Genomic DNA, 56,548 nt, shown 5'->3' on the forward strand with positions numbered 1-56,548 from the left:
TCCCCAAGGCCGGTGACACCGAGCCGGTCGTGCTGGGCGGCGACATCGCGGTGGTGATGAAGGAGTCCAAGGGCGCGATGGCGCTGATGGAGTTCCTCGCCTCCAAGGAGGGCGGCGAGGTCTGGGCCAAGCTCCCCGGCTACCTGTCGCCCAACCGCAACGTCTCGCCCGACAACTACCCCTCCGAGCTGACCAAGAAGCTCGCCCAGACGATCGTCTCGGCCGGTGAGTCCGTCCGCTACGACATGTCCGACCTCGCGCCCAGCGCCTTCGGCGGCACCGACGGCAAGGGCGAGTGGAAGCTCCTGCAGGACTTCGTCCGCGACCCCTCCAAGGTCAAGGACATCCAGGAGAAGCTCGAGGCCGAGGCCAAGAAGGCCTGGAAGTAGAGGAGAGCGGCCGTGACCGAACGGTTGGACGGCCCGCGGGCCCCGCGCGGCGGCGGCGACGCCGCCCGCGGGTCCTCTCCCGGACCGGATGACGCAGCCGGCTCCCCCGCCGGCCCACGCGAGGAATCCCCCTCCCCGGCGGACGCCGGGACCACCGCCGGAACCGCCGCCACCGGGACCACCGGTGACGCGGCCGAGACCACCGGCGCCGGCGCGGACGGGGATGTCCACCCCGCCCTCGCCGACGTTACCCCCGCCACCTCCGCCGACCCCGCCGAGCGGATGGCGCCGGCCGTCGAGCCGGAGATCGCCACCGCCGGGCCGGCCGCGCCCGGGGTGGTGCGCGGCCCCTCCCGGCTGGGACCGTCGCCGACGCTGGCGATCCTGTTCCTGCTGCCGGGAGTGGTGCTGCTCGGCGCGATGGTGATCTACCCGATCATCTACTCGATCTTCCGCAGCCTCTACGACAGCACCGGGGACACCTTCGTCGGGCTGGAGAACTACGGGGCGATCTTCTCCGACTCCGGCACCCTCACCACGATCAGGAACAACCTGATCTGGGTCGTGGTGGCCCCCGCCATGGTGACCGTGATCGGCCTGATCTTCGCGGTGCTGACCGAGCGGATCCGCTGGGCGACCGCGTTCAAGCTGATCGTCTTCATGCCGATGGCCGTCTCCCTGATGGCCTCCGGCGTCATCTTCCGGCTCGTGTACGAGCAGGCCCCCGACCGGGGCGTGGCCAACGCCGTGATCACCTCGGTGCAGGGCGTCTTCGGCAGCCACAACGGCTTCCCCGACGCCCGGCCCCGGGAGAACGACCAGGCGCCCGTCGCCGCCCAGCAGGGCACGGTGGTGACCAAGCAGCCCGCGCAGCCCGGCAAGGCCGTGCTGATCCCGCTGGTGGGCGTGAAGCCCGCCGACCTCGCCACGGCCTCCGCGGCCAAGGCGGCGCCGCAGGCCGGGCCCGGCGAGCTGGCCGGCACCGTCTGGGTGGACTTCACCCAGGGCGGCGGCGGGCGGCTCAACGAGGTCGACGCCACCGAGAAGGCCCTGGAGGGGCTGACGGTCGAGGCGGTGCAGAACGGCGAGGTCAAGGCCACCGCCACCACCGGCGCCGACGGCACCTTCCGCCTCAGCGGGCTGTCCGCGGGCGACTACGTCGTACGACTGCCGCAGTCGAACTTCGAGGCGGCCTTCGGCGGGGTCTCCTGGCTCGGCCCGACGCTGATCACCCCGGCCATCATCGGGGCCTTCATCTGGGTGTGGGCCGGGTTCTCCATGGTGCTGATCGCGGCGGGCCTGTCGGCCATCCCGCGTGACGCGCTGGAGGCGGCCCGCATCGACGGCGCCACGGAGTGGCAGGTGTTCCGCAAGATCACCGTGCCGCTGCTGTCGCCGGTGCTGCTCGTCGTGTTCGTCACGATGATCATCAACACCCTGAAGGTCTTCGACCTGGTCTTCGTCATCGCGCCGGGATCGGTGCAGCCGCAGGCCAACGTGATCGCGCTGGAGATGTGGCGGGTCGCCTTCGGCGGCGGCAACAACCAGGGTCTGGGCAGCGCGCTGGCCATCTTCCTGCTGATCCTCGTCCTGCCGTTCATGATCATCAACATCCGCCGGTTCAGGAGGGACAACCAGTGACAACCTCCACCATCGCCGGGGCCCCGCGGCGCGGCGTCCTCAGCCGGGTCACGGACCGGATCGGCGGCGGCGTGATCCAGGCCCTGATGGTCCTGATCGGCGTCTTCTGGCTGGTTCCCACCCTCGGCCTGTTCGTGGTCTCGATCCGCGAGGAGGCGGCCAACAACTCCACCGGCTGGTGGACCGCGTTCACCAAGCCGGCCGAGTTCACCCTGAAGAGCTACGGCGACCTGCTGGCCACCGGGTTCACCTCGTCGTTCTGGAACACCGTGGCCATCACGGTGCCCGCCACGATCCTGGTGATCGGCATCGCGGCCATGGCGGCCTACGCCTTCGCCTGGATGGACTTCCCCGGCAGGGACCCGCTGTTCCTCGTGGTCGTCGGCCTGCTGGTGGTGCCGATCCAGATCGCGCTGATCCCGATCGCGAAGCTCTACGGCGCCCTCGGGATCTTCGGCTCCATCGCCGGCGTGGTGCTCTTCCACGTCGCGTTCGGGCTCCCCTTCGCCATCTTCCTGCTCCGCAACTTCTTCGTGGGCATCCCCGCCTCGCTGCTGGAGGCCGCGCGGATGGACGGCGCGAGCGAGTGGCGCATCTTCTCGACCGTGGTGTTCCCGCTGGCCAAGCCCGCGATCGCGTCGCTGGGGATCTTCCAGTTCCTCTGGGTCTGGAACGACCTGCTCGTCGCGCTGGTGTTCGCCGACTCCGACAACCAGCCGATGACCAAGGCCCTGCAGTCGCAGATGCGGCAGTTCGGTACCAACATCGACATCCTGGCGCCGGGCGCCTTCCTCTCCCTGATCATCCCGCTGGTGCTCTTCTTCGCCTTCCAGCGGTACTTCGTCCAGGGAATGATGGCCGGCTCGGTGAAGTAAGGGGGCAGGTCCGGTACGGCTTGCCCGGTTTTCCCGGGCGAGCCGTACCGGACCTCAAAGGTCGATAGGGTTTCCCCATGTCCGCACGCCCTTTGAACGAAGTCGTGGAAGCCGGGTGGGCCAAGGCCCTGGAGCCGGTCTCCGGCAAGATCGCCGAGATGGGCGACTTCCTCCGGAAGGAGGTCGCCGAGGGCAGGCAGTACCTCCCCTCCGGCCCCAACGTGCTCCGCGCCTTCCAGCAGCCCTTCGACCAGGTGAAGGTGCTGATCGTCGGCCAGGATCCGTACCCCACGCCGGGTCACCCGATCGGCCTGAGCTTCTCCGTGGCCGCCGACGTGCGCCCGATCCCGGCCAGCCTGCGCAACATCTACAAGGAGCTGACCGAGGACCTCGGGCTGCCCATGCCGAGCAACGGCGACCTGACCCCCTGGGCCGAGCACGGCGTGCTGCTGCTCAACAGGGTCCTCACCGTCATGCCGGGCAAGCCGGCCTCGCACCGGGGCAAGGGCTGGGAAGAGGTCACCGAGCAGGCCATCAGGGCGCTCGCCGAACGCGGCAAGCCGCTGGTGGCGATCCTGTGGGGACGCGACGCCCGCAACCTGCGGCCGATGCTGCACCCCTACCCGGCCGTCGAGTCGGCCCACCCGAGCCCGCTGTCGGCCCGCAACGGCTTCTTCGGCTCCCGCCCGTTCAGCCGCGCCAACCACCTGCTGGAGGAGCAGGGCGCCGACCCGGTCGACTGGCGGCTCCCCTAGTCTCCACCGTTGACCCCCGGCCGGATGGCCGCCGCAGGTGGGCCGATCCGCGAGAACGGCACCCGGATCCGCGGGTCCCGTCCCGCGGATCACCCCCTTCCCCGCCTCCGTGTCCCACCTCCCGGGTCGGCCCTGCCCGCCGGGGGCACTAAGATTTACCACCATGAGTGATGAATCGGGCACCGAACGTTATCTTCGCCTCACGGTCGAACTGACCGTGGAGGTGAACGACCTGGGCGCGCTCCAGGCCGCCGCGCTGAAGGAGATCAACCACCCCGAGGCCGACCTCGACGACGCCGAGCGCCGGGAGCAGGCGGAGCTGGTCTCCGCCGACGAAAGCGGGGCGACCGCGCTGCAGTGGCTCATCGAGCCGGACCACGTGCTCGGCCTGATCGAGCACATCGAGTCGATCGAGCCCCGCGAGGCCGTGCTGGGCGTCGAGCCCTCCGAGGGCCCCGCGGAGGAGGACGAGGACGGCGAGCACGACCACCACCACTAGGTCCTGTTCCGTCAGGTCCTGTTCCGTGGATCGTCCCGCCCGCCGAGGCCGCCGGGGACCCCTCGCCGCAGCGGGGATCCGCGGAACGGCACCCGGGCGCCGCGGAACCTAGGCGAAGCCGTCCCCGAAGGCCCAGAGCTGGCCCTCCAGGTCGAAGGCCAGATAGGCCCTGGCGCCGTCGGGGGTGGCTTCGATCTCCGTCACGATCTCCGCGCCCCGGCCCGCCGCCCGCTCGTAGTGGGCGTCGAGGTCGTCCACCACCACGAACACGCCCTGGCTGACCGCGGGCAGGTCCAGGGCGCTGCGCAGGTACGGTTCGCCGTCGCGGACCGGGGCCACCACGACCACCGCGTCCCCGAGCGCGAGCCGGGTGTGTCCGGGACCCCCGCCGCCGGGCGGGGCGGTCAGCGGGCGGAACCCGAAGACCTCACCCAGCCACGCCACGGCCGCCGGGGCGTCCTCGTAGCGAAGGAACGGGACCACGCGGGGCGTCGACATGCCGGCCTCCATCGAGCCACTCGGGACGTGCGCTGCCTTCACGCCGAGCTTGCCACCGCCGGGCGGCCCCGTCAGCCCCACCGGCCGATCCGGCGCCCGTCCGGTCAGGCCGGGGACACCAGGGGCGGCGGATAGCCACGGACCGCTGACGGCAGGCGCCAGGGTTCGTGGAGCGTCTTCGGCGGGACGTTCCGGAGCTCGGGCACGTAGCGGCGGATGTACTCCCCGTCCGGGTCGAACCGCCGGGCCTGCCGTACCGGATTGACGGTCCGGTTGAACCGGGTGTCGTTGCCGGTCCCGGCGACCCACTGCCAGTTGCCGTAGTTGTTCGCCACGTCGCCGTCGAGCAGGAGGTCGAAGAAGTGGTCGGCGCCCGTCCGCCAGTCGACCCGCAGCCGTTTGACCAGGAACCACGAGGTCAGCAGCCGGGCGCGGTTGTGCATCCAGCCCTCCTCCAGGAGCTGCCGCATCCCGGCGTCCACGATCGGCAGCCCGGTCCGGCCCTCCTTCCACGCCTGGAGGGCCTCGGCGTCGTCGTTCCACGTCAGCCCGCGCGGCCGGTAGTCGGCGCGGTTGATGGCCGGGAAGGCCATCGTCACCTGGTAGAAGAAGTCGCGCCAGCAGAGCTGCCTGACGAAGTCATCGCCGTCCTCGGTCAGGGACGCGAGCTCCAGGGGCGACAGGCAGCCGAAACGCAGGTAGGGGCTGAACTTGGAGGTGCGGTTGCCGGCCAGGTCGTCGTGGCCGGCGGCGTAGTCGGCCACGCAGTACTTCAGCCACTGCCGCATGCGCCGGCGCGCCACCGTCTCGCCGCCCCGGAACAGCTCGTGCGGCCGGTGCGGATGGCCGGGCGGCGGGACGCCGGGATCCAGCCCCTCGGGGAGGGTCACCCTGGCCGGGGCGGGAAGGACCTCGCGGCGGGAGTGGGCCTGCCAGGCCCGCCAGTAGGGGGTGAAGACCCGGTAGTGGTCCCCTCCCCCGGACGGGGTGACCGCGCCCGGCGGCACGACCGTCACCCCGGGGAAGGCCCGGAACCCCATCCGGTGCCGCTCGCACTCCTCGGCCAGGCGGCGCTCCCTGCGCCGCGCGAGGGCGCTGACGTCGGCGCTGACGTGGACGGCCTCGACCACCCCCGCGGCGGATCCGCCGCCGGCCCCGCCACCGGCGATCTCCCGGGCCAGCCGGACGGTCTCGGCCACCGGATCGCCCCGGCGGACGACGAGGTCGCCGCCCCGCTCCCGGAGCGACCGGCGCAGGTCGGCGAGGGACTCCGCCAGGAACCCGGACCGGCGGCCGGCGGGCACGGAGGGGTCCAGCACGAAGAGAGGGACGACCCGGCGGGCCTCCGCGCACGCGGCGGCGAGCGCCGGGTGGTCGTGCACCCTCAGGTCGCGATTGAGCAAGACGATGACGGTGTCCATCGACGATGACTTCGCGTGACCGGCCGGGAACGGTTGCACCCGCCGGGGGCCGAGCCGGGAGCCTCCTCCGGAGCGCCCTGCATCCGCCCAGGTGGGCCGCACGAAGGAGTAGTCGTGGACGGACGCCCCGAACCGGAGGCGTCGCACTGCTGGCAAGCTGGTGCCGGACGATGACCGGGGAGGGATCGGGGTGACGACGAGAATGGACGAACCGGGCAGGCCGGCCCCCGAGGACGAGCCGGGGTACGGCATCGGCGCGGTCGCGCGCCGGCTCGGCGTGCCCGCGCCCACGCTGCGCACCTGGAACCTCCGGTACGGCATCGGGCCCAGCCGCCGCAGCCCGGGGGGGCACCGCCGCTACGACGCCGACGACCTGCGGCGCCTTGAGGAGATGAACCGCCTCATCAAGCTCGGCGTCCCGGCGGCCGACGCGGCGCGGGAGGTCCTCAGGCCCGGGGCCGCCCGGCGGGAGGCCCCCTCCGGCCGGCCGCCGCGTCCCGGCCCCGGCCAGGACGCCGCCGCCCCCTCCGCCCAGGGCGGTCTCGCCCTGGAACGGATCGTCCCGGCCGCGCCGGGGGCGGGGACGCAGATCCCGACCGCGGCGATGCTGGCGCGGGCCGCGGTGGCGCTGGACAGCTCGACCGTGGCCGAGTGGATCGGCGCCGCGCTGGAGCGGCACGGGGTGGTGTGGACCTGGGAGAAGCTGGTGCTCCCGGTCTTCGAGACGATCTGCCACCGCCAGGCCGAGACCGGCGCGAGCGTCGAGGTCGAGCATCTGTTCTCCGACCGGGTGCTGGCCGCGCTGACCCGGCTCGTCCGGCGCCCCGCCCGGCCGGTCAACGACCGGCCGGTGCTGCTGGCCTGCGCCGCCGAGGAGCAGCACAGCCTGCCGGTCCACGCCCTGGCGGCGGAGCTGTCCGCCGTACACCGCCTGGAGACCCGGGTGCTGGGGGCCCGGACCCCGTATCCGGCCCTGGCCGACGCGATGCGGCGGCTGAGCCCGGCGGTGGTCTTCGTCTGGTCGCAGCGGTCCGAGACCGGCGACCCGGCGCCGCTCGGTTCGCTGCCCACGCTGCGTCCGGCGAGCCGGATCGTCGCGGGCGGCCCGGGCTGGCGGGAGGGGCTGCCGCCGTCGGTCGCCCTCGTCACGTCCTTCCCGGAGGCGGTCACCCGGATCCGCGAAGCGGTCCGCTGAACCCGATCCACCGATCCGGCCCGCCGCGCTGAGCGGCGGGCTCATTTGCGCTCATGGAAGCCGGCGGGTATGAATAAGTTTTGAATAGGTTTCCAGGGTCAGTGAGGCCACCATGACAGACACCCTGAACGTCCGGCTCGCACAGGGCGACGACGCGGCGCTGGCCGAGTGCCTCACCGCGCACGGCGCGCTCATCCGTTCCTACCTGCGGCGTTTCATCCCTCCGCAGGACATCGAAGACGTGCAGCAGATCGTGTTCGCCGAGGTGTGGCGCTCGCGGCACCGCTTCGACCCCGAGCGCAACCTGCCGGCCTGGCTGATCGGCATCGCCCACAACCGGGCCGTCGACCACCTGCGGGCGCGAACCCTGCAGACGGTGCCGCTGGACGTGGTCGCCGACCCGCCCGGCGCGGACGGCCGGGTCGACGGTGACGGGGTGGCCGCCCGCGACGAGCTGCGGCGGGCGCTGGCCGAGCTGCCCGCGCCCCAGCGTGAGGCCATCGAACTGGCGTACTACGGCGAGCTGACCCAGCGGGAGATCGCCGAGAGGCTGAGCGTGCCGCTCGGCACGATCAAGGCCCGTACGGCGCGCGGCCTGCGCCGCCTGTCGGACATCCTCGTCCCGGCGGCATGACCCGCCCTGAGGACGACACGGACCGGGGGGACACCATGGATGACATGGGCGAGTGGAACGACACGGAACGGCAGCCCCGGCCGCGGGTGGCGGTGTCGAGCTGCCTGCTGGGCGACCCGGTGCGCTTCAACGGCGGGCACAGCCGCGACCGCTTCGTCAGCGGGGAGCTGGACCCGCACGTCGACTGGGTGCGCGTCTGCCCCGAGATGGAGATCGGCCTCGGAGCGCCGCGCGAGTCGCTGCGCCTGGAGCGCTCGGCCGACGGCCCCCGCCTGGTCACCAGGAAGACCGGGACGGACCTGACCGGCCGGATGAACGCGCTGGCCGCCGAGCGGGCGCTCACCCTGGACGTGGACGGCTACGTCTTCAAGGCCAGGAGTCCCAGCTGCGGCATCCACGGCATCCCGATCTACGCGGGCGACAGGGTCGTGGACCGCGGGGCCATGGGCGTCTTCGCGGCCCGCGTCATGGACGCCCACCCGCTGCTGCCGGTCGAGGACGAGGGCCGGCTGAACGACGCCCTGCTCCGCGAGACGTTCGTGGAGCGGATCTTCGCGTACGCCCGGCTGCGCGCGCTGCTGGAGAGCGACTGGCGCCCGCGCGACCTGATCGCCTTCCACTCCCGGCACAAGATGCAGCTGCTCGCCCACGACCCGGCCTCCTACCACCGGGCGGGGCAGGTGGTGTCCCGGGCGGGGACGGCCTCCCGGGACGAGCTGGCCGTCGCCTACGCCCACGCCTTCCGCACGGCCCTCACCCGCAAGGCGAGCATCGGGCGCAACGTCAACGTCCTCCAGCACTGCATGGGGATGATGAAGGACCACCTGGACGAGACCCGCCGGGCCGACCTGGCGGAGGTGATCGACTCCTACCGCGCCGGGGAGGTGGCGCTCAGCGTGCCGGCGACCCTGCTGCGCCACCACGCGCGCGGCGAGGCCGCCGAGTACGTCCGCGACCAGACCTACTTCGCGCCCTACCCCCGGGCGCTGCGGCTGCGCAACCACGTCCCGGCCTGACCGCCGCACCGGCCCGCCGCCCGGCCGCGTCCGACCAGACCCCGGACGCGCCGGGCGGCGTCATGACCGGTGTCCCCCGGCCCCGGGAAGGTCAGCCGGCTTTGACGATCGCCAGGGAGCGCGGCGGCAGGAACAGCTCCTCACCCTCGGCGGTGACCTTCGGGTCGGAGGCCAGCAGCACCTGGCCCGGCGCGAGCCGTACGGTGAGCGCGACCTGGCCGAGGTTGGCCGCGACCTGGCACGAACCCCGGTGGACGACCAGCCAGCCTTCGCCGTGGTCCACCCGGACCCGGTCCAGCCGGGGATCCGACAGCTCCGGATGCGCCCTGCGCAGCGCGATCAGCGCCCGGTACCAGTCGAGATGCGCCCGGTGGGCGTCCCGGTCCAGCTCGCTCCAGTCGAGCTTGGAGCGCAGGAACGTCGTCTCCTCACCCGGGTCGGGGGCCCGCTCCGCCCAGTCGTCGTAGCCGAAGCCGACGAACTCCCGGCGCCGCCGGTCGGCCTCCCCCTCCCGCAGGTGCGGCTCGACGTGGTCGGTGAAGAACAGGAACGGCGTGCTCGCGCCCCACTCCTCACCCATGAACAGCATCGGGGTGAACGGCGAGGTCAGCAGCAGCCCGGCGGCCAGCCGCAGCGCCTCGGCCGGCATCCGGTCGCCCTCGGCGCGGTTGCCGATCTGGTCGTGGTTCTGCGCCGCGCAGACGAACCGGTACCCCGGGACGTGCCGCGCCGGGCGGCCGTGCGAGCGGCCCCGGAAGGACGAAAAAGTGCCGTCGTGGAGATAGGCGCAGGTCAGCACCTTGGGCAGCGCCCCGGCGAAGTCGTCGTAGTAGCCGTGCCGTTCCCCGGTCAACGCCACGTGCAGGGCGTGGTGGACGTCGTCGTTCCAGGCGGCGGCCAGGCCGTGCCCGCCGGCCTCGCGCGGGGTCATCAGCCGGGGGTCGTTGAGGTCGGACTCGGCGATGAGCGTCAGCGGCCTGCCCACGGCCGCCGACAGCGCGTCCACCTCGGCCGACAGCTCCTCCAGGAAGTGGACCGCCCGCCTGTCGTGCAGCGCGTGAACGGCGTCCAGCCGCAGGCCGTCGACGTGGTAGTCGCGCAGCCACTGCAGCGCGTTCTCGATGAAGTAGCGGCGCACCTCGTCGGAGCCGGGGCCGTCCAGGTTGACCGCCTGCCCCCAGAAGGAGGCGGCGCTGTCGTGGAAGTAGGGGCCGAACGGCGCCAGGAAGTTCCCCGACGGGCCGAGGTGGTTGTAGACGACGTCGAGGATCACCCCGAGGCCCCGCAGGTGGCAGGCGTCCACGAACCGCTTGAGCCCGTCGGGGCCGCCGTAGTTGTCGGTGACGGCCCACAGGTCCACCCCGTCGTAGCCCCAGTTGCGCGTCCCCGGCACCGGCGGCACCGGCATGACCTCCACGAAGTCCACCCCCAGCTCGACGAGATGGTCGAGCCTGCCGGCCGCCGCGTCGAAGGTCCCGGCGGGGGTGAAGGCGCCGACGTGCAGCTCGTAGATCACCGAGCCGGGCAGGCTCCGCCCCCGCCACAGGTCGTCGTTCCAGGCGAACCGGTCGTGGTCGTACACCCGGCTCGGGCCGAAGGTCCCCTCGGGCTGCCAGCGGCTGCGCGGGTCCGGCATCGGGTCGCCGCCGTCGACGCTGAACCGGTAGTCGGTGCCGTGACCGGCGCCGACCACCTCCGCGGTCCACCAGCCGCCGCCCGCGGCGTCCATCGAGTGGCGGACATCCCCGATCACCACGTCCACCGCCGTCGCCGCGGGCGCCCAGACCTCGAACACGCCGTTCACTCCCTCTCCAGAGCCGCGGGCGCCCAGACCTCGAACACCCCGTTCACTCCCTCTCCGAAAACCGCGGGCGCCCGCACTCCGGACGCGCCGTTCACTCCCTCTCCAGCAGCGCCACCGGCCGGGTCGCGAGCAGGTGGCCGAGGGAGATCCGCCCGGTGTGCCGTACGCCGGACAGCAGGTCGTGCCACGAGCCGGGCGGCAGCGTGAGCATCTCGTCCCCCCAGCCGCCGCGCCGCTCCAGGCCGACCGGGAGCCGGGTGACGACGGCCACGGCGCGGTCACCGCGGGCGAAGGCCACGGCGTGCTCCCCGGCCTCCATCGGGACGTACGGCAGGGCGGGGTCCAGCCTCCGGCGCAGGTTCAGCGCCTCGCGGGTGACGGCCAGCTTGGCGGCGTCCCAGTCCGAGGCCCCCTCCACCTCCCCGGCCAGCATCCGGCGGCGCAGCGCGAAGTCGACCGGGCGGCGGTTGTCCGGGTCCACCAGGGAGAAGTCGGTGATCTCGTTGCCCCAGTAGACGTCGGGCACGCCGGGCAGCATGAGCTGGACGAGCTTCTGGCTGAGGGAGTTGGACCGGGCGTGGGGCTCGATCCGGGCGGCGAACCGCGCGACGGACTCGCCGCACTCCTCGATCGCCCGGTGGACGAAGTCGCGCAGGCCCTTCTCGTAGGCCGGGTCGGGCGTGGCCCAGGAGATCGCGGTCTTGGCCTCCCTGGCCGCCTTGAACAGGTACTCGAAGAACCTCTCCTCGCTGATCGGCCAGGCCGCCATGAGGTTCTGCCAGGCCAGATGGTCGAGCGACGGGTCGAAGGAGACCCGGTCCGACCAGTCCGCGACCGCCGCCGCCCACTCCTCGGGGATCTCCGACAGCACGGCCAGCCGGGCGCGGACGTCCTCGGAACGCTTGGTGTCGTGCGTGGACAGCGTCGTCATCGTGCCGGGCTGGAGCTCCCGGCAGAAGTCGTGGAAGGCTGCGACGGTCCCGCCGAACCGGTCGGGCTCCCCGCCCACCTCGTTCAGGCAGGACAGCGGGTACCACCGGTACAGCGCGGTGTCCTCCACGCCCTTGGCCATCACCGGCCCGCAGAGCTGCTGGAAGCGCACGACCGCCTCCGGCGGGCCGTTGAGGACCTTCTCGACGACCTCCTCCACGGGAGCGCCCTCGGGCAGATGGGCCGCGGCGATCTTCCCGGCCTCCTCGACGATCGCGGCGGAGGCGGCCGGGACGGGCTCCCCGGGCACCACGTAGGCCCGGTAGACCGGCATCGCGACCAGCAGTTCCACCAGCGTCTCGCGGTCCGCGCCGAGCAGCGCGTTCAGGCGGTCCACCTCGGCGCGGAAGAACAGGTCGATGACGTGCCGCTTGGACCGCCTGACCACCTCGGCGTAGTCGCGCGGCACGCCGGTGCGGGCGGTGAACAGCTCGGTCAGCGGCTCGGCCCCCGCCGGGTCGACGAACAGCCCGGTGATCCGGTTGAGCACGTCGTAGCCGGTGGTGCCGTCGCAGTCCCAGTCGGCGGGCAGCCGCTCCTCCCCCACCAGGATCTTCTCGGCGACCGTCCACACCCCCGACTCGCGGCGCAGCCGCGCCAGGTAGCCGCGCGGGTCGGCCAGCCCGTCGGGGTGGTCCACCCGCAGCCCCTGGACGAGGCCCTCTCGCACCAGGCCGAGGATCACCTCGTGCGTGGCCTCGAACACCTCGGGGTCCTCCACCCGCAGCCCGATCAGCGAGGAGACGTCGAAGAACCGCCGGTAGCCGGGGCCCTGGCGCCAGTCGACCAGCCGGTAGTGGGTGTCGGGCAGCGGGAAGACGTGGTCGTGGTAGCGCAGCACGTCGCCGTCGGGGGCCGGCTCGACGTCGTCGCCGAGCACGGGCATCGCGACCCTGCCGTCGCTCCAGTCGATGTCGAACCACCGCCCGTACGGCGAGGCCCGCCCCTCCTTGAGCACCGACCACAGCGCCGGGTTGCCCGGCTCCGGGACCGGGACCGTCATGTGGTTGGGCACGATGTCCACCACGATGCCGATGCCGTGCCCGGCCAGCGTCGCCGCCATCGCCCGCAGCCCGTCGATCCCGCCGAACTCCTCGCGGATCCTGGAGTGGTCGGTCACGTCGTAGCCGTGCCGCGAGGGCGGGTCGGCCTGCAGGATCGGCGACAGGTAGACGTGATCGACCCCCAGGTCCCTCAGGTAGGGGGCCAGGGCCGCCACGTCGGCGAAGCCGAAGTCGGGGGTGAGCTGGATCCGGTAGGTGGAGCGGGGGGCCGCGGGCCCGGCCACGGCGGGCGCGGGCGCGGCGGACGCGGAGGAGACGGTGGGGTCAGACACGGCGCAGCACCCTCACCGACCGTCCGGTCACCGGCACCTCTTCCCCGGCCCGGCAGATCCGGGTGTCCACCGTGATCGGCATGGCCGTGTCGATCTCTGTCATCCACATCTCCCCGTAGTCCTTGGGAATGGTGAACTCGATGACATCGTGGTGGGCGTTGAACAGCAGCAGGAACGAGTCGTCCCTGGTCCGCCGCCCCCGCCGGTCGGGCTCGGTGATGGCGTCGCCGTTCAGGAAGACCGCCAGCGACCTGGCGTATCCCACGTTCCAGTCGGCGTCGGTCATCTTCTCACCCAGCGGGGTGAACCACTCGATGTCGCTGAGGCTGTCGCCCGAGCCGCGCACCGGCCGGCCGTAGAAGAAGCGGCGGCGGCGGAACACCGGGTGACCGGCGCGGAGCCTGGCCAGCTTCTGGGTGAACTCCAGCAGCAGCCAGTTCTCCCGGACGTCCGACCAGTCGACCCAGCTCAGCTCGTTGTCCTGGCAGTAGACGTTGTTGTTGCCCCGCTGCGTGCGCCCCAGCTCGTCGCCGTGGGAGATCATCGGCACGCCCTGGGACAGGAACAGCGTGGTCAGGAAGTTGCGTTTCTGCTGCTCGCGCAGCGACTCGACGTCCAGCGAGGCCGGCCCCTCCGCGCCGCAGTTCCACGACCGGTTGTCGTCGGTGCCGTCTCGGTTGTGCTCGCCGTTGGCCTCGTTGTGCTTGCCGTTGTAGGACACCAGGTCCTGCAGGGTGAACCCGTCGTGGCAGGTCACGAAGTTGATCGAGGCGGCCGGGCGGCGGCTGTCGTCCTGGTAGAGGTCGCTGGAGCCGGTCAGCCGGGAGGCGAACTCCGGCAGCGCGGCCGGCTCGCCCCGCCACAGGTCGCGGATCGTGTCGCGGTAGCGGCCGTTCCACTCGGTCCACCGGGCCGGGAAGTTGCCGACCTGGTAGCCGCCCGGCCCGACGTCCCACGGCTCGGCGATCAGCTTGACCCGCGACAGCACCGGGTCCTGCTGCACCAGGTCGAAGAAGGCGCTCAGCCGGTCCACCTCGTGCAGCTCGCGCGCCAGGGTCGCGGCCAGGTCGAACCGGAACCCGTCCACGTGCATCTCGGTGACCCAGTAGCGCAGCGAGTCCATGATCATCTGTAGCGCGTGCGGGGACCGCATGAACAGGCTGTTGCCGGTGCCCGTGGTGTCCATGTAGTAGCGCTTGTCGTCGTCGACGAGCCGGTAGTAGGCGGCGTTGTCGATGCCGCGCATGCTCAGCGTCGGACCCAGGTGGTTGCCCTCGGCGGTGTGGTTGTAGACCACGTCGAGGATCACCTCGATGTTCGCCTCGTGCAGCGCCTTGACCATGGCCTTGAACTCCATCACCTGGCCGCCGCGCTGGCCGGTGCTGGAGTAGGCGTTGTGCGGGGCGAAGAACCCGATGGTGTTGTAGCCCCAATAGTTCGTCAGGCCCCGGTCCATCAGGATGTGGTCGGTGACGAACTGGTGCACCGGCATGAGCTCCAGCGCCGTCACGCCCAGCCCGGTGAGGTGGTCGATGATCTCCGGATGGCCGAGGGCCGCGTACGTGCCCCGGATCCGCTCCGGGATCTTCGGGTGGTTGACGGTCAGGCCCTTGACGTGCGCCTCGTAGATCACCGTGTCGTGGTACGGCGTCGCCGGCGGCCGGTCGTGGCCCCACCCGAAGAAGGGGTTGATGACGACCGACTTCGGCATGAACGGCGCCGAGTCCGCGTCGTTGCGGCTGTCGGGCTGGCCGAAGCGGTAGCCGTAGACCGCCTCGTCCCATTTGACGTCCCCGTCGATCGCCTTGGCGTACGGGTCCAACAGGAGCTTGGCGGGGTTGCACCGCTGCCCGCTCGCCGGGTCGTAGGGCCCGTGGACGCGGTAGCCGTACCGCTGCCCGGGGGAGACGCCCGGCAGGTACCCGTGCCAGACGTGCCCCTCGACCTCGGTGAGGGCGACCCGGGTCTCCTCGCCGTCGTCGTCGAACAGGCAAAGCTCGACGCGCTCGGCGACCTCGGTGAAAAGCGCGAAGTTAGTGCCCGCGCCGTCGTATGTGGCCCCCAGGGGGTACGGGTCCCCCGGCCAGATCTCAATCATCACACCGCCCCTTCAGCGGTGGGAAGACATGCCCTGTCTTTCCCAGGTCATGCACGCATTTCCCACCCTTGTCACTTTGACGTCCTCCCCCGTCCGGAAAGACGGGGGATTCCACTCCGCCTCCTACGCGATGAGGAGAGCGAGCCGAGGTTCGCGGTGCACCGGCCCGGTGACCCGGGGCCCTTCCCGCGCGGCCACGGCATGCCCTGCCGCGTGTGCGATGTTGCGTGCGGCGTTCACATCGGCATGCCCGGCGTGCCCGGCGTGATGGCAGGAGCGGCACCGGAAGCGCGCTTGGCTCTCACGCGCCCTCCGGTCCACGAACCCGCACGCCGAACAGCGCCGACCGGTGAACGCCGGATCGACCCGGATGACCCGGCCGGGGGCCTTGTCCTCCAGGCGGGTCACCAGCAGGCCCCAGCCGCCTGCGGGGATGCCGCGGTTCAGCCCGGCCTTCTGCCGCACCCCGCGGCCCGGCTTCTCGGCCGTGCCGCGGGCCGAGCGGGTCATCGCGACGATCTTGAGGTCCTCGACCGCGAGGTTCCACACGTACCGGGCGTGGCGGCAGTGCTCGGCCAGCGCCGCCTCCTGAGCGGGGGTGGGCCGCAGCCGGTAACGGGACACGCCCGGAACATTACCGAACGTCATCGGTTGAACACCGAAATCCCCGTGTCCGGCTGTGCCGCGTTTCCCCTCACCCTGCAGGGCCATGTGGGGTACGCCGCACGCGGCGTCCGGGGCCCCTACGCGTTCCGGACCGGTGTGGAGACGTCCACGACCAGGCCGTTCGGGTCGAGCACCATGAAGCCGCGCTGGCCGTAGAACCGGTTACGCGGCGGGGAGACGATCCGGCAGCCCATCCTGCGGGCCCGCTCGTGGACCGCGTCGACGTCGTCGACCACGAACGTCAGGATCGTGCCCGCCGGGGAGTCGCGGTGGGCCTCCGGGACCAGCTCGTGGTCCCGCCGCCAGATCCCCACCTCCAGGGAGGGCTCGTCGGGCGGCGAGAGCTGCACGTACCAGTCCTCGTCGAAGTTGACCTTCAGGTCCAGCAGCCGGGCGAAGAAGTCCCTGGTCTCCGGTAGCCGGTCGGACAGGATGTTGGTCACCACGCGGTTGACGGTCATACGCGTCCCTCCAGGGTCGGATCGGTGAAGACGATGCGCGAGCCGTCCCTACGTGTTCCCCCTGTGGGCAGGCTAAGGCGTGGTTTTCCGTACGGGCGCGTTCCGGCCCGGTGTGTCGCGCCCGGCCGTCCGCCCCCGGCCGGGCTCACCCGGCGGCGCGGCCCCCGGGCGCGGGTACGGCTCAGGACTCGGGTACGGGTCCGGGCGTGGGCCCGGCTCCGGGCGCGGCTCCGGGCGCGGCTCCGGGCACGGGTACGGCGAGCCGGTCGCGCAGGGAGCGCAGGGCCGGCTCGTACCCGCGCAGGCCCGCCGCGGCGACGAACTCCCCGGCCGCCCGCAGGTGCGCCCCGGCCCGCTCCCGGTCGCCCGCGAGCAGCGCGAGCCGCGCCAGGCACAGGTCCGCGACCGACCAGCCCACCAGCCGGCCGGCGTCCGGGGCGAGCCTGCCGTACAGGTCCCGCCCGGCGTCCGCCTCGCCGAGCACCAGGCAGAGCTCGGCGGCGGCGTCCGCCGTGAACCGGTGGGCCAGGCCGGGGCCCAGCACCGCGAACCCGTCCCGGGCCAGGCCGGCGAAGACCTCGCGGGCCTCGCCGGTCCGGCCGAGGTCGGCCAGGGCCAGGCAGCGCAGCAGCAGCCAGGGCCACTGGCCGGGGCGCAGGGCGAGCATCTCACCGGCCACCGCCAGCGCCGCGGCGGGCTCGCCCCGCCCCCGCAGCGCCAGGAAACGGAAGACGCCGCCGCGCAGGCGGGCGTCGTCGCGGCCCAGCGCCCCCTGCGGGTGGGCCGCCGCCGACTCCTCGGCCGCGGCCAGGGCGTCGTCGGGGCGCCCGTCGAGATAGGCGTGGATCGCGGCCTGCCAGGCGGCCAGCGAGACCATCGAGGGCAGCCGGAGCCGCCCGGCCGTCTCCCTGAGCCAGGCCAGCGGTTCCGCGGCCCCGGCGATGCCGTCCCGGGCGACCCGCTCGACGTAGGCCGACTCCCGGCCCAGCCACTCCACGGCCAGGTCGCCGGTGCGGCGCCCGATCTCCACGATCTCCTCCGCCGCCGCCCGCCGGGCGTCGTGGTCCCGGCCGTGCCGGAGCACGATCACCAGGGCGACCAGCGCGTTGGCCAGGGCGCGGTCGTCGCCGGTACGGCGGGCCAGCCCTACCGCCTCCCACGCGAGCTCCGCGCTGCGCTCCACCGGCCGGGTCGCGAAACCGGTCGTCGCGGCGGCGGCCAGGAGCCGGGCCCGCCACGGCGAGTCCCCGGCCAGGCCGGAGCCGAGGACCCGCCCGACCCGCTCGGCGAGCCGGTCGATGCCGGTCATCTCCTCGTACATGGCCAGGTGGATCGGGTCGGAGAAACCCAGCACCGCCCTGGCCAGCCGGCTGCCGTCGTCGAGCCGCTCGGCGATCCCGGCGGCGGCCTCCAGGGAGGCGTGGGCCTCGATGCTCATCCCCGCCGCCACCTGCGCCTCGGCCAGATCGAGCAGCAGGTCGCAGCGCAGGGCGTCGTCGGGCGCCGGACGGCCGCCGGCCACGGTGAGCGCCAGTTCCAGCAGCTCCGCCGCGTCCTCCGGGGCGAACTGCGCCATCGCCTGGGCCGCGGCGCGGCGGGTGTGGCCGACGGCCTTGCCCGCCGTACGGTCGTTGACGACGCTCTCCCGGTAGTGGTGCGCGATCTCCGTCAGGCGGGTCGGGCTCCGCCGCTCCAGCACCTCCGCGATCCGGCCGTGCAGGCGGCGGCGCCGCAGCGGCGGCAGGCCGTCGCGCAGCGTGTCACGGACGATGTCGTGGACGAACCGGCAGGACGGCCCGTCGCCCTCGGCCAGCAGCCGGGCCCGGACGGCGGCGTCGAGGATGTCCAGCACCCGCTCCTCGGGCACCTCCGACACCGCCACCAGGACGTCCGCCTCCACCTCCCGGCCGACCAGGGCCGCGACGGTCAGCACCTCCTCGGTGTCCGGCGGCAGACCGGCCAGCCGGCCGCGCACCACGTCCGCCAGCTCCTGCGGCGCCCGCCCGAGGCGCAGCACCTCGCCCAGGAAGAACGGGTTGCCCGCGGTCAGCCTGCCCATCTCGGCGGCCCGGTCCGGGTCGGCCCCGGCGCCGGCGAGGTAGGCGCGAACCTCGGCCTCCCCCAGCCCCCGCAGCGCCAGCCGCCGCACGTTCGGCAGCCGCGTCAGCGCGCCGAGCGCCTGCGCGAGCGGGCCGCCGGGCCGCACGTCGGTGTCGCGGTAGGTCGCCACCACGGTCAGCCCCGGGCAGAGCCGGGTGGAGGCCAGGAACTCCAGCAGCCGCAGCGAGGACGCGTCCGCCCACTGCAGGTCGTCGAGGACGACCAGGACGCGGCCGTGCCCGTCGATCAGCCGGGCGAACGCCTCGTACCGCTGGAACTGGCCGGTCCCGGCGGGCAACGTTGATCCGGCGGGCTGGGGATGCGCGGTTCCGGCGGGCGCCGACGGAAGCCGCCCGGTCCCGTCGTCTCCATCCCCGGTCCCGTCCCCGTCCGCCAGATCCCGTACGGCCTGCGTCCACGGCCAGAACGGCGGCGCGCCGACCCCGTCCCAGCAGCGGCCCCACGCCACCCGGTGCCCCCGCGCCCGCGCCGTCCCGGCCGCCCGCTCGGCGAGGCTGGTCTTGCCGATCCCCGGTTCCCCGGCCAGCAGCACCACCCGGTGCCCGTCCCCGGTGACCGTCTCCTCCAGCGCCCCGATCTCGGCGTCCCGGCCGACCAGCCGGGTCTGCGGCTCGGTGAGGGTCGTCGCCGGGACCCGGGAGGTGGTCGCCGTGGTTCGGGGGGTCGTCACCGCCGGGGCCCGGGGGGTCGTCGCCGTGGTTCGGGGGGTCGTCGCCGGGGCCCGGGGGGTGAGGGAGGGGTCCTGGGCGAGGATGCGCCGCTCCATCTCCCGGGACCGGGGATCGGGATCCAGCCCCATCTCCTCCACCAGCAGACGGCGGCCCTCGGCGAGCACGGCCAGCGCGTCCGCCTGCCGCCCGGCCTGGTAGAGCGCGTGGGCGCCGAGGGCGCGCAGCCGTTCCCGGAACGGGTGCGCGGCCACCAGCCGGGTGAGGCCGCCGCTCAGCGCCGCGCCCCGGCCGAGGGCGAGCTCGGCCTCGGCCGCGTCCTCCTCCAGCGCCAGCCGGAACTCGGTCAGGCGGGTGATCTCGTCCGCCGCCCAGCCGTCGGCCCCGAAGTCCGCCAGCGGCTCCCCGCGCCACTCCCCCAGCGCCGAGCGGAACCTCCGCGCCGCGTCCTCGTGGTCGCCCTCGCCCAGCGCGCGCCGCCCCTCGGCGGCCTGCTCACGCGCCCTGCCCAGGTCGATCCGGGCCGCCGGGACGTCCAGGGCGTAACCGCCGGCCCTGCTGACCAGGACCCGGGGCGGCACCCTGCGCGGCCTGCCGGGCTCGAACGCGCGGCGGAGCTTGGAGATGTACGCCTGGAGGGTGTTGACCGCCCCGGGCGGCGGGCCGCCCTCCCAGAGCGCGTCGATCAGCCGGGCCGGGGACACCGGGCGGGGCGCGGCGAGCACGCACAGGGCCAGTACGGCCCGCTGCTGGTGGGGCCCGATGGCCAGCGGCGTCCCGTCGTCGGCCGTCACACCGACCGGCCCCAGCACGCGAAATTCCATCGGTCACCTCTTCATGGATCGGGCCGATAGTAGTGGACGGTCTAGTCCGGATTCGCGGGACTTTCAGGGGGTTTACCGGATCGGAGCGACCACTGCGGCAAGGGCTTTCTGACGTTTGCCGCGTGACGCCCGGGTAGTTCCGAGCGGTCTCACGAGTGGAGGACGCGAGGATGAGCGGATTCAAGAAGTTCCTCATGCGAGGAAACCTCGTCGAACTGGCCGTCGCGGTCGTCGTCGGAGCCACCTTCAGCGGGCTGGTGCAGGCGCTGGTCAAGGATCTGATCACCCCGCTGCTCGCGGCGATCACCGGCGGCCGGGAGCCGGACTTCTCGCAGTACTACTTCATGGTCAACGGCGCGAAGTTCATGTACGGCGACTTCATCAACCACCTGCTGAGCTTCCTGATCATCGCCTCGGTGATCTACTGGCTGGTCGTGATGCCGATGACCCGGCTGATCTCCTTCTTCGACCGGGACAAGGCGGCGACCGAGAAGGAGTGCCCGGAGTGCCGCAGCGACATCCCGGTCGAGGCGAGCCGTTGCGCGTTCTGCACCGTGGAGCTGTCGGCGGTCCGCGCGGCCGACAAGCCGCCGGTCTGACGCCCGGCACGGGGCCGGGTGGTGTTCTGGTCCGGCCGGGTCCCGGATGGTGCTCGTCATCGGCCGTTTCCCCGGCTGTTTCCCCGGCCGGTCCTCGCCGGCCGGTGCGAGCCTTCGAGGACCGTGGCGCCGGTCCGGCCTGGCGGCCGTCTGTAGGACCATGGGACGGTGAGCTTCGAACTGGCCGTCTGGTACGAACCCGAACCGATCAGCAGGGAACGCGCGGAGCGCGTCCACCACGCGCTCCACCGTGGAGAGCCCGGCGCCGCCGAGCCGCATCCCCAGGTGACGGCGTTCGCCGCGCGACTGGCCGGGGCCGAGCAGGTCTCCCCGGAGTTCGCCCTGGTCACCGTGGAACCGGAGCGGGCCGACGAGGTGTCCGGCGAGGTCTTCGCCCTGGCCCGCGAGTGCGGGCTGGTCTGCTACGACCCGCAACGCGGGCTCGTCCACAACCTGGCGCCCCTGGGCGTCTACGCGGGCATGCAACTGCACACGGGCGACGGGATGATCGTCGTCGATCCCGACCTCGGGCTGGTCCACGACGCCCTGGGCACCCTGTCGCCGCAGAACCCGTTCACCGCGCTGGTCGTCTTCGGCTCGCACTTCATCCAGGTCTCTCCGGAGATCACCGGTTACGAGCTGGAGTACAAGGACAGCGGCCGGGACCTGATGCTCCGCACCCACGTGCCCGACCCGGAGGCGGTCCGCACCGCCTTCGCCGAGTACGCCACGGGCGGGCGCGACTTCCTGGAACGGCACGACTGGGAACGGGTCTGACACTTCTTCAGCGGGTCCCGTGCTTTGGGCGCGGGTTCTTCGCGTCGTGGGGCGTTTCCCCAGGGTTGGGCGGGTCGGTGGTTGCCGGGTCGGCTGTACGCGCTGCGGTGAGTGTTCCGGCCGGGGCTTCTCCCGCTTGGGGGCGTCTCCCTGGGGTTGGGCGGGTCGGTGGTTACCGGGTCGGTCATTGGTGCGCGCTGCGGTGGGTGGGTGTTCCGGCCGGCATTGTGGTTGCCGTCTGGTTCCGGCCGGCCTTCGGCCTGGTCTCGGGCGCGGTGGTTGCCGGCGTTTTGAAGCCGGCCGGAACACCCGCCCGCCTCCGCGCCAAGACTGCTTCGGCCGTACGGCCCGCTCGCCGTAGTCGCTCTCTTGCGGGCTGCCCATGGTTCCCGCCGTCGCTGAAGCGACCCGCTGCTCCCGGCTCAGGGCGGGCCGCCGTGGCCTTGCGGCCACACTGACAGGGGAGAGCGCAGGGCCGGACGCCGTAGCCTCTCCCTTCCGGACCGCTCACGGCCCCCGCCACAGCCACTCCTTTCGGGTCGTTCGCGGCCCCCGGCTTCTCCCTTCCGGGCCGCTCACGGTCCCCGCCGCAGCCACTCCTTTCGGGTTGCTCGTGATCCTCGGCCTCTCCCTTTCGGGTTGCTCGTGGTCCTCGTCGTGGGGAGCGCCTCCCATGAGGATCGCCCTCCCCACGGGAAACAAGGTTCGGGGAGCGGAGTGGCAGGGGAGCAAGGTGGCGGGCGGGGGCGGCTTGCCTCAGGTCACTGTTCGGTCGGCTTGGGCGGTCACCGGGAGTCCCTGTCGATCAGGTGGTCGAGGAGGACCTGGCCGATGTCCGCGAGTTGCCGCAGCTGTTCAGGGGTCAGCAGGTCGATCAGGTGCTCACGGACGCTCTCCGTATGCCGCGGGGCCGCGACCCGGAGCGCGTCGAGCCCCTCGTTAGTGAGGACGGCCAGCCAGCCGCGCCGGTCGCCGGTGTGGTGCTGCCTGCGCACCCAGCCCTTCTGTTCGAGCTTGTTGATCGCGTGGGAGATGCGGCTGGGTTTGGAGTTGGTCCAATGCGCCAGCTCGCTCATGCGCATGGTGCGCTCGGGCGCCTCCGAGAGCAGGACCAGCAGTTCGTAGTAGGTGGGTGGCATGTCGGCCGCGGCCAGCAGGTCACGTTCCAGGCGGTCGGTCAGCAGGCGGGTGGCCAGGCCGAAGGTCCGCCAGGCGTGCTGCTCCTCGTCGTTGAGCCATCGGGTCACAGAAGTCACCCTACTGGAATGTTGCGTACTGAAGTAAGTGGCGATAGTGTCGCGCCGAATCTTACAGCGCTGAAATAAATGCGGATGGAGTCATCATGTTCCCCAGCCGGCTCACCGGTGCCTACACCATCGACCCCGCCCACAGCCGCTTCGGCTTCGTCGCCCGTCACGCCATGGTGACCAAGGTGCGCGGCAGCATCCCCGTCCACGAGGCCACCACCTCCCTGGACGCCGCCAATCCCGCCGCTTCCACGGTCCACGTGGTGCTCGACGTGGCCGGGATCCAGACCGGCAGCCAGATCCGTGACGGCCACCTGCGCACCGGCGACTTCCTGGACGCCGCCACCCACCCCCACATCACCTTCGACTCCACCGCCGTCAAGCACGTGGACGGCGACGGGTTCGAGGTCACCGGACAGCTCACGATCCGGGGCGTGACCCGGCAGATCACCTTCCCCCTGGAGTACACCGGCACCGCCGTCGACGCTCAGGGCCTGACCCGGGTCGGCTTCGAGGGCAGTACGGTGATCAACCGCAAGGACTTCGGCATCACCTACAACGCGGCCCTGGAGACCGGCGGCGTGATGATCTCCGACAAGATCACGCTTGAGTTCGACCTGTCCGCCGTCAAGACCACCCAGGCCTGATCCGCCGCCCTCCATGTGGAGCGTCACCCGCCGGACCGGGAACCGGCCCCGGCTCCCGGGAGCCGGGGCCGGTACAGGGTGGCTGAATCGTCGCATCGAGCCCTCTCGTCAGCGGGTTCCGAAGGGAGATCGGGGCTCGAGAGACGGAGCGCGGGAGGGCGATCATGAACGTTTCCGACAAATTTTGGCCCGTCATCTTCGTCGATCGTCCCACCCGACCGGTGGGCCGTCGTTCTGGCAGCGTGGAGTCCGGCTCGGGACGCGCGGCTTCCAAAGTGGTGTCTCCGCGTCTCCACGGTGAAGGGGGCATTGATGGCGGACGGCAGAACCGACGTGGTGGTCACGGGGCTGGGCGCGACGACGCCGGTGGGGGGTGACGTGGCATCCGCCTGGGCCGCCCTGCTGGCGGGGCGGTCGGGCATCGGGCTCATCGAGGAGGAGTGGGCGGACGGCCTGCCGGTGCGGATCGCGGGCCGGCTGCGGGTGGAGCCCACCGAGGTGCTGGACCGGGTTCAGGCCCGGCGGCTGGACCGCTGCCAGCAGATCGCCCTGGTCGCCGCGCGTGAGGCGTGGGCCGACGCCGGAGCCCCGGAGACGGACCCCGAGCGCCTGGCCGTGGTCGTGGGCACCGGGGTCGGCGGGGTGCTGAGCACCCTCGCCCAGGACGAGGTCCGCAGGACCACGGGGGCGCGGCGGGTCTCGCCGTACACCGTCCCGATGCTGATGCCCAACGGTCCCGCCGCGGTGGTCAGCATGGAGTTCGGCGCCCGCGCGGGTGCCCACACCCCGGTGAGCGCCTGCGCCTCGGGGGCCGAGGCGATCGCGATGGGCCTGGACCTCATCCGGCTCGGCCGCGCCGACGTCGTCATCGCGGGTGGGGCCGAGGCGTGCGTCCACCCGCTCACCATCGCCGGCTTCGCCCAGGCCAAGGCGCTCTCCACCCGCAACGACGCGCCCGAGGAGGCGTCGCGGCCCTTCGACGCGGCACGGGACGGCTTCGTCCTCGGCGAGGGGGCCGCCCTCGTGGTGCTGGAGCGCGCGGAGTTCGCCGCGGCCCGCGGGGCCCGCGCGTACGCGGCGCTGGCCGGCGCGGGCGTCACGTCCGACGCCTACCACATCACCGCCGGCGACCCGGAGGGGCAGATGCGCGCCATCCGGGCGGCCCTGTCGTCCGCCGGGCTGAGCCCGCTCGACATCGACCACGTGCACGCCCACGCCACCTCCACCCCGCCCGGGGACGTGACCGAGGCCCGCTCCATCGCCGAGGCGATCGGGACGCACCCGGCGGTCACCGCGACCAAGTCGATGACCGGCCACATGTGCGGGGCCGCCGGGGCGATGGGGGCGATCTCCGCGATCCTCTCGATCCGCGACGGGGTGGTCCCGGCCGTCCGGAACCTGGACGACCTCGACCCCGAGGTCAAACTCGACGTGGTCATGGGCGGTCCCCGCCGGGGCCGGGTGTCGGCGGCGCTGGCCAACGCCTTCGGCTTCGGCGGCCACAACGCCTCCCTGATCCTCACCTCCCCCTGAACCCCGCTCCCCCGCCGCTCTCGCTCCCGGCGGTCGTATCAGGGGTGGTGACCATCGCGGGGACCGTACGGGTCCCCGCGGGAAGGCCCGAGGGGGCATGAGGCCCCGCACGGAGTAGGGGTGGGCAGGTGTCCGGTGACGAACGAGCCGGGAGGCACGCCCATCGCTTCGCGGAACTCTCCTGTCAGGTGCGACTGGTCGTAGTACCCCGCTTCGACGGCGAGCCTGGCCCACGAACCGGTACGGGCACGAGCGAGTACGGTTCGCAACCGATCGATGCGCGCGAAGCGCTTCGGTGACACGCCGACCGCTCTGTTGAAGAGATCGCGCAGGTGGCGTTCGCTGACGCCGAGCCGTCGTGCGATGGCGGGCACCGGCTCGGGTCGCGCACCGGTGCTCGCGGACAGTCCTGCGATCGCGGCCTGAACGAGGTCGCTTCGCGACAGATCGCCCGGTGCCGCGAGGGAGATGCGGGCCAGGAACTCCGCCTCGATCCGCTTGAGGACCGACATGTGATCGGGGCCGAGTCCGGCCAGTTCGTGAGCCAGACGATCACCCGGGGTTCCCCAGAGATCCCGTAACGGAACGGCTTGGTCGACAAGCTCACCGACCGGCACACCCAGCAGCAGCGAAGCCCGGCTCGGCCGGATACGGAGCCGAATGCCGAAGGGCACGTGCTTGCCTCGGTGGTACCGGGCATGGGTACGAGGACCGACGACCATCAGGTCGCCGTTCCGGTCGTCCAGTACGCGGAACACAAGTGCCGTGGATGCCTCCGGCGGATGCGTCAGGACTCCTTGATCAGCGCTGGCGGTCACACCCCGGATGTCGGACACCCAGGGCCGCAGAGCGCCTGGAACGGGTATCTCGTGACCCCACGTCGCACTCACGTGCTTCACGCTATCCGCCGTCGGAACGAACGACCCTGTCATGTGCTCGGTGCCGGAATCTCCTATTCGATCCGGGGCGACGCGCGGCAAGGTCTGGGGCATGATCCTGATCACCGGTGCCACGGGCACCATCGGCAGTGAGGTCCTCCGGCGGATCGCGGCGCGCGGCGAGGCGGTCCGCGCGTTGACACGAGACCCCTCACGTGCCCGGACACCGCCCGGCGTCGAGGTCGTGGCGGGCGACTTCGACGATCCGGCGTCGCTGGAGAGAGCGGTATCCGGGGTCGACGGCGTCTTCCTGGTGGCTCCGGGTGGGCCGTCCACCGAACGGTACGACCTGGCGGTACTGGCCGCGGCCCGATCAGCCGGGGTACGCAAGGTGGTGAAGCTCTCGTCGATCGGGGCCGATGCCACGGACGACCACTGGCATCGGACCGGAGAGCAGGCGGTGCGCGCCGGCGGCATGAGCTGGACGTTGCTGCGGCCGTCCGCCTTCGCCGGCAACGCGCTGCAATGGGCCGCGGCGGTGCGTGCCGACGAGCCCGTGCCGAACATGACGGGAACCGCGGCGCAGGGGGTCATCGACCCGCGCGACATCGCCGAGGTCGCGGTGGAAGCTCTCGTCTCGGCGAAGCACGAAGGACAGACCTACACGCTGACCGGCCCGGAACTGCTGAGCTTCCCCGACCAGATAGCCCGGCTGGAGGCGGCGCTGGGGCGCACGATCAAGACCGTTGACGTTCCGCTCGACGTGGTGCGCGAGCAGATGCTCGCCTCCGGAATGGACGGCGAGATGGTGGAGAGCAGGCTCAGGGGCCTCAAGATCATCCGGGACGGCGGCAACGCCGTCCTGACCGACGGAGTCGAACGCGCCCTCGGACGCCCACCCACCGACTTCGGCGCCTGGGTCCTGGACCACCTGGACGCCTTCGTCACGAACTGACCCGGAGCCCCCGCCAGGCCGGTCCGCGTTCGATTCGTCATGTGCGTGTCCTCTCATCCGGTGACGCGGCAGAAGAAGGCGGGCAGGCGGACATGGTGCGCGGGCCGGTCTTGAGGCGGCACGTCCGGGTCGGACCCTGAGCGTGGATGACGGATGTGGACATGGAGACGGGAAAAACACAGGCCATGGCAAATTTGTAGTCGACTTTAAATTTGCAGTGCGGTTAGAATCCAGCCATGACGGAGGGGTTGCGGGAGCGCAAGAAGCGGCAGACACGGCAGCGCATCTCTGAGGTGGCCACCGGCCTGTTCGTGGAGCGCGGCTTCGACCACGTCACCATCGCCGAGGTCGCCGCGGCGGCGGAGGTCTCGGTCAATACCGTCTACAACTACTTCGAAGCCAAGGAGGACCTCGTCCTGCCCCCGGAGGAGGCCTCCCCCCAACGGCTCGCCGACATCGTGCGCGCCCGCCCGCCCGGCGTGTCCGCCGCGCGGGCGGTGCTGGACCACCTGCGCGAGGAGGCCCGCCGCCGCGACCGCAGGCTCGGACTGACCAAGGGATTCGGCCGCTTCCTGGAGATGATGCGGGCCGCCCCCACGCTGACCGCCCGGCTGGAAGAGCTCGGCTCCCAGATGACCGACGCGCTCGCCGCCACACTCGCCGAGGAGACCGGGGCCGCGCGGGACGCCCCGCTCCCCCGCGTGGTGGCCTGGCAGCTCGGCTCCCTGCACTCCCTCGTGCTGCAGGAGATCGGCCGGCGCACCTCGGCGGGTCAGCGCCCCGACGTGATCGCCGAGGCCGTGCTGGAACTTCTCGACGCCGTCGAGGACGTACTCGGCGAACGCGTTCTCACCTATGCCATACGAAAGGACTGACCGTGTTCCGAGTGATGATCCGGGGCAAGTTCGTCGGCCTGGACGACGCCGGACGCGACGCCGTCCAGGCCGTCGGCGGTGCCGCCTTCACCGAGACGGGAGCCTTCACCCACGACGGGAGCTTCTCGGCCTTCACCTTCCGCTGCCAGGTGCCCGCGGACCCCGACGACGGTGAGCCCGAGGCCACCAGGAAGGCCATTGCGGCGCTGGACGCGCACGGCCACGCCTACCACCTCCTGAAGATCGCGGTGACGGACATGCGGCAGATCAAGATCCGCCAGAAGGGCCGCCGGTGAGCCGCCGCACGTCCGGTCCGTCTCACCGGACGCTGAGAGCTCACATGTGACCGGCCACGGCGCCCTCGACGGTGAGGGCGATGGCGCGCAGCCCCCGCCCCGGGGCGGAACGCTGAAACCGCACACGCCAGGGTTGACCGGCAGGTCATCGGGTGGTGAAGGCTCCGCCGTTGACGTGGATGGTCTGGCCGGTGATGTGCCGGGCGCCGGGGGAGGCGAGGAAGTACACCGTCTCGGCGATGTCGTACGGGGAGCCGGGCCGCTTGTTCTGCGCCTCCGCGATGAGCGCGGCGCGGCGTTCCTCGGTCATCCCGCCGCGGAAGAAGTCGGTGCCCTCGATGTACCCGGCGGAGATGACGTTGCTGGTGACGCCGTGGGGGCCGAGTTCGGCGGACAGGGAGGCGTTCCAGGCGGCGAGCGCGGCCTTGGCCGCCCCGTAGGAACCACCCCGGCGCTCGGCCCCGATCGACCCGATGCTGATGACGGAACCACCGGAGCCGAGCCTCTCCCGGACCGAGGCCGTGGTCAGCACCGCGCCGAGCAGGTTCTGGGCCAGGTCGGCCTGCCACTGGGCCAGTAGCGCCTCCAGGGGCGGAGCACCGTCGGGTACCGCGTCGGCCAGACCGCCGGCCGCGTTGACGAGGACGTCGAGCGTTCCGCCGATCCGGTCCGCCAGCGCCGCGACCTGCTCGGGCCGGGTCGCGTCGCAGACGACGCCGTGCACCCCGAGGTCCAGGGCGGTCTTCTCGACGAGATCGGCGCGCCGTCCGGTGACGAAGACCTCGGCCCGGTCTGCGGCGAACCTCTCGGCGACGGCCCGGCCGATGCCGCTGGTGCCTCCGGTGACGAGCACGGTGCGAGTCAAGGGTGCCTCCCCATCGCTGATACGTTTAGATCTAAACGTAACCGATGATCGAGGGAGTTAACACCATGGCGGACATGACGTCCATGGCCGGTGGTTCGGACCCCACCCATTCACCCTCGGAGATCGCGGCCGCCTGGCAGCGGGAGCGTCCTGGCACCCCGACCGGCTCGATCGAGATCGTCACTCCCATCTGGCGCCTGGCGAAGCTGTTCTCGGACGACCGCGTCAGAGTTCTGCGAGCCGCGGGGATCGACGCGGCGACCCTCGACCTGCTGTCCGTCATCCGCCGCTCCGGACCGCCCTACGCCCTCAGCACCCGCGAGCTCACGCGCCGGACGCTCGTGACCGCCGGTGCCATCTCCCAGCGGGTCGCCCGGGCCGAGCGCGAGGGGCTCGTACGGCGCGCGCCGGGAACGACCGGACGCCGCACCGTCATGGTTTCCCTGACGGACGAGGGCCACTCCCTCATCGAACGCTCCGTCGACGCGGTACTCGGCCGGGAGGCCATGCTGGTCAGCGGCCTGTCCGACTCCGAACGCGACCTGCTCGCCGGTTTGCTGGAGAAGCTGACGGCCGACGTCGGGCGGCGCCTGACCGACAGTCGGTAGGCTGCCTGCTCATGATCATCGAGCCACTCGCCGCCCCCCGGGACGGCGTGCTTCCGGAGCCGCTGCTCGCCGAGCTGACCGCCCTCCACTCCGCCAACCGTGAGTTCTTCGCCATCAGCGGCGACTTCCCCGACCCCGACGACATCCGGCCGGAGCAGATCTCGGCCTCGCTCTCCGAAGAGCTGGTGAACCCGGACACCGAGGTGCTGCTCTGCCGTACGGAGGCCGGTGGACCGCTCGCGGGCATCGCGATCACTCTGGCGCACCACCCGAACCCGGCCGACCCGGACCCGTGGATCGGCCTGCTGCTGATCGACGGCCGGATGCACCGCTCGGGGTACGGCCGGGCGCTGACGGGCGCCGTGGAGGAGCGCTTCCGGGCGGCGGGCCGGACGGCGGTCCGCCTCGCCGTACTCGACGCCAACACCAAGGGCCTCGCCTTCTGGAGCGCCCTGGGTTACGAGATCCTCGACCACCGCCCGGACCTCCAACACGGCCGCCCCTGCACGGTCATGCGCAAGAAGCTTTGAAAGCCCCCTCGACCTGCTTCCTCTCCGCTTTCTTGATCTCTGCGGGGAGTCGCTTCACACCCTACGGCGACACCATGAGCGCCCCGAGAGGTAGCCGACCACGGCGGAGTCCACGAGCGACCCGAAAGGAGTGGCTGCGGCGGGGACCGTGAGCGGCCCGGAAGGGAGAGGCTACGGCGTCCGGCCCTGCGCTCTCCCCTGTCAGTGTGGCCGCAAGGCCACGGCGGCCCGCCCTGAGCCGGGAGCAGCGGGTCGCTTCAGCGACGGCGGGAACCATGGGCAGCCCGCAAGAGAGCGACTACGGCGAGCGGGCCGTACGACCGAAGCAGTCTTGGCGCGGAGGCGGGCGGGTGTTCCGGCCGGCTTCAAAACGCCGGCAACCACCGCGCCCGAAGCCAGGCCGAAGGCCGGCCGGAACCAGAGCCCAGCCACAACGCCGGCCGGAACACCCACCCACCGCAGCGCGCACAACCGACCAGCCCGGCAAGCGCGGACCTGCCCGATCCGGAGAAGCGCGCACGATGGGAACCACCGAACGACCCGTCCGGCCACCCGGGAAACCCCCGCAACGCTGAGAGCCCCTGCTCAGCCCTACGGGAAACGCGGACGGCCCGAGCCGGTCACTCGCCCGGGAAGCGCACCCCCACCTGGGCACGGACCTCGTCCATGACGCCCATCACGTCCAGCGTCGTCTGCCAGGGCACCAGAGGGCTCTCCAGCAGTCCCTCGCGCAGGCAGCGCATGGCCTCGGCGGCCTCGTGCAGCATGCCCGACCCCTCGTAGGGGACGTGGAAGGTCTCCGGTTCGGCTTCCGGGCGGTGCAGGACGAAGGTGTCGGGCCGGAAGAACGGTCCTGGCACCTCGATCCGGCCGAGCGGGCCGGAGATGGTCGCGGTGACCGGGGTGGCGGCGGTGATGCCGCAGGACAGCACCGCCACCGCGCCGCTGTCGTAGCCGAGGACCATGCCGGTGTTCTCGTCCACGCCCTCGGGGGTCAGCCGGGCCCAGGCCCGGACCTCGGCGGGGTCGCCGAGCAGGAGGTGGGCGAATGAGATGGGGTAGACGCCGAGGTCGAGGAGGGCGCCCCCGCCCTGCGCCGGGTCGCGGAGCCGGTGCTCGGGGCCGACGGAGGCGAGGATCCCGAAGTCGGCGTGGACGGCGGAGACCGGGCCGATCGCGCCGTCCTCGACCAGTTCCACGATCTTCCGGACACCCGGGACGCAGCGCGTCCACATGGCCTCCATGAGGAACAGCCCGCGCTCGCGGGCGAGGTCCACCAGCTTGGCGGCCTGGACGCGGTTGAGCGTGAACGCCTTCTCGCACAGTACGGCCTTGCCCGCGTTCAGGCAGGTCAGCACGGCGTCGTAGTGGGCGTTCTGGGTGTTGGCGACGTAGACGACGTCCACGTCGGGGTCGGCGGCGAGTTCGGCCCAGCTTCCGTGGGCGCGGGGGATGCCGTGCCGGTCGGCGAACGCCCGGGCGGACTCCACGGTCCGCGATCCGACCGCCACCACCTCGGCGTCCGGCAGCAGCTTCAGGTCTCCGGTGAACGTGGCCGCGATCCAGCCGGTCGCGAGGATGCCCCATCTGATGGTGCTCATGGCGACATATCCCACCATGTACGGCTACGCCGCACCACGCCCCACCTTCCGGCGAAAAACCCGCCGTACGCAAGGACCCGCCGTACGCAAGAGCCCGCCGTACAGGGAGGCCCGCCGTACGGAGAAGACTCCCCCGTACGGCGGGCCCGCCGCGAGAAGCTCAGCCCCGGGTGTCGGCGAGCAGCGCCTTGAGCACCAGGTTCGGATGGTCGCGCAGCACGCCGCGCATCCGCCACTCGTCGGTGAACAGCGCCAGCAGCTCCCCGTCGATGGAGCGCGTGAAGACCTCCACACCCCGCTGCCGGGCGAGGATCGGCGCCGACTCGGCGTCGGTGATCCGGGCGAGGCTGAAGTCGAGCCGGTCCAGCGCGATCTCGGTGTTGAACTCCCCGGCCAGCCGGTGCTTCACCACGTCGAACTGCATCGGGCCGACCGCCGCCAGCACCGGCGACTGGTCGCCGCGGATCTCGGAGCGCAGCACCTGGACGACGCCCTCGGCCTCCATCTGCTCGATGCCCTTGCGGAACTGCTTGGCCCGGCCCGCGTCGCGGCAGCGGGCGGTCCAGAAGTGCTCGGGCGCGAAGCTCGGGATCTTCGGGAACTCGACCGACGGGCCGTCGTAGAGGGTGTCGCCGGGGCGCAGGGCGGTGGCGTTCACCAGGCCGACGACGTCGCCGGGGTATGCCTCGTCGATGGTGGCGCGTTCCTGGCCGAAGACCGCCTGGGCGTACTTGGTGGCGAAGGGGCGCCCGGTCGCGGCGTGGGTCAGCACCATGCCGCGCTCGAAGCGTCCCGAGCAGACGCGGACGAACGCGATCCGGTCGCGGTGCGAGGGGTCCATGTTGGCCTGCACCTTGAAGACCAGTCCGGAGAACGGCTCCTCAAGGGGACGCGGGACGTCCTTGGCGTCGGGCCGCGGCGCCGGGGCGGGGGCGATGTCGACCATCGCGTCGAGCAGGCGACCGACGCCGAAGTTGTTCAGGGCGGCGCCGAACAGCACCGGGGTGGACTCGTGGCCCTCGAACGCCTTCTGATCGTGGTCGGCGCCGATCGCGCCCAGCAGCTCGACCTCGTCGCTGGCCCGGGTCCAGTCGTCGCCCAGCTCGGCCTCGGCCTGCTCGGGGGTCAGGTCGGTCTCGATGGCCTTGGTGGCGCCGCCGGGGGTGCGGGTGTAGCGGACCGCCCGGTCGGCGACGCGGTCGATCACCCCGTGGAAGAACCCGCCGGTGCCGATCGGCCAGGTGATCGGGGTGGGCCGCAGGCCGGTCTTCTCCTCGATCTCGTCCAGCAGCTCCAGCGCCTCGCGGCCGGGGCGGTCCCACTTGTTGACGAACGTGATGACGGGGATGCGGCGGTGGCGGCAGACCTCGAACAGCTTCAGCGTCTGCGGCTCCATGCCCTTGGCGGCGTCGAGCAGCATGACCGCGCAGTCGACGGCGGCCAGCACCCGGTAGGTGTCCTCGGAGAAGTCGGCGTGGCCGGGGGTGTCGACGAGGTTGAACATGTGGCCCCGGTACTCGAACCGGAGGGCGGCCGAGGTGATGGAGATGCCGCGGGCCTTCTCCATGTCCATCCAGTCGGAGGTGACGCCGCGGCGGCCGGCCTTGCCGTGCACCGCTCCGGCCTCGGTGATCGCCGACGCGTGCAGTGCCAGCGCCTCGGTCATGGTGGACTTTCCGGCGTCGGGATGGCTGATCACCGCGAACGTGCGACGCCGCGCCGCCTCCTCAATGATCGCGGTCAATTGCTGTTCTCCTCGCCGTGCTGGGGGTGAGATGGGGGCCGGCCCGTTCGGAAACGCTTCGGAAGGGCACTGGAACAGCTTACGTGCAGCGCGGCCGTCAACAGATGTGGCAACACTTCCTCCGGCCGCTTGCGTCACCATGGTGTTCGGTGGATTGTGGAACACCATGGTTCGCCCCATGCCCGTCCCGACTGCCCGGAAAGCGACCCGCTCGTGCAACTCGACCTTTCAGTGATGTGCAGATGATCACGCTTCGTTATGCGGCGGGCTCCGATGTCGGCCGGGTCCGCCAGGGTAATGAGGACGCGGCGTACGCCGGTGCCCGGCTGCTCGCCGTCGCCGACGGAATGGGCGGCCACGTGGGCGGGGAGGTCGCCAGCGCGGCGGCCATCACCGCGGTCGCGGCCCTCGACCGGGAGCAGCCGGACGATCTCGTGGCCACGGCCGAGGCCGGGGTCCGCCAGGCGAACCAGCGTCTGCGGGAGCTGGTGGAGGAGGACCCGAGCCTCACCGGCATGGGCACCACGCTGACGCTGATGCTGTGGGACGGCCCGCGGGTGGCGCTCGCCCACATCGGCGACTCCCGCGCCTACCTGCTCCGTGACGGCGACCTGTACCAGATCACCTATGACCACACCCTGGTGCAGACGCTGATGGACGACGGCCGGATCACCGCCGAGGAGGCCGCCAGGCACCCGCACCGGTCGATCCTGCTCCAGGTCCTCGACGGCGGCGACAACCCCGACCCCGACCTGTCCCTGCGCGACGCCGAGGTCGGCGACCGCTACCTGCTGTGCTCCGACGGCCTCTCCGGGGTGGTGGAGGCCGAGCGGCTGCGCCAGGTGCTCGCCGAGGTCGACGACCTGGACGAGGTGACCCGCCGGCTGATCGAGCTGGCCTGCGAGGCGGGCGGCCCGGACAACATCACCTGCGTGGTCGCCGACGTGGTCGAGGGTCCGGGCTCCGACACGCCCGTGACCGTCGGCGCGGCCGTCCCTTCCTGAGGGGTCCCGCCGTACGGCTCCGACACGCCCGTGACCGTCGGCGCGGCCGTCCCCTCCTGAGTGGTTCCGCCGTACGGCTCCCCCTCCGCGGGGGACGCGCCGTACGGCGGGGCCGCGTGTCCTGGCCGTGGCGCGGCGCAGACGCTATCGTCGGTTTCCCGTGCTTCTCACCGCTCGCCACCCCCGGAAGGACGCGCGCCCATGTACAAGGAATTCGCCATCGAGGCCATCGTCTGGCTGATCCCCGTCGTGATCCTGATCGGCCTGGCCTACATGATCACGCGCCCCGCCTGACCCTCCCCGCCGCGTCCCCGCGCCGCCTCATCGCGCCCCCGCCGCGTCCCCGCGACGCCCGGCCGCGTCCACCGCGCCGGCGCGTGCCCATTAGTCTGTTGCCGCCCGGTATACGGCGGCACGACGGCACGTGAGAGCAGGGAAAACGGTGAAGCTTCTCCACTCAGGGAAGGTCCGGGACGTCTACGAGGACCGCGGGGACATCATCCTCGTGGCGTCCGACCGGGTGTCGGTCTACGACGTGATCCTCCCGACGCCCATCCCCGACAAGGGGAAGGTCCTCACGCAGCTCTCGCTGTGGTGGTTCGAGCGGCTCGCCGACGTCGTGCCGAACCACGTCGTCTCCGCCACCGACGTCCCCGCCGAGTTCGCCGGCCGGGCCATCCGGTGCCGGAGGCTGGACATGCTGCCGGTCGAGTGCGTCGCCCGGGGCTACCTCACCGGCGGCGGGCTGACGGAGTACCGCGAGCACGGTTCGGTCTCCGGCGTGTCGCTGCCGCCGGGCCTGGTGGACGGCTCCAGGCTGCCCGAGCCGATCTTCACCCCGAGCACCAAGGCGCCGCTCGGGCAGCACGACGAGCCGATCTCCTTCGGGGGCGTGGTCGAGCGGGTGGGCGCGGAGACCGCCGAGGAGCTCCGGCGGATCACGCTGGAGGTCTACCGCCGGGGGGCCGAGCTGGCCGCCGAGCGGGGCGTCGTCATCGCCGACACCAAGATCGAGCTGGGCCGGGCGGCCGACGGCACGCTCACCCTGGGCGACGAGTTGCTGACGCCGGACTCCTCGCGTTTCTGGCCCGCCGAGCAGTGGGAGCCGGGCCGGTCGCAGCCCTCCTTCGACAAGCAGTACGTCCGCGACTGGGCGACCGGCACCGGCTGGGACAAGAAGGAGCCCGCTCCCGAGGTGCCCGCCGAGGTCGTCGAGGCCACCCGGGCCCGTTACGTCGAGGCGTACGAGCGCATCACCGGCGAGACGTGGTGACGCGCGGGCCGCTCCCGGGCGCCGCACGGTCGTGACGCGACCGCGGCGCGGCCCCGCCACCGCGGCGGGGCCCGCGGCGGTCAGTGGGTGAGCCGTCCCTCGGCGGCGGCGCCCACCACGAACCGGTCGGCCGACGGCGGGTGCTGGCCGTAGTCGGCCACGATGCAGGTGATGTTGTCGGGGCCGCCGCCCCGGTTGGCCAGGTCGATGAGCCACCGTACGGCCTCGGCCGGGTCGTCGATCTCGGTCAGCGTGTTGAACAGGGTCTCCGGGCCGACCACGCCGGTCAGGCCGTCGGAGCACAGCAGGTAGCGGTCACCGGGCTGGGCCTCGCGCAGCGACAGGTCCAGCTCGCCGTCTCCGGTGCCCTCCAGGACCCGCAGCACCATGGATCGGCGCGGGTGCTCGGCGGCCTGCTCCTCGGTGATGCGGCCCTCGTCCACCAGCGACTGGACCAGGGTGTGGTCGTGGGTGATCTGGTAGAGGGCGCTGTCGCGCAGCATGTAGGCGCGGGAGTCGCCGACGTGGGCGAGGGCGAAGTTCGGGCCGTCCCAGAGCATGGCGGTGAGGGTGGTGCCCATCCCGCGCAGGGTGGGGTCCTGCTCGCTCATGTCGTGCAGCGTGTGGTTGACCTCGGTGGCCGTGCCCTTGAGCGCCGCCACGAGGTCGACGCCGCCGGCCGGGAGTCTCTCGTCCAGCGCCGCCATGGCCCTGACCGCCAGGGAGCTGGCCACCTCGCCGCCCGCGTGACCTCCCATGCCGTCGGCGATGGCGAGCAGGCGGGCGCTCGCGTATCCGGAATCCTCGTTCGCCTCGCGGCGGACGCCGACATCGGATCGAGCGGCGTAGCGCAGCGCCAACGCTTGGTTGAGTGCCATGAAGGCAGTAAAGCATTGGTTGAAGCACTTCACAAGCAAACATGTTGTAGACCGCTTCAGCGACGTGAACTACTGTTGTTCGGCATGGAGGAGAGCCAGGACATCACGGTGAACGCGGGCGACATCGCCCGGCTCGCCTCCGTCGGCCGTGCCGCGGTCAGCAACTGGCGCCGCCGCCACGACGACTTCCCCCGCCCGGTCGCCGGAACCACCTCCAGCCCGCTTTTCTCGCTGCCGGAGGTCGCCGCGTGGCTGCGCCGCAACGGCAAGCCGTTCGAGGTCTCCCTCGGCGACCTGGTGTGGCAGCGGTTGCGGACCTCGGCCGACGACCTGCGCCTGGGCGAGCTGGTGGGCCGGGTCGGCGCCTTCCTGCTGTTCCTGCGGCGCGAGCCGGGCGCCTGGCCGGGGCTCGGCGCGCGGACGGCGGACGCCGTGGCCGCCGCCACGGCCGGCCTCCCCGGGGCCCCGATCGCCCCGCCCGACGACCCCGGCCTTCTCGGGCTGGTCGCGGAGCTGGCCGCCGAACGCGGTCCGCTCGCCACGTTCGAGTTCCTGTGCGAGCGCTACGCCGAGGCCCACTCCCGCCGGCTCGCGGTCACCCGGGACGACGTGGCCGACCTGATGTGGCGGCTGGCGGGCCGGGGACGGGGCGCGGTCCTGGACCCGGCCTGCGGCGTCGGGACCCTCCTGCTGCGTGCCGGCTCCGCGCTCGGCCAGGAGGCCGACGCGACGAACGCCCTGATCGCCGCCGTCCGGCTGCTGCTGCGCGGCGCCGACGCCCGGATCGTGGCCGGCGACTCCCTGCGGGAGGACGGCCTGGCCGGAAGGCAGGCCGACGCGGTGATCTGCGACCCTCCGTTCAATGAGCGCGCCTGGGGGTACGGCGAGCTGACCGGCGATCCCCGCTGGGAGTACGGCCTGCCGCCCCGCGGGGAGGGCGAGCTGGCCTGGGTGCAGCACTGCCTGGCCCATGTGAGGCCGGGCGGGCCGGTGGCGATCCTGATGCCGCCGGCCGCGGCGTCCCGCCGTCCCGGCCGGCGGATCCGGGCCAACCTGCTGCGCGCCGGCGCGCTGCGGGCCGTGGTGACGCTGGGCGCGGCCGGGCCGGACCTGTGGCTGCTGCGCCGCCCGGACGGCGGGCGGCCCCCGTCGAGGCTCCTGCTCCTCGACGCCTCCGAGGACCTGTCGGTCGTGGAGCCCGCCTGGCGGGCCCACCTGCGGGACCCGGAGGCGGAGCCGCCGGGCGACGGCCGCAGCGTGCGGATCATCGACCTGCTCGACGAGGAGGTGGACGTCAGCCCGACCCGGCGCCGCCCCCAGCAGGGCGGGCCGGACTTCCTGCGGGACTTCACCGACGCGCTGGACCGCTTCCGCGGCGCGTCGGCCGCGCTGCCGGACGCGCCCCCGGCGCTGGAGGTGCTCGCCGAGCGGCAGGACCTGCCGGCCACCACCGTCGGGGAGCTGGCCAAGGCGGGGCTGGTCACGATCCTGCAGGCCCCGGCCAGGATGCCGGCCGAGGAGGGTCCCCTACCGGTCCTGACGGCCGGTGACACGGCCGTGGGCTCCGCCCCCACGGGCGGGACCACCCTCGACCCGGACCTGGTCATGATCAGGGCCGGGGACATCGTGACGAGCGTCCTGGGTGCGGTCCGGGTGATGAGACGGAGCGGCGCGGCGCTGGGGCCGCAGCTCACGCTCTACCGGGTGGACCCCGAGCGGCTCGACCCCGACTTCGTGGCGGGCTTCATCCGCTCGGCCGACACGAACAGGTCACATCCCGGCTTCAGCCGGCTGGACGTACGGCGGGCCCGGGTGCCGGTGCTCCCCCTCGCCGACCAGCGGCGCTACGGCGCGGCGTTCCGGGAGCTGTTCGCGCTGGAGGACCGGGTGCGTGAGACGACCGCACTGGGGGAAACGCTGATCCGGCTAGGCTTTGACGGACTGGTTGACGGTCATCTCCGACCGTGCGACCAAGGGGTGTGATGTCCCTGGGAGTCCTCGGGAGGGTCGGATGGTCATCGGTGACCGGTACGTACTCGACGACCTTCCCCTGGGGCAGGGCGGCATGGGCGCCGTCTACGGCGGCCACGACGAGCACCTCGACCGCCGGGTCGCCGTCAAGATCCTGCGCTTCCTCACCGGCCCGGACGAGGAGCTGACCCGGCGTTTCCTGCGGGAGGCGCGCATCCTGGCGAAGCTGGAGCACCCCGGCGCCCCGGTCCTGTACGACTTCGGCACCTTCGACCAGCGGCTGTTCCAGGTGATGCAGTTCATCGAGGGGGTGACCGTCGCCGACCTGGTCAGCGAGCACGGCCCGCTCCCGGTGCCGTGGGCCGCCGCGATCGCCGCCCAGGCGTGCGCGGTGCTGGCGGCCGCCCACGCCCTGTCGATCTACCACCGCGACCTGAAGCCCACCAACCTGATGCTCTGCCCGGACGGCAGCGTCAAGGTCCTCGACTTCGGCCTCGCCATGGTCCGCGAGTCGGGCTCGTCGCAGTTCACCCGGATCGGCCAGATCCTCGGCACCCCGGCCTACATGGCCCCCGAGCAGATCCAGCGCGGCCTGTCCGGGCCGCGCAGCGACCTGTACGCGCTGGGCTGCGTGATCCACGAGATGCTGACCGGGCGGCAGCTGTTCACCGGCGTCACCGAGTACGCCGTGTTCGAGCGGCAGGTCAACGAGCTGCCGCCGGACGTGCCGGGCGTGCCCGCCGCGCTGAACGGCCTGCTGGCCGAGCTCCTGGCCAAGGATCCCGAGCGGCGTCCCGCGTGCGCCGAGGCCCTGTACGAGCGCCTGCAGCCCTTCGCGGTGAACCTGCCGATGCTCCCCGGCTTCCTCCACGAGGCGTCGGTGCCCAGCCCGGGCCGGATGTACGCCCGGATGGTCGGCCGCGTCCTCGCCTGACAGCGCGTCCGCACCCGACGCCGCGTCCTCACCCGACAGCGCGTCCGTACCCGGCGACGCCGCGGGTTCCGGAGCGCGCCGCCGGGTGCGGTCCGGAAGTGCGCCGCCGGGTCGAGCCGGGAGGATAATCCCTCCATGGAAGGACACTGGATCGAGGTGGCGGACCGGGTGCTGGTGCGGCGGTACGCCGAGCTGGACCTGTCGGTGGGGCTGGTCCTGGGCGACGGCGGCTGCCTGGTGATCGACACCCGGGGCGACGAGCGGCAGGGCGCCGAGCTGGCCGCGGAGGTGCGCCGGATCACCCTCGACCCGTGGACCGTGGTGCTCACCCACGCCCACTTCGACCACTCCTTCGGCACCCGGCCGTTCATGGAGTGCCCCGTCTGGGCCCACGAGGACTGCCGCGCCGACCTGGTCGCCGACGGCGCCGAGACGAAGGAGGCGTGGGCACGGCGCTACCGCGAGCAGGGCCGGCCCGACATGGCCGCCGACGTCGAGAAGACGGAGATCGTGCTGCCGGACCGCCTGGTGACCGACCGGGCCGAGGTGACGGCCGGCGGGCGCCGCGCCGTCCTGTCGTACCTGGGACGCGGGCACTCGCGGTGCGACCTGGTGATCGCGGTCCCGGACGCCGGCGTGGTGTTCGCCGGCGACCTGGTGGAGAACGGCGCGCCGCCGGCCTACGCCGACGCCTTCCCCCTGGAGTGGCCGGACACCCTCGGCGGGCTGCTCGGCCTGGCCGGGGACGCCGTCGTGGTGCCGGGGCACGGCGATCCGGTGGACCGGGCGTTCGTCACCGCCCAGCACGCCGAGATCGAGGCGGTCGCCGGGCTTTGCCGGGAGGTGGCCGCGGGCCGGATGAGCCGCGAGGAGGCCGTACGGCGCTCGCCCTACCCCGAGGACACCACGCTGACCGCCCTGGACCGGCTGGGCGGATAGCCCGCCGGACGCCGCCCGCGGGCGGCGTCCGGGGCCGTCAGCCCACGGGGACCGGCGCGTCCGGGGTGTACTCGGTGTGGATGCGCCCGGCCGGGACGCCGAGGCGGACCAACCGGTCCGAGGTCACGCGCACCATCTGCTGCGACCCGCACACGAAGACGTCGCCGGACGGGATGATCCGGTGGTACTCCAGGGCGTCGATGGCGGTCTGGCCGTACCCCGGTCCCGGCTCGTCGGAGACCGCCTGCACGATCCGCAGGCGCCGGTGCTGCATGCGCAGGTTGTTCAGGGCCTCGGTGTCGTAGGCGTCGGCGGCGCGCCGCACGCCGTAGAAGAGGTCGATGGCGGGGCGCTCGGGCATCCACACCGACTCCTCGATGAGCGCCTTGAGCGGCGCGAGGCCCGTGCCCCCGGCGATGAAGACCAGGTGGGAGGTGGTGGCCTGTTCCAGCGACAGGGTGCCCCTGGGCGGGCCCAGCAGGATGGTGTCCCCCGGGCGGGTGTGCTTGACCAGCGCCGTGCTGACCCACCCGCCGGGTATGGCCCGCACGTGCAGGACGATCCTGTTGTCGTGGCGGGGGGCGTTCGCGATCGAGTACGCGCGCCACACCCGGGGCCACAGCGCGGTCTGCACGGTGGTGTACTGGCCCGCCCGGAACGGGTACGGGTGGTTGGGCTCGACGGTGAGGACGGCGATGTCGGGGGTGCGCATCTCGTGCCCGACCACCGTGCCGATCCAGGCGGGCGGGGCGGTGACCGCGTCCTGGTCGGCCGCCTGGATCATCACCTCGGCGATGAGGTCGTAGGCGGCCGCCCAGGCCTGGTCGTAGGCGGGCTGCCAGACGCCGTGGGCGCCCGCCCGCATCGCCGCGATCAGGCAGTGCCCGAGCGCCGGGTAGTGTTCGGGCCGGACTCCGTATTTGCGGTGGTCGCGGGCGAGCTGACCGAGATACTCGCGCACCCCCTCGGTGTCCTCCAGGTTGAGCACCACCTGCGTCAGCGCGCCGAAGAGGCGGTCGCGCTGAAGGTCCATCGCGGGCGGGAACAGCTCGCGGATGCGGGGGTTCTCGGCGAAGAGCCTGCTGTAGAAGTCCAGGGTCACCTGGTCGGCCACCGGCTCGACGAGCGACCAGCTTTCCCGGATGAGCCGGATGTCGAGGGTCATGGCGTCACCCAACCGGTTTCCCCGCCTCATGTCGGCTCAGTCCCACACCCCTCATCCGTCCGACGCCGAAGTAGTCGTCACCGGCGGGCCTGCGTCCCTCCGCGACGCGCTCCCGGCGGTCCTGCCTGACCAGCAGCGGGATGTGCTTGGAGCAGTGGATGTACGCCTCCTCGACCTCGATCATGATCCAGCGCTCGGCCTTCCTGCCCGGCGCGGTCTGGTCCTCGTCGTTGAGCCCGTAGCGGCGGGAGGCGTCGTAGGCGGTCATGATGCTCGCCGTGCCGTTGACGTGCAGGCCCACCAGGTCATCGAAGAAGTCGACGAACAGCAGGCTGATGTGCGGGTTCTCCAGGATGTTCCCCATGCTGGCGAGCACGCCGTTGCCCCGGAACTCCGGGTAGACCATCCGGGTGTCGTCCAGCACGCGCACGAACCCGGGCGGGCCCGAGCGGAACGTCGTGTCGCAGTTTCCGGCGGCGTCCGCGGTGCCCACGAAAGCCATCTGCTGTCGGGCCACGAACTCACGCATCTGGGGCGTCAGGTGGTCGACCACCTGACGGCCGTAGAACCGCTCCGCCCGCTCCCTGGTGTCGAAGAGTTTCTGGAGGATGTGCTCCCCGCGGGAGCCGGGCAGGCCCTCGCCATCGTCCAGTCCGCCGTACGGCACATGCTGGGTCGTCACGTCTCTCCATTCGGTCCCGGACCACAAGCCTGTGAGAGGGCGCGGGCGGGTACCCGAGCCCGGCGATGAAGCACCAAACCGGATGTTTCCCCCCACATAACCGATGGAGCCTAGACCACATCAGCCTCACCCGAAACAGTTCTGCAACATTTCCACAGATTTTTCGAATCATGATTAATACTCACTTTTCTTGCCCGAACCTGCACTCCAGAGCCGTCGCGGGGGTGCGCCGGAGCGGCGGGGACGCGCGGCGAGGCGGGCGGGAACGGTCCACCGACGACGACGACGGCGCGCACCGGGACGGACGGAAACGGCCGGCGGAATGGACATGAAGTCCGCGCCCACCGGCTGATAGCCTCCGGCGGGCAGCGACCTCGGGAGGGAAGAAGATCATGAGGCTCACCGGGCAGGTGCTCATCTTCGACGCCGACGACACGCTCTGGGAGAACAACGTCCTGTTCGAGCGGGTCATCGACGACTTCCTGGGCTGGCTCGCGCACCCGACCCTCGACCGGGCCGAGATCCGCGCCATCCTCGACGACATCGAGGCGGCGAACGCGGTCGCCCACGGCTACGGCAGCAAGGTCTTCCTCCGCAGCCTCGGCGAATGCCTGGAACGGCTGCACCGGCGGCCGGCGACCGCCGAGGAGCGCCGCCGGATCGAGGAGCTGGCGGTGGCGCTCGTCGAGCACCGCGTGGAGCTGATCCCGGGCGTCTCGGAGACCCTGGCCGCCCTCGGCGACCGGCACGACCTGCTCCTGCTCACCAAGGGCGACCTGGAGGAGCAGCGGCGCAAGCTGGAGGTCTCCGCGCTCGCGCACCACTTCCGCGAGGTCCACATCGTTGCGGAGAAGGACGTGGAGGTCTACCGCGGGCTGGTGCGGCGGTACGACCTGACGCCCGCGACGACCTGGATGATCGGCAACTCCCCGAAGTCGGACATCCTGCCGGCCCGGCAGGCGGGCATGAACGCCGTCTTCATCCCCAACGACAACACCTGGGTGCTGGAGCGGGCCGACCTCACCCCGGACGACGACCGGGTGCTGCGGCTGCGGAGGTTCCCGGAGCTGCTCGACCACTTCTGACGCCTGCTGACGCCCGCCGCCACCGCGCCGCGTCGGCCGGGCCTCCGCCTGAAGACCGGGAAACGGGGAGACATGACACCGAAGCCCTCCGTATCGTGCGTGTTCGTCTGCCACGACGGCGCCGGCCGGGTGCTGCTGGCCCGGCGCGGCACCGGGGCGCGGGACGAGCCCGGCGCCTGGGACTGCGGCGCCGGGGCGCTGGAGTACGGCGAGACGTTCGAGGCGGCCGTCGCGCGCGAGGTCCGCGAGGAGTACTCGGCGGCGGCGCTGGAGATCGAGACGATCGGCGTCCGGAACGTCCTGCGCGGGGACCCGGTCTCCTCGCACTGGGTGGCGGTGGTGTTCGCGGTCCGGGTGGACCCGGCCGAGGTCGCCATCGGGGAGCCCCACAAGTTCGACGAGCTGGGCTGGTTCGCACCCGGCCGGCTTCCGGACCGGACGCACTCCCAGCTCCCCGAGAGCCTCGCGCTCTTCACCGCCTGGGCGGCCTCCCGGCGCCTGTGACGACCGTCAGGGGTGAAGTCACGATGACCGCCACTTACCTGGGAAAACGCCGATTCCTAGGGTTGGCGTCATGGAGAGAGCGGCGGTCGAGTTCCACGAGGTGAGCAAGCGCTACGGCCAGGTCCGGGCGCTTGACGCGGCGGGTTTCACGGTGGCGCGCGGGGAGACGGTCTCCCTGCTGGGCCACAACGGGGCGGGCAAGTCCACGGCGGTGGCGCTGATGCTCGGGCTGGTCCGCCCGGACGGCGGGCGGGTCGGCGTCCTGGGCGGCTCCCCGGCCAGAGCGGTCGCCCGGGGCCGGGTCGGCGCGATGCTGCAGAGCGGCGGGCTGCCCGACGGCGCCTCGGTCCGCGACATCGTCCGATTGGCCTGCGGGCTGTACGGCGGGCGCCGGAGGATCGGCGAGGTCCTCGAACTGGCCGGGCTGACCGAGCTGGCCGGGCGGCGGGCGACCGCGCTGTCGGGCGGGCAGGCCCAGCGGGTCCGCTTCGCGATCGCGGTCGCGGGACGGCCGGAGCTGCTGTTCCTCGACGAGCCGACCGTGGCGATGGACGTCGAGGCCCGCCGCGAGTTCTGGGACGCGGTCCGCGCCTGCCGGGAGACCGAGGGCACGACGGTCGTGTTCGCCACCCACTACCTGGAGGAGGCCGACCAGTTCGCCGACCGGGTCGTGGTGCTCGGCCACGGCCGGGTGGTCGCCGACGCCGCCCCGGCGACGGTCAAGGCCCGGGTGGGCGGGCGGATCGTCCGCTGCGTGCTGGCCGAGCCCGACCCGCAGCGTCTGCTGGCCCTGCCGGGCGTGACGGAGGTGACCGTCCGGGCCGGGCAGGTGGAGCTGCGGACCGACGACGCCGACCGGACCGTGGGCGCCCTCTACTCCGCGATCGGCGGGGTGCGCGACCTCGAGGTGACCGGCGCCGGCCTCGATGAAGCCCTGATCCTTCTGTCTTCCGGAAAGGCCGCGTAATGTTGCCCCTCGTGCGGTTCGAACTCGTTCGCGCCCTGCGCAATGTCAAGTACCTGGTGTTCCTGGTGGCCGTCCCGGTCGGTTTCTACCTGATGTGGGGACGCGGCTCGGACGCCGCCCTGGTGGCGATGGCGGTCTACGCCGCGACCGGCGGCGCGCTGATGGCCGCGGGCGGCGGGGTCGCCGACGACCGCGCCCAGGGCTGGTTGCGGCAGCTGCGGGTCACCCCGCTGAGCGGCGCCCGGTGGCTCGCCGGGCGCGTCGTGCTCGGCGTCGTGATGACCCTGCCCGGCATCCTCGCCGTCTGCCTGGCGGCCGTCCTGGTCGGCCACGCCGACCTGCCGCCCGCGCGGTGGGCCGCGCTGGCCGGGGTCCTGCTGGCCGGGTCGCTGCCGTTCTGCCTGCTGGGACTGTTCCTGGGGCTGACGCTGCGCGGCAAGACCGCCCAGCTCGGGATCGTGGTGGTCTTCTTCGCCCTGGCCGCGCTCGGCGGCGTGATCGGCCAGGGCGACCTGCCCGGCGCCTGGCAGCGGGTCCGCGAGCTCACCCCGTCCCACAGCCTGCTGCTGTACGGCGACGCCGCGGCGAGCGGCCGGGACGGACGATCCGCCGGCCTCGGTCAGGCCGGTGTCCTGGCCGCCTGGACGGCGCTGGCCGGCGCGGCGGTGCTGGCGCGGCGGCGCTGGAGCTCGGACGGGTGACCGCACCGGAGACGACACCCGGGGCGGCGTCCGATGTGGCGTCCGGGGCGGCGCCCGGGACGACGACCGCGGTGACGCCGGGGGCGGCCTCCGGAGCCGCGCCCGGAGGAACGGCCGGCTGGACCCGGCGGGCCCGGCCCGCCGGGTCTTCGGGTATGGACGGGCCCCCGGACGCCGAGGACGAGGGCCGGATCACCCGCCTGTGGTCGGCCCGGGACCGCTCCCGCCTCCTGCTGCTGGTCGCCGTCACGGTCTGGGCCTCGGCCGCCCAGGTGGCCGCCGGCACCCCGGCGTGGCCGACGGCCGCCGCGATCGCCCTCGGGGTGCTGCTGGCCCTGCTGGGGCTGACGGTCCGCTCCGCCGCCGAGCCGAGGGTGTGGTGGCCGCGGTTCGCGGCGCTGGCCGCGATCCCGCTCCTGCTCGCCTTCGTGGCCGGTCCCTGGTGGGCGGCGACCGCCGCGTGGGCCAGCACCGCCGCCGGGTGGGGGCCGCCGCGGCGGGCCCAGCCGTACGTCGTGGGGCTCGGGCTGTCGGCGGCCCTGCTGGCCTTCGCCGGCGGCGGGGACGCCGGGCTGGCCCTGGTGCTGGGCGGGTTCGTCGCGCTCGCCGGCTTCTTCGCCGTCCAGGCCCGGCACGCCTCGGAGCTGATGACCGAGCTGCGGGAGACCAAGCAGGAGCTGGCCCGGCTGGCGGTCGTCGAGGAGCGCAACCGCATCGCCCGCGACCTGCACGACCTGGTCGGGCACAGCCTGTCAGTGGTGGCCGTGAAGACCGAGCTGGCCCGCCGCCTGCTGCCGATCGACACCGGTCGCGCCGACGGCGAGCTGAAGGACATCGACGCCATCGTGCGCCGCGCCCTGTCGGAGGTACGGCAGGCGGTCACCGGCTACCGGCAGCCGACGCTGGCGGCCGAGCTGTCGTCGGCGGTCCAGGCCGCCCGGGCCGCCGGCATCCGCTGCGAGGTGACCAGCCCGGAATCCTGGGACCTGCCGGTGGCCGTCGAGGGCCTGCTGGCCTGGACGGTCCGGGAGGGCATCACCAACGTGCTGCGGCACAGCGGCGCCGCCAACTGCTGGATCACGGTGACCGGGGACCCCGGGGACGCCACCGGGATCGCTGGCGGGATCGCGGTCGAGGTCGCCGACGACGGCGCCGTACGGGACCGCGACGACGACGGCCGGCCGGGCAACGGCCTGGCCGGGCTGAGCGAGCGGGCCCGCGCCCTGGGCGGTTCCCTGACCGCGGGCAGGCGCGACGGGGGCGGCTTCCGGCTGCGAGTGGAGGTGACGGGTTGATCCGGGTGTTCCTCGCCGAGGACCAGACCATGTTCCGCGGCGCGATGGCCGCCCTGCTGGGACTGGAGGCCGACCTGGAGGTGGTCGGCGACGTCTCCCGCGGGGACGAGGTCGTCGCCGCGTGTGAGCGCCTCCGGCCCGACGTGGCGCTGCTCGACATCGAGATGCCCGGCATGGACGGGCTGGAGGCCGCCCGCAGGCTCCGCTCGGCCGTGCCGGAGACGAGGGTCGTGATCGTGACGACCTTCGGCCGGCCGGGTTACCTGCACGCGGCGATGGCCGCCGGGGCCCGCGGCTTCCTCCTCAAGGACGCGCCCGTCGCCGAGCTGGCCGCGGGCATCCGGAAGGTCGCCGCGGGCGGCCAGGTGGTCGATCCGGCGCTGGCCGTGGCGGCGCTGAGCGAGGGCGCCAGCCCGCTCACCCCGCGGGAGAAGGACGTCCTGGCCGCCGCCCGCGCCCACGGCACCATCGCCGACATCGGCCGTGACCTGCACCTGTCGCCGGGGACCGTCCGCAACCACCTGTCGGCGGCGATCCAGAAACTCGGAGCCCGGACCAGGACCGAGGCCATCGACATCGCCGTCTCCAAGGGCTGGCTCTGACGTCCGGCCGGACGGCGCGAGCCGGTCGCGGAGCCCCGGCCCCGGGAGGCCGGTCCGCGCGGCCGGGTCACGGCCGGGTCGCGCGGGAGGCCGGTCCGCGCGGCCCGGCCGCGCGGGAGACCGTTCACACGACCCGGGCCGGACGGCCGGGCCCGGGGTGTGACGACCGTCCTGGGTGAGATCACGATCCGCGGCACTTATCAGGAGATCGATGACTTCGTAGCGTGGTGACCATGACGAACACCACCCCGAAGTCCTGGAAGATCTCCCTCCTCGGCGGCGTCAAGCAGCGCGGCCCCCAGCGGCTGCCCGAGCACCTGGTCGTCGTCACCGCCGTCGGCGGGGCCGACCTCGACCTCACCGGCGCCGCCTTCTCCGGCGGCCGGTTCACCCTGACCAAGGTCTCCTTCGCAGGCGGGGTGAAGCTCACCGTCCCCGCGGGCGTCCGCGTCGAGGTCGGGGGGTTCCACCTGTTCGGTGGCCACCACGTCGAGCAGGGCGCCGGGGCGCCCGACGGCCCGGTGGTCACCGTCCGCGCCTACGGGGTGTTCGGCGGCGTCCGGGTGGGCCGGTCGTCCTGAACGGAACCGGCCGGCCCACCCCGGGCCGCCGGCTCCCCTCCCGGCCGTCGGCCGCCGGTCCCCGGATCTCGGCCGCCGGTCCCGGCTTCCCGGGGGCTTCCCCGCGAGCGGTCCGGAGGAGCGGTTCAGACGAGCCAGGCGGTGGTGTCCGCGGGGAGGACGGCGTCGTCGAGTTGGCCGCTGGCCAGCAGGACCGACCCGTGCGGCGGGAGCCGTACGGGGTCGGGGCCGAGGTTGGTCACGCAGGTGAGCCCCGACTCGCGGGTGAAGGCCAGCACGCCGGGCCCCAGGTCGATCCAGGTGAGCGTGCCGTCGCCGAGCCGGTCGCGGCGGATGCGCAGCGCGGCGCGGTAGAGGGTGAGCATCGAGCCGGGGTCGGCCGACTGGGCCTCCACGGTGAGCGCGCGCCACTCCTCCGGCTGGGGCAGCCACGGCTCGCCCGCGCCGAAGCCGAACGGCGGCTTCTCCCCCGACCACGGCAGCGGCACCCGGCAGCCGTCCCGGCCCGGCACGGTGTGGCCGGAACGGGTCCACATGGGGTCCTGACGCAGGGCGTCGGGGATGTCGTCGACCTCGGGCAGGCCGAGCTCCTCGCCCTGGTAGACGTAGACGCCGCCCGGCAGCGCCATGGCCAGCAGCGCGGCGGCCCTGGCCCGGCGTCCGCCGAGCCCCAGGTCCGACGGCGCGCCGTCCCGGCGGTCGCCGTGGTCCCAGGACGTGTCGGCCCTGCCGTACCGGGTCACCACGCGCGCCACGTCGTGGTTGGACAGCACCCAGGTGGGCGGCGCGCCGAGCGGGGCGTGCGTGGCGATGGTCTGCTCGATCGAACGGCGCAGCGCGGCGGGCTCCCAGGGGCAGGCCAGGAAGTCGAAGTTGAAGGCGGTGTGCAGCTCGTCGGGCCGCAGGTAGCGGGCGAAGCGCTCCTGGTCGGGGAACCACACCTCGCCGACCAGCATGCGGTCGCCGTACCCGTCGGCCAGGCGGCGCCAGTCGCGGTAGATCTCGTGCACCTCGTCGAGGTCGGTGTAGCCGTCGGGGTCGCCGCCGTCGAAGTCCTTCACCAGCACCGCGGCCGAGTCGATGCGGATGCCGTCCACTCCCCGGTCGAACCAGAAGCGCAGCACGTCGCGGAACTCCTCGCGCACCTCGGGGTTGGTCCAGTTGAAGTCCGGCTGCTCGGGGGCGAACAGGTGGAGGTACCACTGCCCGTCCGGCACCTGGGTCCAGGCCGGTCCGCCGAAGATGGACCGCCAGTCGCCGGGCTCGTCGGCGAACCAGAAGCGTTCCCGCTCGGGTGAGCCGGGCCCGGCGGCCAGCGCCTCCTGGAACCACGCGCTCCGGTCGGAGCCGTGGTTGGGCACCACGTCGATGATGACCCTGATGCCCAGCGCGTGGGCTTCGTCGATGAACCTCTCGGCCTCGGCCAGCGTGCCGAAGACCGGTTCGATGCCCCGGTAGTCGGCCACGTCGTACCCGCCGTCGGCCATCGGCGACGGGTACCACGGGTTGAGCCAGACGGCGTCCACCCCGAGGTCGGCGAGGTACGGCAGGCGGGCGCGCAGACCCGCCAGGTCTCCCGTCCCGTCACCGTTGCCGTCGGCGAAACTGCGCAGGTAGACCTGGTAGATCGCGGCCCCCCGCCACCACGTTTCCGGCATGCTGCTGTGACTCCTCACTGGTAGGGATTCGCCGGTCACCGCGTCAGCCCTTGAGGCCGCCGGCGGTGAGGCCGGCCATGATGTGGCGCTGGAAGACGAGGAAGACCACGATGGTCGGGACGCTGGCCATCACCAGCGAGGCGATGAGCACGTTCTGCGGCATCTGCGCCGACAGGTTGGCGATGCCGACGCTGACCGACATCTTCTCGTCGTCGGTCAGCACCAGCAGCGGCCAGACGAAGTCGCGCCAGGCGTTGACCACGGTCAGGATGGACACCACGCCCAGGATCGGGCGGGAGATCGGGATGACGATCGACCACAGGATGCGTCCCGGCGTGGCGCCGTCGATCTCGGCGGCCTCCAGCAGTTCGCGGGGGATCGAGTCGAAGAACCGTTTGAGCAGGAAGATGTTGAACCCGTTGGCCGCCGCGGGCAGCCAGATCGCCCACGGCGTGTTCAGCAGGTCCCAGCCGAGGAGCGGCAGGTCCTTGACCGTCAGGTAGGCCGGCAGCATGATCACCATCGGCGGGATCATCAGCGTGGCCAGCATCATGGCCAGGATCAGCTTGCCGAGCACCGGCCGCAGCTTGGAAAGGGCGTAGGCGGCGGTGACGTCAACCGCCAGCGTGAACAGCCAGGCCCCGCCCGCGTACAGGGCGGTGTTGCCGAGCAGCCGGCCCAGGTCCATCAGCTCCCACGCCTCGGCGTAGGCGTCGAACGTGACCTTCGACGGCAGGAACGTCGGCGGGATCCGCACCAGTTCCTCGGTGGACTTCATCGCCCCGGTGACCATCCAGTACAGCGGGAAGACGAAGGCGGCGGTGAAGCTCACCACGACCACGACGAGGACGGTCCAGTAGACGATCCGGCCCCCGGGCGAGTTGAGCCGGTGCGGGGAGACGGCGGTGCGGAACTCCGACTCGATCCGCCGCGGCCGTCGTCCCCGCCGCTTCGGGCGGCGCGCGGGCGGGGCGGGCGCGGAGGGAGGCGTGGTGCCGGGGGCGCCGGGGACGGCCGTGAGGTCGGCGAGGTTCGGCATCAGCTCTCGTCCTCCCGCGAGACGCGCAGGTAGACGGCGGAGAAGACCATCAGGACGATCATCAGCATCACGCCGAGCGCGTTGCCGCCGTTGATGTTCCCGAAGTTGAAGGCGTACTGGTACATGAGGTAGACGACGCTGACCGTGGAGTTCTCCGGGCCGCCCCCGGTGAGCAGGTAGGGCTCGATGAAGACCTGCATGGTGGCGACGATCTGCAGCAGGAGCATGACCAGCAGGATCAGTTTGGTCTGCGGGATCGTGATGTGCCGGATGCGCCGGAAGAGCCCGGCGCCGTCGAGTTCGGCCGCCTCGTACAGCTCGCCGGGGATGGTCTGCAGCGCGGCGAGGTAGATGAGCGTGCCGCTGCCGAGGTTCATCCAGGTGGAGACGATGACGAGCGAGACGAGCGCGGTGTCGGTGCTGTTCAGCCAGTCGAGGGGCGGCAGGTGCAGGAAGCCGAGCACCTGGTTGAACAGGCCGGACTCCGGCTCGTAGAACCACTGGAAGAGCAGCACGCCGACGGCCGGGGGCAGCATCACCGGGAGGTAGACGACGAGCCTCAGGTAGGCGCGGGCGTGGCGCAGCTCGTTGAGCACCAGGGCGGCGACGAACGGGACGCCGTAGCCGAGCACCAGCGCGAGCACGGTGAACGCCACGGTGTTCTTCCAGGCGGGCCCGAAGGCCGCGTCCTGGACGACCGTGACGAAGTTCTCCAGTCCCACCCAGACGGGCGCGTCGACGAAGTTGGTCCGCTGGAAGCTGAGCACGACCTCCCGGACCATGGGGTACCAGGAGAAGAACGCGAAGCAGATCAGCGCTCCGCAGAGGAACCCGTAGGCGGTGACGTTCCGCCGTACGGCGAGCCGCCGCCGCTGGTTCCGTCGCCGTCCCGGGTCGTCCCGGTGTCGCGGGCCTCGCATGGTCACAGTGGTCATCGGTCCTCCGCCCCGCGCTCTCCGCGGTCCGCTCGTTTCGCTCCGGCCCGGCCGAGGGGCCCGGCACGGCCGGGGCGCCGGCCTTACCGGCCCCCCGCCTCCCGGCACGGGCCGGGGCACCCGCCGTACCGGCGCCCCGGCCCGTGCCGCCGGGTCAGCCCTTCTTCGCCAGCAGGGCGTTGACCTTCGCCTCGGCGTCGGCGAGCAGCTTGGCGGGGTCGGCGTCCCGCCTCGTCAGCACCGCGGACATCGGGGTGTCGAGGATGGCGTAGATCTCCTGGGCGTACGGCCCCGGCTCGGCCTTGGGCGGGATGCCCTTGGAGCCCTGCGCCCAGAGCGCGAACTGCTCGGGCGCGACGTTGGCGTTCTCGGAGCGCAGCCGCAGGACCTCCTGGCCGGAGGGGGTGTCGGCGCCGTACAGGTCCGGGTACGGCTGGCCGACCGTCAGGTTCGCGCCCTTGGCGCGCACGTAGTCGAGCTGGCCCTTACCGGGGGTGAGGAACTCGTACTCGATCCACTTCAGGCCGGCCCTGATCTGCTCGGGCGTGGCCTTGGGGTTGATCATGTATCCGGCGCCGCCGTTGAACAGCGCCTTGGCCTCGGGCTGCGCGGCGACGGCGTAGTTCTCGAACTTCGCCTGGAAGTCGTTGCGCAGTGAGATCAGCACGTCGGGGGCGCCGAGCATCATGCCCATCCTGCCGCCGGCCATCGCCTTCATCAGCGCGGGCCAGTCGATGTAGAGGCGGGAGCCCATGCTGTCGTCGGTCCAGCGCATCTGCTTGAGGTTCTCCAGCACCGCCACGCCCTCGGGGCTGTTGAAGGCGGCCTGCTTGCCGTCGGGGGTGACGACGTCGCCCCCGCGGCCGTAGAGGGAGGCGGTGAAGTGCCAGCCGCCGACGTTGTTGCCGCTGTACTCGCCGAAGCCGACGTAGCCGGGACCGAGGGCGGAGATCTTCTTGGCCGCCTCCCGGACCTCGGCCCAGGTCTTCGGCGGGTTGGCCGGGTCGAGGCCGGCCTTGGTGAACACGTCGCGGTTGTAGACCAGGCCCATGCCGTAGCCGTCGGTGGGCAGGCCGTAGACCTTGCCGTCCTTCTTGAAGATGTCGAGGGAGGCGTTGTAGTCCTTGAACGTCTTCAGCTCCCCGACGTACGGCGTGAGGTCGGCGGCCTGGCCGGCGGCCACCAGGCGCCCGACGTTGGGGAAGTTGACGAAGAAGACCGTCTCAAGCTGGCCGCCGGCCAGTTTCGCCTCGAACGTCCGCGGCTCGTAGCAGGGGAAGGCGTCGGTCACCTTCTCGATGTTGATGTCCGGGTTGAGCTTCCGGAACGCCGCGAGGTCCTCCTCGTAGGTCGTGCGCTGCGCCTTGTTGGTCTTCGGCGGCATGCAGTTGACCGTGATCGACACGGGACCGCCGGCGGAGCCCGACCCGGACGGCTGCGCGCCGTCCGCGGTGGGTTCGCCGGAACCGCACGCCGACGCCGCGAGGACTAGGGCGCTCGCGAGCAGCGGCCCGAGGAGCCTGCGACACCCGGATCTCGTCATGGAGCTGACCCTTCTGCTGGGGGGGAGGCCAGGAGTGAGCCGGACGGTCCGCTCCGGCGTGGCCTCACCATAGGATCCCCGACACCTTGATGCAATATTTCGACAGAAATATGAAACATAACGACTGAGTCACGCGTTTCTCGTGCGAAACGCCGGAAGGGGTGACCCGCCGATCGGGCCACCCCTTCCGCGCCGTCCCGGCCGCCGCGCTCGGCCCGCGGCCGTGCTCAGCCCGCGGCAGGCCTCGCCGTGGAGGCCCGCACCACCAGCTCCGGCTCGAAGAGCAGCTCGTCCGCGGGCACGGCCGCCTTGCCGATCAGCGCGACCAGCAGGTCCACCGCCGCCCGTCCCATGGCGTCGATCGGCTGCCGGACCGTGGTCAGCGGCGGTTCGGTGCAGTTCATCAGGGCGGAGTCGTCGTACCCGACCACCGACACGTCGGCCGGCACCGACAGCCCCGACCTGCGGGCCGCCCTGATCGCGCCGAGCGCGAGCGGGTCGCTGGCGCAGACCACGCCGGTGACCCCGGCCCGCAGCAGCCTCGCCGCCGCCGCGTGCCCGCCCTCCAGGGAGAACATCGTGTGCTCGACCAGGGCGGGGTCCCCGCCGGCGGCGAGGAAGGTCTCCAGCTTGCGACGGGAGGGCATGTGGTCCTTCGGCCCCAGCACCATGCCGACGCGCTCGTGGCCCAGGGACTTCAGGTGCCCGAGCGCCATCTCGGCCGCCACCTTGTCGTCGCAGGACACCTGCGGGAGACCCAGGTGGTCGACGGCCGCGTTGACCAGCACGGCGGGCAGCCCGCGCTCCAGGATCAGCTCGTAGTGCGCGTGCGAGGCGTCGGCCTGGGCGTACAGGCCGCCGGCGAAGACCACGCCCGACACCTGCTGCTGCAGCAGCAGGTCGACGTACTCCGCCTCGGAGACGCCGCCCACCGTCCGCGTGCACAGCACCGGGGTGAAGCCCTGCTGGGCCAGCGCGCCGCCGACGACCTCGGCGAAGGCGGGGAAGATGGGGTTCTGCAGCTCGGGCAGGACCAGGCCGACCAGCCGGGCCCGGTCGCCGCGCAGCTGGGTGGGCCGCTCGTAGCCGAGCACGTCGAGAGCCGTCAGCACCGCCTCCCGGGTCGTCTCCGAGACCCCGGGCTTCCCGTTGAGCACGCGACTGACCGTCGCCTCGCTCACCCCGACCTTCCTGGCCACCTCTGCAAGTCGTCGCGTCATGCGCAAACCATACGACATCTGAAGCAAATATTTGCAGCCACTTGCGGGCCCGAACGTCAGCCGCTTGCGACCCGCGACAGCGGCTTTCCGCCCTGAAAACCCTTGTTGAGCAGCGATGATGCCGCACCTTCACGCAGGAGCGCGAAGTCAATTCATTGCGAAATTCAGTCGAAATATTGCAGGCATCGATTTGTCATTTTACGGTTCAGCCATCCAACCCGACGAAGGGCACGCTCCCCCGATCCCGGCACCCCCCCGGCGTTCCAGCCATGAGACAGAGGAACGGATGAGACACAAGCGCGCCACACTACTCCGGCTGATCGCGGCGTTGGCCGCCTTCGGCCTCCTGATCGTCACCGGACCACCCCTCCCCGCCGCGGCCGCGGCCGGCCCGAACCTGGCGGCGGGCAAGGCCGCCACCGCCAGCGGGCACACCGACGTCTACGTCGCCGGCAACGCGACCGACGGCGACCCGTCCACCTACTGGGAGAGCCCGTCACACGCCTTCCCGCAGTGGATCCGGGTCGACCTGGGCACGAACACGAGCGTCGACCGGGTCGTGGTGAAGCTCCCGCCCGGCTGGGAGCCGCGCACGCAGACGTTCTCGGTGCAGGGCAGCACCGACGGCGCCGCCTACACCACGATCACCGGCCCCACGACGCGCACCTTCGACCCCGGCTCCGGCAACACGGTCACCGTCGACCTCCCCGCCACCGTCACCCGCTACGTCCGGCTGAACATGACGGCCAACACCGGGTGGCCCGCGGCGCAGGTCTCCGAGCTGGAGGTGTACGGCGGCGCCGCCGGCGACACCCAGGCGCCCACCGCACCCGGCAACCTCGCCTACACCGAACCCGCCGCCGGCCAGATCAAACTGACCTGGACCGCCTCCACCGACAACGTCGGCGTCACCGGCTACGAGATCTACGCCGACGACGTCCTGCGCGCCACCGTCGCGGGCAACGTCCTCACCCACACCGACACCCAGCCCGCCAACGCCACCGTCACCTACCGGGTCCGGGCGAAGGACGCGGCCGGCAACCGGTCGGCCCCGAGCAACGCCGTCACCCGCACCGGCAGCGGCGCCGGCTCCAACCTGGCCGTGGGCAAGCAGGTCAGCGCCTCCTCCTACGTCCACACCTTCGTCGCGGCCAACGCGGTCGACAACGACACGGCCACCTACTGGGAGTCCGCGCCCGGCGCCTATCCCGCCACGCTCACGGTGAAGCTGGGCGCCAACGCGAGCGTCACCTCGGTCGTGCTCAAGCTCAACCCCGACCCCGTCTGGGGCCGGCGCACCCAGACGATCGAGGTGCTGGGCCGCGAGCAGAGCGCCTCCTCCCTCACCACGCTGAAGGCGGCGGCGCCGTACACCTTCGACCCTGCCACCGGGAACGCCGTGACGATCCCGGTCAGCGGCGACGTCGCCGACGTCCAGCTCAGGTTCACCTCCAACACCGGGGCGCCCGGCGGGCAGGTCGCCGAGTTCCAGGTGATCGGCGTCCCGGCGCCGAACCCCGACCTGACGGTCACCGCCGTCTCCTGGACGCCCCAGTCGCCGGCGGAGAGCGACACCGTCACGTTGCGGGCCACCGTCCGCAACTCCGGCGACCGCGCCTCCGGCGCGACCGGCGTGAACTTCTACTTCGGCGCCACCAAGGTCGGCTCCGCCCCGCTGGCCGCACTGGCGGCCGGCGCCTCCGCGGAGGTCTCGGCGTCCGCCGGCCGGTGGGACGCCGGCTCCTACCCGGTGACCGCCAAGGTCGACGAGGCCGACGCGGTCGCCGAGCAGAACGAGCTGAACAACGCGCTCACCTCCTCCTCCCCGCTGGTCGTCAAGCCGGTCGACAGCTCCGACCTGACACCGGTGGCGAGCTGGACCCCGGGCAACCCGGCGAACGGCGCCACGGTGACCTTCTCCGTGGCGATCCGGAACAAGGGCAACATCGCGTCCGCGGGCGGCGGCCACGCCATCACGCTCACCGTGCTCAACGACGCCGGGACGGCGGTGCGCACCCTGACCGGCTCGTACAGCGGCGCGATCGCCGCGGGAGCCACCACCGCCCCGGTGAGCCTCGGAACGTGGACGGCGGCGAACGGCCGGTACACGGTCCGGACGGAGGTCGCGGCCGACGCCGGCGAGCTTCCGGTGAAGCGGGACGACAACACCGTGACGACCCCCCTGTTCATCGGCCGCGGCGCGAACATGCCCTACGACACCTACGAGGCGGAGGACGCCTCGATCGGCGGCGGCGCGACCGTCGTCGGACCCAACAGGACCGTCGGCGACCTGGCCGGCGAGGCGTCCGGCCGCAGGGCGGTGAAGCTCGCGACCACCGGCGCCTACGTCGAGTTCACCACCAGGGCCCCGACCAACACCCTCGTCACCCGGTTCTCCATCCCGGACGCGCCGGGCGGCGGCGGCATCGACGCCACCCTCGACGTCTACGTCGACGGCGTCTTCCACAAGGCGCTCAGCCTGACCTCGAAGTACGCCTGGCTGTACGGCCCCGAGGCGAGCCCCGG

Annotated in this window: 51 protein-coding genes (2 of these 51 cut by a window edge); 30 read left to right on the forward strand and 21 right to left on the reverse strand. The window is 72.4% G+C overall.

All coding sequences use genetic code 11. The features are described from left to right. The 5 genes from HDA43_RS08830 to HDA43_RS08850 form a co-directional block, all read left to right on the forward strand. Positions 1-389: the 3' end of an ABC transporter substrate-binding protein gene (locus tag HDA43_RS08830; RefSeq protein WP_179819252.1), read on the forward strand. The gene continues 937 nt to the left of window position 1, outside the view; the window shows 389 of its 1,326 coding nt (coding positions 938-1,326); its start codon lies beyond the left edge, outside the window; its stop codon occupies positions 387-389. Positions 390-671: 282 nt separating this feature from the next. After that, positions 672-2,030 carry an ABC transporter permease subunit gene (locus HDA43_RS08835; protein WP_179822981.1) on the forward strand — a complete coding sequence of 453 codons (1,359 nt, stop codon included), beginning with the start codon at positions 672-674 and terminating at the stop codon, positions 2,028-2,030. Further along, positions 2,027-2,905, forward strand: a complete 879-nt coding sequence (locus HDA43_RS08840; protein ID WP_179819253.1) for a carbohydrate ABC transporter permease — start codon at positions 2,027-2,029, stop codon at positions 2,903-2,905. Before HDA43_RS08835 ends, HDA43_RS08840 begins: the two co-directional genes overlap by 4 nt. A 77-nt stretch (positions 2,906-2,982) precedes the next feature. After that, a complete protein-coding gene (locus HDA43_RS08845) occupies positions 2,983-3,660 on the forward strand; it encodes a uracil-DNA glycosylase (RefSeq protein WP_179819254.1) in 678 nt (225 codons plus the stop codon). A gap of 163 nt (positions 3,661-3,823) precedes the next feature. Next, a complete protein-coding gene (locus tag HDA43_RS08850) occupies positions 3,824-4,159 on the forward strand; it encodes a hypothetical protein (protein WP_179819255.1) in 336 nt (111 codons plus the stop codon). A gap of 108 nt (positions 4,160-4,267) precedes the next feature. On the opposite strand, the gene HDA43_RS08855 is transcribed toward HDA43_RS08850, so the two are convergent. Together HDA43_RS08855 and HDA43_RS08860 are read right to left on the reverse strand one after the other, a co-directional pair. After that, on the reverse strand, positions 4,268-4,657 hold the full coding sequence (locus HDA43_RS08855; RefSeq protein WP_179819256.1) for a VOC family protein: 390 nt from the start codon (positions 4,655-4,657) through the stop codon (positions 4,268-4,270). Positions 4,658-4,761: 104 nt separating this feature from the next. Continuing rightward, positions 4,762-6,078, reverse strand: a complete 1,317-nt coding sequence (locus HDA43_RS08860; protein ID WP_179819257.1) for a cryptochrome/photolyase family protein — start codon at positions 6,076-6,078, stop codon at positions 4,762-4,764. Between the two features lie 190 nt (positions 6,079-6,268). Between HDA43_RS08860 and HDA43_RS08865 the strand changes: the two genes are divergently transcribed. The 3 genes from HDA43_RS08865 (at position 6,269) to HDA43_RS08875 (ending at position 8,923) form a co-directional block, all read left to right on the forward strand. Further along, entirely contained in the window at positions 6,269-7,273 is a 1,005-nt protein-coding gene (locus tag HDA43_RS08865) for a MerR family transcriptional regulator (protein ID WP_312873122.1), read from the forward strand. 112 nt (positions 7,274-7,385) lie between these two features. Then, positions 7,386-7,907, forward strand: coding sequence for an RNA polymerase sigma factor (locus HDA43_RS08870; RefSeq protein WP_179819258.1), 522 nt, complete (start codon positions 7,386-7,388; stop codon positions 7,905-7,907). Positions 7,908-7,951: 44 nt separating this feature from the next. Further along, positions 7,952-8,923, forward strand: coding sequence for a YbgA family protein (locus HDA43_RS08875; protein WP_179819259.1), 972 nt, complete (start codon positions 7,952-7,954; stop codon positions 8,921-8,923). Between the two features lie 91 nt (positions 8,924-9,014). Here the strand turns inward: HDA43_RS08875 and treZ are convergent, their stop codons facing one another. From treZ to HDA43_RS08905, 6 genes are all read right to left on the reverse strand, one after another. Beyond that, positions 9,015-10,718: a malto-oligosyltrehalose trehalohydrolase gene (treZ, locus tag HDA43_RS08880; protein ID WP_312873393.1), complete on the reverse strand. Its 1,704-nt coding sequence runs from the start codon at positions 10,716-10,718 to the stop codon at positions 9,015-9,017. Positions 10,719-10,818: 100 nt separating this feature from the next. Continuing rightward, positions 10,819-13,053, reverse strand: a complete 2,235-nt coding sequence (gene treY, locus HDA43_RS08885; protein WP_312873123.1) for a malto-oligosyltrehalose synthase — start codon at positions 13,051-13,053, stop codon at positions 10,819-10,821. Then, positions 13,046-15,151 (reverse strand): glycogen debranching protein GlgX, encoded by a 2,106-nt coding sequence (gene glgX / locus HDA43_RS08890; RefSeq protein ID WP_179819260.1) that lies wholly within the window; start codon positions 15,149-15,151, stop codon positions 13,046-13,048. Before glgX ends, treY begins: the two co-directional genes overlap by 8 nt. 123 nt (positions 15,152-15,274) lie before the next feature. Then, positions 15,275-15,775 carry a zinc ribbon domain-containing protein gene (locus HDA43_RS08895; protein WP_179819261.1) on the reverse strand — a complete coding sequence of 167 codons (501 nt, stop codon included), beginning with the start codon at positions 15,773-15,775 and terminating at the stop codon, positions 15,275-15,277. A gap of 119 nt (positions 15,776-15,894) precedes the next feature. After that, complete coding sequence (locus HDA43_RS08900) at positions 15,895-16,278, reverse strand: VOC family protein (RefSeq protein WP_179819262.1); 384 nt, start codon at positions 16,276-16,278, stop codon at positions 15,895-15,897. 181 nt (positions 16,279-16,459) lie between these two features. Next, positions 16,460-19,891 carry an ATP-binding protein gene (locus tag HDA43_RS08905; protein WP_179819263.1) on the reverse strand — a complete coding sequence of 1,144 codons (3,432 nt, stop codon included), beginning with the start codon at positions 19,889-19,891 and terminating at the stop codon, positions 16,460-16,462. A gap of 170 nt (positions 19,892-20,061) precedes the next feature. On the opposite strand from HDA43_RS08905, the gene mscL reads away from it, so the two are divergent. Further along, entirely contained in the window at positions 20,062-20,490 is a 429-nt protein-coding gene (mscL, locus tag HDA43_RS08910) for a large conductance mechanosensitive channel protein MscL (protein ID WP_179819264.1), read from the forward strand. Between the two features lie 168 nt (positions 20,491-20,658). Next, positions 20,659-21,267 carry a hypothetical protein gene (locus tag HDA43_RS08915; protein ID WP_179819265.1) on the forward strand — a complete coding sequence of 203 codons (609 nt, stop codon included), beginning with the start codon at positions 20,659-20,661 and terminating at the stop codon, positions 21,265-21,267. Positions 21,268-22,052: 785 nt separating this feature from the next. On the opposite strand, the gene HDA43_RS08920 is transcribed toward HDA43_RS08915, so the two are convergent. Further along, positions 22,053-22,514 carry a MarR family winged helix-turn-helix transcriptional regulator gene (locus tag HDA43_RS08920; protein WP_312873125.1) on the reverse strand — a complete coding sequence of 154 codons (462 nt, stop codon included), beginning with the start codon at positions 22,512-22,514 and terminating at the stop codon, positions 22,053-22,055. A 95-nt stretch (positions 22,515-22,609) separates the two neighbouring features. Between HDA43_RS08920 and HDA43_RS08925 the strand changes: the two genes are divergently transcribed. Both HDA43_RS08925 and HDA43_RS08930 read left to right on the forward strand, forming a co-directional pair. Then, positions 22,610-23,161 carry a YceI family protein gene (locus tag HDA43_RS08925; protein ID WP_179819267.1) on the forward strand — a complete coding sequence of 184 codons (552 nt, stop codon included), beginning with the start codon at positions 22,610-22,612 and terminating at the stop codon, positions 23,159-23,161. 312 nt (positions 23,162-23,473) lie between these two features. Then, positions 23,474-24,694 carry a beta-ketoacyl-[acyl-carrier-protein] synthase family protein gene (locus HDA43_RS08930; RefSeq protein ID WP_179819268.1) on the forward strand — a complete coding sequence of 407 codons (1,221 nt, stop codon included), beginning with the start codon at positions 23,474-23,476 and terminating at the stop codon, positions 24,692-24,694. A gap of 38 nt (positions 24,695-24,732) precedes the next feature. Here the strand turns inward: HDA43_RS08930 and HDA43_RS36350 are convergent, their stop codons facing one another. Further along, positions 24,733-25,512: a helix-turn-helix domain-containing protein gene (locus tag HDA43_RS36350; protein ID WP_218911657.1), complete on the reverse strand. Its 780-nt coding sequence runs from the start codon at positions 25,510-25,512 to the stop codon at positions 24,733-24,735. Between the two features lie 172 nt (positions 25,513-25,684). Here HDA43_RS36350 and HDA43_RS08940 point away from each other — a divergent pair, with 172 nt between their 5' ends. The 3 genes from HDA43_RS08940 to HDA43_RS08950 all read left to right on the forward strand — a co-directional run bounded on the left by HDA43_RS08940 (position 25,685) and on the right by HDA43_RS08950 (position 27,698). Next, positions 25,685-26,527: an SDR family oxidoreductase gene (locus HDA43_RS08940; RefSeq protein WP_179819269.1), complete on the forward strand. Its 843-nt coding sequence runs from the start codon at positions 25,685-25,687 to the stop codon at positions 26,525-26,527. A 236-nt stretch (positions 26,528-26,763) separates the two neighbouring features. Next, positions 26,764-27,402 (forward strand): TetR/AcrR family transcriptional regulator, encoded by a 639-nt coding sequence (locus HDA43_RS08945; protein ID WP_179819270.1) that lies wholly within the window; start codon positions 26,764-26,766, stop codon positions 27,400-27,402. Positions 27,403-27,404: 2 nt separating this feature from the next. Continuing rightward, the gene (locus tag HDA43_RS08950; protein WP_179819271.1) at positions 27,405-27,698 is read left to right on the forward strand and encodes a DUF6204 family protein; all 294 of its coding nucleotides are present in this window, start codon (positions 27,405-27,407) and stop codon (positions 27,696-27,698) included. A gap of 145 nt (positions 27,699-27,843) precedes the next feature. Here the strand turns inward: HDA43_RS08950 and HDA43_RS08955 are convergent, their stop codons facing one another. Beyond that, entirely contained in the window at positions 27,844-28,563 is a 720-nt protein-coding gene (locus HDA43_RS08955; protein ID WP_179819272.1) for an SDR family NAD(P)-dependent oxidoreductase, read from the reverse strand. 44 nt (positions 28,564-28,607) lie between these two features. Between HDA43_RS08955 and HDA43_RS08960 the strand changes: the two genes are divergently transcribed. Next, complete coding sequence (locus HDA43_RS08960) at positions 28,608-29,171, forward strand: MarR family winged helix-turn-helix transcriptional regulator (RefSeq protein WP_246423930.1); 564 nt, start codon at positions 28,608-28,610, stop codon at positions 29,169-29,171. An 11-nt stretch (positions 29,172-29,182) separates the two neighbouring features. Next, positions 29,183-29,701 carry a GNAT family N-acetyltransferase gene (locus tag HDA43_RS08965; RefSeq protein ID WP_179819273.1) on the forward strand — a complete coding sequence of 173 codons (519 nt, stop codon included), beginning with the start codon at positions 29,183-29,185 and terminating at the stop codon, positions 29,699-29,701. A gap of 620 nt (positions 29,702-30,321) precedes the next feature. Here HDA43_RS08965 and HDA43_RS08970 read toward each other — a convergent pair. Continuing rightward, entirely contained in the window at positions 30,322-31,302 is a 981-nt protein-coding gene (locus HDA43_RS08970; protein ID WP_246423931.1) for a Gfo/Idh/MocA family protein, read from the reverse strand. Between the two features lie 160 nt (positions 31,303-31,462). Beyond that, on the reverse strand, positions 31,463-33,079 hold the full coding sequence (locus tag HDA43_RS08975) for a peptide chain release factor 3 (RefSeq protein WP_376770495.1): 1,617 nt from the start codon (positions 33,077-33,079) through the stop codon (positions 31,463-31,465). A 209-nt stretch (positions 33,080-33,288) separates the two neighbouring features. On the opposite strand from HDA43_RS08975, the gene HDA43_RS08980 reads away from it, so the two are divergent. Both HDA43_RS08980 and HDA43_RS08985 read left to right on the forward strand, forming a co-directional pair. After that, positions 33,289-34,050 (forward strand): PP2C family protein-serine/threonine phosphatase, encoded by a 762-nt coding sequence (locus HDA43_RS08980; protein ID WP_179819276.1) that lies wholly within the window; start codon positions 33,289-33,291, stop codon positions 34,048-34,050. 442 nt (positions 34,051-34,492) lie between these two features. Beyond that, entirely contained in the window at positions 34,493-35,323 is an 831-nt protein-coding gene (locus HDA43_RS08985) for a phosphoribosylaminoimidazolesuccinocarboxamide synthase (protein WP_179819277.1), read from the forward strand. 80 nt (positions 35,324-35,403) lie between these two features. On the opposite strand, the gene HDA43_RS08990 is transcribed toward HDA43_RS08985, so the two are convergent. Further along, on the reverse strand, positions 35,404-36,201 hold the full coding sequence (locus HDA43_RS08990) for a PP2C family protein-serine/threonine phosphatase (RefSeq protein WP_179819278.1): 798 nt from the start codon (positions 36,199-36,201) through the stop codon (positions 35,404-35,406). Positions 36,202-36,285: 84 nt separating this feature from the next. On the opposite strand from HDA43_RS08990, the gene HDA43_RS08995 reads away from it, so the two are divergent. The 3 genes from HDA43_RS08995 (at position 36,286) to HDA43_RS09005 (ending at position 40,045) form a co-directional block, all read left to right on the forward strand. Beyond that, positions 36,286-38,184 carry an N-6 DNA methylase gene (locus HDA43_RS08995; RefSeq protein WP_179819279.1) on the forward strand — a complete coding sequence of 633 codons (1,899 nt, stop codon included), beginning with the start codon at positions 36,286-36,288 and terminating at the stop codon, positions 38,182-38,184. A 28-nt stretch (positions 38,185-38,212) separates the two neighbouring features. Beyond that, the gene (locus tag HDA43_RS09000; protein ID WP_179819280.1) at positions 38,213-39,106 is read left to right on the forward strand and encodes a serine/threonine-protein kinase; all 894 of its coding nucleotides are present in this window, start codon (positions 38,213-38,215) and stop codon (positions 39,104-39,106) included. Positions 39,107-39,241: 135 nt separating this feature from the next. Continuing rightward, entirely contained in the window at positions 39,242-40,045 is an 804-nt protein-coding gene (locus HDA43_RS09005; protein WP_179819281.1) for an MBL fold metallo-hydrolase, read from the forward strand. A 37-nt stretch (positions 40,046-40,082) separates the two neighbouring features. Here HDA43_RS09005 and HDA43_RS09010 read toward each other — a convergent pair whose 3' ends face one another. Beyond that, positions 40,083-41,210, reverse strand: a complete 1,128-nt coding sequence (locus HDA43_RS09010; protein WP_179819282.1) for a globin domain-containing protein — start codon at positions 41,208-41,210, stop codon at positions 40,083-40,085. A gap of 4 nt (positions 41,211-41,214) precedes the next feature. Further along, on the reverse strand, positions 41,215-41,892 hold the full coding sequence (locus HDA43_RS09015) for a pyridoxamine 5'-phosphate oxidase family protein (protein ID WP_179819283.1): 678 nt from the start codon (positions 41,890-41,892) through the stop codon (positions 41,215-41,217). A 392-nt stretch (positions 41,893-42,284) separates the two neighbouring features. Between HDA43_RS09015 and HDA43_RS09020 the strand changes: the two genes are divergently transcribed. From HDA43_RS09020 to HDA43_RS09050, 7 genes are all read left to right on the forward strand, one after another. Then, positions 42,285-42,977: an HAD family hydrolase gene (locus HDA43_RS09020; RefSeq protein WP_179819284.1), complete on the forward strand. Its 693-nt coding sequence runs from the start codon at positions 42,285-42,287 to the stop codon at positions 42,975-42,977. 72 nt (positions 42,978-43,049) lie between these two features. Next, a complete protein-coding gene (locus HDA43_RS09025; RefSeq protein WP_179819285.1) occupies positions 43,050-43,481 on the forward strand; it encodes an NUDIX hydrolase in 432 nt (143 codons plus the stop codon). A 70-nt stretch (positions 43,482-43,551) separates the two neighbouring features. Next, the gene (locus tag HDA43_RS09030; RefSeq protein WP_179819286.1) at positions 43,552-44,448 is read left to right on the forward strand and encodes an ABC transporter ATP-binding protein; all 897 of its coding nucleotides are present in this window, start codon (positions 43,552-43,554) and stop codon (positions 44,446-44,448) included. A gap of 11 nt (positions 44,449-44,459) precedes the next feature. Further along, positions 44,460-45,149: an ABC transporter permease gene (locus HDA43_RS09035; RefSeq protein ID WP_179819287.1), complete on the forward strand. Its 690-nt coding sequence runs from the start codon at positions 44,460-44,462 to the stop codon at positions 45,147-45,149. A 155-nt stretch (positions 45,150-45,304) separates the two neighbouring features. Then, on the forward strand, positions 45,305-46,444 hold the full coding sequence (locus tag HDA43_RS09040) for a sensor histidine kinase (RefSeq protein ID WP_179819288.1): 1,140 nt from the start codon (positions 45,305-45,307) through the stop codon (positions 46,442-46,444). Next, positions 46,441-47,046 carry a response regulator transcription factor gene (locus HDA43_RS09045; RefSeq protein ID WP_179819289.1) on the forward strand — a complete coding sequence of 202 codons (606 nt, stop codon included), beginning with the start codon at positions 46,441-46,443 and terminating at the stop codon, positions 47,044-47,046. The genes HDA43_RS09040 and HDA43_RS09045 overlap by 4 nt, the downstream gene beginning before the upstream one ends. A 233-nt stretch (positions 47,047-47,279) precedes the next feature. Further along, the gene (locus HDA43_RS09050) at positions 47,280-47,627 is read left to right on the forward strand and encodes a hypothetical protein (protein WP_179819290.1); all 348 of its coding nucleotides are present in this window, start codon (positions 47,280-47,282) and stop codon (positions 47,625-47,627) included. A gap of 125 nt (positions 47,628-47,752) precedes the next feature. Here the strand turns inward: HDA43_RS09050 and HDA43_RS09055 are convergent, their stop codons facing one another. The 5 genes from HDA43_RS09055 to HDA43_RS09075 all read right to left on the reverse strand — a co-directional run bounded on the left by HDA43_RS09055 (position 47,753) and on the right by HDA43_RS09075 (position 54,022). Beyond that, the gene (locus HDA43_RS09055; protein ID WP_179819291.1) at positions 47,753-49,285 is read right to left on the reverse strand and encodes a glycoside hydrolase family 13 protein; all 1,533 of its coding nucleotides are present in this window, start codon (positions 49,283-49,285) and stop codon (positions 47,753-47,755) included. Positions 49,286-49,328: 43 nt separating this feature from the next. Then, a complete protein-coding gene (locus tag HDA43_RS09060; protein WP_179819292.1) occupies positions 49,329-50,324 on the reverse strand; it encodes a carbohydrate ABC transporter permease in 996 nt (331 codons plus the stop codon). Beyond that, on the reverse strand, positions 50,324-51,259 hold the full coding sequence (locus HDA43_RS09065) for a carbohydrate ABC transporter permease (RefSeq protein WP_179819293.1): 936 nt from the start codon (positions 51,257-51,259) through the stop codon (positions 50,324-50,326). Before HDA43_RS09065 ends, HDA43_RS09060 begins: the two co-directional genes overlap by 1 nt. 154 nt (positions 51,260-51,413) lie before the next feature. Continuing rightward, positions 51,414-52,802, reverse strand: coding sequence for an ABC transporter substrate-binding protein (locus tag HDA43_RS09070; protein WP_179819294.1), 1,389 nt, complete (start codon positions 52,800-52,802; stop codon positions 51,414-51,416). A gap of 227 nt (positions 52,803-53,029) precedes the next feature. After that, complete coding sequence (locus HDA43_RS09075; RefSeq protein WP_179819295.1) at positions 53,030-54,022, reverse strand: LacI family DNA-binding transcriptional regulator; 993 nt, start codon at positions 54,020-54,022, stop codon at positions 53,030-53,032. Positions 54,023-54,308: 286 nt separating this feature from the next. Between HDA43_RS09075 and HDA43_RS09080 the strand changes: the two genes are divergently transcribed. Next, positions 54,309-56,548: the 5' portion of a discoidin domain-containing protein gene (locus HDA43_RS09080; protein WP_179819296.1), read on the forward strand. 1,342 nt of this gene lie beyond the right edge of the window; 2,240 of the gene's 3,582 nt are visible here — the first part of the coding sequence; it begins with the start codon at positions 54,309-54,311; the stop codon falls past the right edge of the window.

This window comes from Streptosporangium sandarakinum (assembly GCF_013409935.1).
GTDB lineage: Bacteria > Actinomycetota > Actinomycetes > Streptosporangiales > Streptosporangiaceae > Streptosporangium > Streptosporangium nondiastaticum.

Coding starts and splice junctions, on each gene's coding strand:
- HDA43_RS08835 (WP_179822981.1), top strand. CDS start 672: ATGGCGCCGGCCGTCGAGCCGGAGATCGCCACCGCCGGGCCGGCCGCG.
- HDA43_RS08845 (WP_179819254.1), top strand. CDS start 2,983: ATGTCCGCACGCCCTTTGAACGAAGTCGTGGAAGCCGGGTGGGCCAAG.
- HDA43_RS08850 (WP_179819255.1), top strand. CDS start 3,824: ATGAGTGATGAATCGGGCACCGAACGTTATCTTCGCCTCACGGTCGAA.
- HDA43_RS08855 (WP_179819256.1), bottom strand. CDS start 4,657: ATGTCGACGCCCCGCGTGGTCCCGTTCCTTCGCTACGAGGACGCCCCG.
- HDA43_RS08860 (WP_179819257.1), bottom strand. CDS start 6,078: ATGGACACCGTCATCGTCTTGCTCAATCGCGACCTGAGGGTGCACGAC.
- HDA43_RS08870 (WP_179819258.1), top strand. CDS start 7,386: ATGACAGACACCCTGAACGTCCGGCTCGCACAGGGCGACGACGCGGCG.
- HDA43_RS08875 (WP_179819259.1), top strand. CDS start 7,952: ATGGGCGAGTGGAACGACACGGAACGGCAGCCCCGGCCGCGGGTGGCG.
- glgX (WP_179819260.1), bottom strand. CDS start 15,151: ATGATTGAGATCTGGCCGGGGGACCCGTACCCCCTGGGGGCCACATAC.
- HDA43_RS08900 (WP_179819262.1), bottom strand. CDS start 16,278: ATGACCGTCAACCGCGTGGTGACCAACATCCTGTCCGACCGGCTACCG.
- HDA43_RS08905 (WP_179819263.1), bottom strand. CDS start 19,891: ATGGAATTTCGCGTGCTGGGGCCGGTCGGTGTGACGGCCGACGACGGG.
- mscL (WP_179819264.1), top strand. CDS start 20,062: ATGAGCGGATTCAAGAAGTTCCTCATGCGAGGAAACCTCGTCGAACTG.
- HDA43_RS08925 (WP_179819267.1), top strand. CDS start 22,610: ATGTTCCCCAGCCGGCTCACCGGTGCCTACACCATCGACCCCGCCCAC.
- HDA43_RS08930 (WP_179819268.1), top strand. CDS start 23,474: ATGGCGGACGGCAGAACCGACGTGGTGGTCACGGGGCTGGGCGCGACG.
- HDA43_RS08940 (WP_179819269.1), top strand. CDS start 25,685: ATGATCCTGATCACCGGTGCCACGGGCACCATCGGCAGTGAGGTCCTC.
- HDA43_RS08945 (WP_179819270.1), top strand. CDS start 26,764: ATGACGGAGGGGTTGCGGGAGCGCAAGAAGCGGCAGACACGGCAGCGC.
- HDA43_RS08960 (WP_246423930.1), top strand. CDS start 28,608: ATGATCGAGGGAGTTAACACCATGGCGGACATGACGTCCATGGCCGGT.
- HDA43_RS08965 (WP_179819273.1), top strand. CDS start 29,183: ATGATCATCGAGCCACTCGCCGCCCCCCGGGACGGCGTGCTTCCGGAG.
- HDA43_RS08970 (WP_246423931.1), bottom strand. CDS start 31,302: ATGAGCACCATCAGATGGGGCATCCTCGCGACCGGCTGGATCGCGGCC.
- HDA43_RS08980 (WP_179819276.1), top strand. CDS start 33,289: ATGATCACGCTTCGTTATGCGGCGGGCTCCGATGTCGGCCGGGTCCGC.
- HDA43_RS08990 (WP_179819278.1), bottom strand. CDS start 36,201: ATGGCACTCAACCAAGCGTTGGCGCTGCGCTACGCCGCTCGATCCGAT.
- HDA43_RS08995 (WP_179819279.1), top strand. CDS start 36,286: ATGGAGGAGAGCCAGGACATCACGGTGAACGCGGGCGACATCGCCCGG.
- HDA43_RS09000 (WP_179819280.1), top strand. CDS start 38,213: ATGGTCATCGGTGACCGGTACGTACTCGACGACCTTCCCCTGGGGCAG.
- HDA43_RS09005 (WP_179819281.1), top strand. CDS start 39,242: ATGGAAGGACACTGGATCGAGGTGGCGGACCGGGTGCTGGTGCGGCGG.
- HDA43_RS09010 (WP_179819282.1), bottom strand. CDS start 41,210: ATGACCCTCGACATCCGGCTCATCCGGGAAAGCTGGTCGCTCGTCGAG.
- HDA43_RS09020 (WP_179819284.1), top strand. CDS start 42,285: ATGAGGCTCACCGGGCAGGTGCTCATCTTCGACGCCGACGACACGCTC.
- HDA43_RS09025 (WP_179819285.1), top strand. CDS start 43,050: ATGACACCGAAGCCCTCCGTATCGTGCGTGTTCGTCTGCCACGACGGC.
- HDA43_RS09030 (WP_179819286.1), top strand. CDS start 43,552: ATGGAGAGAGCGGCGGTCGAGTTCCACGAGGTGAGCAAGCGCTACGGC.
- HDA43_RS09040 (WP_179819288.1), top strand. CDS start 45,305: ATGGACGGGCCCCCGGACGCCGAGGACGAGGGCCGGATCACCCGCCTG.
- HDA43_RS09050 (WP_179819290.1), top strand. CDS start 47,280: ATGACGAACACCACCCCGAAGTCCTGGAAGATCTCCCTCCTCGGCGGC.
- HDA43_RS09055 (WP_179819291.1), bottom strand. CDS start 49,285: ATGCCGGAAACGTGGTGGCGGGGGGCCGCGATCTACCAGGTCTACCTG.
- HDA43_RS09060 (WP_179819292.1), bottom strand. CDS start 50,324: ATGCCGAACCTCGCCGACCTCACGGCCGTCCCCGGCGCCCCCGGCACC.
- HDA43_RS09065 (WP_179819293.1), bottom strand. CDS start 51,259: ATGACCACTGTGACCATGCGAGGCCCGCGACACCGGGACGACCCGGGA.
- HDA43_RS09070 (WP_179819294.1), bottom strand. CDS start 52,802: ATGACGAGATCCGGGTGTCGCAGGCTCCTCGGGCCGCTGCTCGCGAGC.
- HDA43_RS09075 (WP_179819295.1), bottom strand. CDS start 54,022: ATGACGCGACGACTTGCAGAGGTGGCCAGGAAGGTCGGGGTGAGCGAG.